Annotated in this window: 34 protein-coding genes, 1 pseudogene and 1 riboswitch; of the genes and pseudogenes, 12 read left to right on the forward strand and 23 right to left on the reverse strand. The window is 53.9% G+C overall.

From position 1 onward, the window contains the following. Nucleotides 1–7,855, reverse strand: a 7,855-nt coding sequence (locus ACQ4N8_RS17090; protein WP_430705560.1) for an amino acid adenylation domain-containing protein, incomplete at its 3' end; no start/stop codon positions are given. A gap of 111 nt (nucleotides 7,856–7,966) precedes the next feature. Then, a riboswitch (cyclic di-GMP riboswitch) is annotated at nucleotides 7,967–8,078 on the reverse strand. Nucleotides 8,079–8,336: 258 nt separating this feature from the next. Between ACQ4N8_RS17090 and ACQ4N8_RS17095 the strand changes: the two genes are divergently transcribed. Then, complete coding sequence (locus ACQ4N8_RS17095) at nucleotides 8,337–9,317, forward strand: glycoside hydrolase family 43 protein (RefSeq protein WP_430705561.1); 981 nt, start codon at nucleotides 8,337–8,339, stop codon at nucleotides 9,315–9,317. Nucleotides 9,318–9,384: 67 nt separating this feature from the next. Here the strand turns inward: ACQ4N8_RS17095 and ACQ4N8_RS17100 are convergent, their stop codons facing one another. The 8 genes from ACQ4N8_RS17100 to sigJ form a co-directional block, all read right to left on the reverse strand. After that, nucleotides 9,385–10,248 (reverse strand): nitroreductase family protein, encoded by an 864-nt coding sequence (locus tag ACQ4N8_RS17100; protein WP_430705562.1) that lies wholly within the window; start codon nucleotides 10,246–10,248, stop codon nucleotides 9,385–9,387. After that, on the reverse strand, nucleotides 10,229–12,376 hold the full coding sequence (locus tag ACQ4N8_RS17105) for an FAD-dependent oxidoreductase (RefSeq protein ID WP_430705563.1): 2,148 nt from the start codon (nucleotides 12,374–12,376) through the stop codon (nucleotides 10,229–10,231). The genes ACQ4N8_RS17100 and ACQ4N8_RS17105 overlap by 20 nt, the downstream gene beginning before the upstream one ends. Next, nucleotides 12,363–13,193, reverse strand: a complete 831-nt coding sequence (locus tag ACQ4N8_RS17110) for a 4'-phosphopantetheinyl transferase family protein (RefSeq protein ID WP_430705564.1) — start codon at nucleotides 13,191–13,193, stop codon at nucleotides 12,363–12,365. The genes ACQ4N8_RS17105 and ACQ4N8_RS17110 overlap by 14 nt, the downstream gene beginning before the upstream one ends. After that, nucleotides 13,171–17,994 carry an SDR family NAD(P)-dependent oxidoreductase gene (locus tag ACQ4N8_RS17115; RefSeq protein ID WP_430705565.1) on the reverse strand — a complete coding sequence of 1,608 codons (4,824 nt, stop codon included), beginning with the start codon at nucleotides 17,992–17,994 and terminating at the stop codon, nucleotides 13,171–13,173. The genes ACQ4N8_RS17110 and ACQ4N8_RS17115 overlap by 23 nt, the downstream gene beginning before the upstream one ends. Before the next feature lie 12 nt (nucleotides 17,995–18,006). After that, nucleotides 18,007–19,218, reverse strand: a complete 1,212-nt coding sequence (locus tag ACQ4N8_RS17120; RefSeq protein WP_430705566.1) for an aminotransferase class I/II-fold pyridoxal phosphate-dependent enzyme — start codon at nucleotides 19,216–19,218, stop codon at nucleotides 18,007–18,009. Nucleotides 19,219–19,268: 50 nt separating this feature from the next. Next, entirely contained in the window at nucleotides 19,269–22,214 is a 2,946-nt protein-coding gene (locus ACQ4N8_RS17125) for a beta-ketoacyl synthase N-terminal-like domain-containing protein (RefSeq protein ID WP_430705567.1), read from the reverse strand. 462 nt (nucleotides 22,215–22,676) lie between these two features. Then, nucleotides 22,677–27,470: a X2-like carbohydrate binding domain-containing protein gene (locus ACQ4N8_RS17130; protein ID WP_430705568.1), complete on the reverse strand. Its 4,794-nt coding sequence runs from the start codon at nucleotides 27,468–27,470 to the stop codon at nucleotides 22,677–22,679. Nucleotides 27,471–28,200: 730 nt separating this feature from the next. Continuing rightward, nucleotides 28,201–29,076, reverse strand: a complete 876-nt coding sequence (gene sigJ / locus ACQ4N8_RS17135; RefSeq protein ID WP_430705569.1) for an RNA polymerase sigma factor SigJ — start codon at nucleotides 29,074–29,076, stop codon at nucleotides 28,201–28,203. A 172-nt stretch (nucleotides 29,077–29,248) separates the two neighbouring features. Between sigJ and ACQ4N8_RS17140 the strand changes: the two genes are divergently transcribed. The 4 genes from ACQ4N8_RS17140 to ACQ4N8_RS17155 all read left to right on the forward strand — a co-directional run bounded on the left by ACQ4N8_RS17140 (nucleotide 29,249) and on the right by ACQ4N8_RS17155 (nucleotide 32,193). After that, nucleotides 29,249–30,007 carry an SDR family oxidoreductase gene (locus ACQ4N8_RS17140; RefSeq protein ID WP_430705570.1) on the forward strand — a complete coding sequence of 253 codons (759 nt, stop codon included), beginning with the start codon at nucleotides 29,249–29,251 and terminating at the stop codon, nucleotides 30,005–30,007. A gap of 177 nt (nucleotides 30,008–30,184) precedes the next feature. Beyond that, entirely contained in the window at nucleotides 30,185–30,562 is a 378-nt protein-coding gene (locus ACQ4N8_RS17145; protein WP_430705571.1) for a MerR family transcriptional regulator, read from the forward strand. Between the two features lie 15 nt (nucleotides 30,563–30,577). After that, nucleotides 30,578–31,588 (forward strand): oxidoreductase, encoded by a 1,011-nt coding sequence (locus tag ACQ4N8_RS17150; RefSeq protein ID WP_430705572.1) that lies wholly within the window; start codon nucleotides 30,578–30,580, stop codon nucleotides 31,586–31,588. A 374-nt stretch (nucleotides 31,589–31,962) separates the two neighbouring features. Further along, the gene (locus ACQ4N8_RS17155) at nucleotides 31,963–32,193 is read left to right on the forward strand and encodes an ATP-binding protein (protein WP_430705601.1); all 231 of its coding nucleotides are present in this window, start codon (nucleotides 31,963–31,965) and stop codon (nucleotides 32,191–32,193) included. Here ACQ4N8_RS17155 and ACQ4N8_RS17160 read toward each other — a convergent pair. Further along, on the reverse strand, nucleotides 32,190–32,525 hold the full coding sequence (locus tag ACQ4N8_RS17160; RefSeq protein WP_430705573.1) for a cupin domain-containing protein: 336 nt from the start codon (nucleotides 32,523–32,525) through the stop codon (nucleotides 32,190–32,192). The genes ACQ4N8_RS17155 and ACQ4N8_RS17160 overlap by 4 nt on opposite strands. A gap of 195 nt (nucleotides 32,526–32,720) precedes the next feature. On the opposite strand from ACQ4N8_RS17160, the gene ACQ4N8_RS17165 reads away from it, so the two are divergent. The 5 genes from ACQ4N8_RS17165 to ACQ4N8_RS17185 all read left to right on the forward strand — a co-directional run bounded on the left by ACQ4N8_RS17165 (nucleotide 32,721) and on the right by ACQ4N8_RS17185 (nucleotide 38,371). Further along, nucleotides 32,721–33,227 carry a TRAP transporter small permease gene (locus tag ACQ4N8_RS17165; protein WP_430705574.1) on the forward strand — a complete coding sequence of 169 codons (507 nt, stop codon included), beginning with the start codon at nucleotides 32,721–32,723 and terminating at the stop codon, nucleotides 33,225–33,227. Further along, the gene (locus ACQ4N8_RS17170; protein WP_430705575.1) at nucleotides 33,224–34,522 is read left to right on the forward strand and encodes a TRAP transporter large permease; all 1,299 of its coding nucleotides are present in this window, start codon (nucleotides 33,224–33,226) and stop codon (nucleotides 34,520–34,522) included. Before ACQ4N8_RS17165 ends, ACQ4N8_RS17170 begins: the two co-directional genes overlap by 4 nt. A gap of 32 nt (nucleotides 34,523–34,554) precedes the next feature. Beyond that, a complete protein-coding gene (locus tag ACQ4N8_RS17175; protein ID WP_430705576.1) occupies nucleotides 34,555–35,601 on the forward strand; it encodes a TRAP transporter substrate-binding protein in 1,047 nt (348 codons plus the stop codon). Between the two features lie 133 nt (nucleotides 35,602–35,734). After that, nucleotides 35,735–37,582: a sensor histidine kinase gene (locus ACQ4N8_RS17180; protein ID WP_430705577.1), complete on the forward strand. Its 1,848-nt coding sequence runs from the start codon at nucleotides 35,735–35,737 to the stop codon at nucleotides 37,580–37,582. A gap of 30 nt (nucleotides 37,583–37,612) precedes the next feature. Beyond that, a complete protein-coding gene (locus tag ACQ4N8_RS17185) occupies nucleotides 37,613–38,371 on the forward strand; it encodes a response regulator transcription factor (protein ID WP_430705578.1) in 759 nt (252 codons plus the stop codon). Between the two features lie 60 nt (nucleotides 38,372–38,431). Here ACQ4N8_RS17185 and ACQ4N8_RS17190 read toward each other — a convergent pair whose 3' ends face one another. From ACQ4N8_RS17190 to ACQ4N8_RS17225, 8 genes and pseudogenes are all read right to left on the reverse strand, one after another. After that, nucleotides 38,432–39,244, reverse strand: a complete 813-nt coding sequence (locus ACQ4N8_RS17190) for an alpha/beta hydrolase (RefSeq protein ID WP_430705579.1) — start codon at nucleotides 39,242–39,244, stop codon at nucleotides 38,432–38,434. Between the two features lie 98 nt (nucleotides 39,245–39,342). Continuing rightward, nucleotides 39,343–39,848: pseudogene (locus ACQ4N8_RS17195) on the reverse strand (beta-galactosidase); the annotation flags it as partial. 6 nt (nucleotides 39,849–39,854) lie between these two features. Continuing rightward, a complete protein-coding gene (locus tag ACQ4N8_RS17200; RefSeq protein WP_430705580.1) occupies nucleotides 39,855–42,254 on the reverse strand; it encodes a TIM-barrel domain-containing protein in 2,400 nt (799 codons plus the stop codon). Continuing rightward, on the reverse strand, nucleotides 42,251–45,346 hold the full coding sequence (locus ACQ4N8_RS17205; RefSeq protein WP_430705581.1) for an alpha-mannosidase: 3,096 nt from the start codon (nucleotides 45,344–45,346) through the stop codon (nucleotides 42,251–42,253). The genes ACQ4N8_RS17200 and ACQ4N8_RS17205 overlap by 4 nt, the downstream gene beginning before the upstream one ends. Continuing rightward, nucleotides 45,343–46,173 carry a carbohydrate ABC transporter permease gene (locus ACQ4N8_RS17210; protein WP_430705582.1) on the reverse strand — a complete coding sequence of 277 codons (831 nt, stop codon included), beginning with the start codon at nucleotides 46,171–46,173 and terminating at the stop codon, nucleotides 45,343–45,345. Before ACQ4N8_RS17210 ends, ACQ4N8_RS17205 begins: the two co-directional genes overlap by 4 nt. A 9-nt stretch (nucleotides 46,174–46,182) precedes the next feature. After that, nucleotides 46,183–47,088 carry a carbohydrate ABC transporter permease gene (locus tag ACQ4N8_RS17215; protein WP_430705583.1) on the reverse strand — a complete coding sequence of 302 codons (906 nt, stop codon included), beginning with the start codon at nucleotides 47,086–47,088 and terminating at the stop codon, nucleotides 46,183–46,185. Nucleotides 47,089–47,203: 115 nt separating this feature from the next. Beyond that, nucleotides 47,204–48,577 (reverse strand): extracellular solute-binding protein, encoded by a 1,374-nt coding sequence (locus tag ACQ4N8_RS17220; RefSeq protein ID WP_430705584.1) that lies wholly within the window; start codon nucleotides 48,575–48,577, stop codon nucleotides 47,204–47,206. 237 nt (nucleotides 48,578–48,814) lie between these two features. Then, nucleotides 48,815–51,016, reverse strand: coding sequence for a helix-turn-helix transcriptional regulator (locus ACQ4N8_RS17225; RefSeq protein ID WP_430705585.1), 2,202 nt, complete (start codon nucleotides 51,014–51,016; stop codon nucleotides 48,815–48,817). Between the two features lie 407 nt (nucleotides 51,017–51,423). Here ACQ4N8_RS17225 and ACQ4N8_RS17230 point away from each other — a divergent pair, with 407 nt between their 5' ends. Both ACQ4N8_RS17230 and ACQ4N8_RS17235 read left to right on the forward strand, forming a co-directional pair. Beyond that, nucleotides 51,424–52,305 (forward strand): helix-turn-helix domain-containing protein, encoded by an 882-nt coding sequence (locus ACQ4N8_RS17230; protein ID WP_430705586.1) that lies wholly within the window; start codon nucleotides 51,424–51,426, stop codon nucleotides 52,303–52,305. A 108-nt stretch (nucleotides 52,306–52,413) separates the two neighbouring features. Further along, nucleotides 52,414–53,694, forward strand: a complete 1,281-nt coding sequence (locus ACQ4N8_RS17235) for a glycoside hydrolase family 27 protein (RefSeq protein ID WP_430705587.1) — start codon at nucleotides 52,414–52,416, stop codon at nucleotides 53,692–53,694. Between the two features lie 116 nt (nucleotides 53,695–53,810). On the opposite strand, the gene ACQ4N8_RS17240 is transcribed toward ACQ4N8_RS17235, so the two are convergent. From ACQ4N8_RS17240 to sigK, 5 genes are all read right to left on the reverse strand, one after another. Continuing rightward, nucleotides 53,811–54,176, reverse strand: a complete 366-nt coding sequence (locus tag ACQ4N8_RS17240) for a GntR family transcriptional regulator (protein ID WP_430705588.1) — start codon at nucleotides 54,174–54,176, stop codon at nucleotides 53,811–53,813. Next, complete coding sequence (locus tag ACQ4N8_RS17245) at nucleotides 54,173–54,829, reverse strand: ABC-2 transporter permease (RefSeq protein ID WP_430705589.1); 657 nt, start codon at nucleotides 54,827–54,829, stop codon at nucleotides 54,173–54,175. Before ACQ4N8_RS17245 ends, ACQ4N8_RS17240 begins: the two co-directional genes overlap by 4 nt. Continuing rightward, a complete protein-coding gene (locus ACQ4N8_RS17250; RefSeq protein ID WP_430705590.1) occupies nucleotides 54,822–55,679 on the reverse strand; it encodes an ABC transporter ATP-binding protein in 858 nt (285 codons plus the stop codon). Before ACQ4N8_RS17250 ends, ACQ4N8_RS17245 begins: the two co-directional genes overlap by 8 nt. 147 nt (nucleotides 55,680–55,826) lie before the next feature. After that, nucleotides 55,827–56,468, reverse strand: a complete 642-nt coding sequence (locus tag ACQ4N8_RS17255; protein WP_430705591.1) for a YczE/YyaS/YitT family protein — start codon at nucleotides 56,466–56,468, stop codon at nucleotides 55,827–55,829. A gap of 167 nt (nucleotides 56,469–56,635) precedes the next feature. Next, nucleotides 56,636–57,334 carry an RNA polymerase sporulation sigma factor SigK gene (sigK, locus tag ACQ4N8_RS17260; protein ID WP_059044522.1) on the reverse strand — a complete coding sequence of 233 codons (699 nt, stop codon included), beginning with the start codon at nucleotides 57,332–57,334 and terminating at the stop codon, nucleotides 56,636–56,638. Nucleotides 57,335–57,671: the final 337 nt, after the last annotated feature.

Raw genomic sequence — 57,671 nt, forward strand, 5'->3', positions numbered from 1 at the left:
GCGACGGCTTGACCATGATGCCGACGCGCTGCCCGGCATCGATGCCTTTGGCCGTCAGCAGCCGGGCCAGCCGGTTCGCTCTCGCGTTCAGCTCGCGGTACGTCCACGACTGCCCGAGGTACGTCACCGCCGGACGTTCCGGCGTCCGCTGCACCTGCCGCTCGAACAGCTGATGGATCGTAACGTCCTCCGGCACGTTCAGGGGATTAGCGTTATATTCCGCCAGCATGCGCCGGGCTTCCGCCTCCGTCAGCAGACCGACGTCGGCAAGCCGCGCGTCCGGATGTTCGGCGATGCGGCGCAGCAGCGTTTGGAACAGCCCGCTCCAGCGCCGGATCGTACCGGCTTTGAACAAGGAAGTATTGTATTCCATTTCGAAACGGATCGCCTTGCCGTCCTCGGCCGCTGTTAACGTGAGGTCGAACTTGGCCGTTTTATGGTCGTACGGATACGCCTCCAGTTCGACGCCTTCCATCGCCAGCTGCCTCAAGTCGGCATTTTGCATGGCGAACACGGCGTCAAACAACGGATTACGGCTCATGTCCCGCTCTTTCTGCACCTTGGCGACCAGCTCTTCGAGCGGATAATCCTGGCTATCGTAAGCGCCCAGCAGCGTTTGCTTCACTTCGCCCAGGTAGTCCACGAACGACTTCTCCCCTTGCGGGAAAGAATGGATCGCGAGCGTATTGACGAACATCCCCATGATCCGGGCCAAATCGGCGTGGGGCCGGCCGGCAATCGGCGAGCCGACCACGATGTCGTCCTGCCCGCTCAGCTTGGCGAGCCAACCGCCGAACGACGCCAGCAGCACCATGTACAGCGTGGCTCCGGCATCCTGCGCCAGCTTGCGCAGCCCCTCCGCCAGTTCGCCGTCGACGGTAAAAGCCAGACGGTCTCCCGCAAAGCCCTGCACCGCCGGACGCGCATAATCCGTCGGCAGCTCCAGCACCGGAAGCTCTCCGGCGAACTGCTCCAGCCAATAGACTTCCTGGCGCCGATAGGGTTCCGATTTACGGAAGGATTGCTGCCAGACGGCATAGTCCTTGTACTGAATCCGCAGCGGCGGGAGGGAATGCCCGGCGTACAGCGCGGTCATTTCCTCGATCAGGACGCCGACGGACATCCCGTCGGAAATGATATGGTGCATGTCGGCCAGCCAGATGTAATCGTCATCCGCCAACTTGATCAGAGCCGTGCGGAACAACGGCGCCCGCTCCAAATCAAACGGGGCGATGAATGCCGCTATGATCCGCGCGGCTTCCCGCTCGTCCGCCTCGAAATAGTCCGGCTCGATCGAAGCCTCTTCATGAATGCACTGCACCAGTTCGCCATCCTCCATGACAAACGACGTACGCAGTGCTTCATGCCGCCGAACCAGCTCGCGGAGCGCCGCTTCGAACCGCTCCAACTGCACGCGGCCCTTCAGCCGCAGAACGGACGGCATATTGTAGCTCATCTCCGCCCCCTCCAGCTGATGCAGCACATACAGGCGTTTTTGCGCCGAGGAGACCGGGTACGCCTCGCGCGGCTCCGCTGCGGGAATGGCCGGGTATTCCCTCCGGCCTGCTCCTTCGAACGCTTGGGCCACCCCCGCTATGGTCGGTGCCTGGAACAAGGCCTTCAGGGGCAGCTCCACCCGCATTTCGCGGTGAATCCGTGCCAGCAGTTCCATCGCTTTCAGCGAATGGCCGCCCAGCTCAAAAAAGTTATCGTTAACACTAATCCGATGGACGGCCAGCGTCTCCTGCCAAATCTTCGCCAGCTTCGCTTCCGTCTCATTGCGCGGTGCCGTGTACGCCGCGCTTCCCATGCCTCCCTGCAAATCGGGTTTCGGCAGCGCCCGGCGGTCCAGCTTGCCGTTGCCGGTCAGCGGCAGCTCCGGCATTTGTACGTACGCGGCCGGCACCATGTAAGCCGGCAGCTCCTTTGCGGCGTGCCCGCGCAACTCGCCGTCGGACAAGAGCCGCTCGGCCACCACGTAGGCGCATAACGTTTTTTCCCCAGATGCGGTTTCCAGCGCCAGGACAACGGCTTCGCGAACCGCCTCATGCGCGACGAGCCGATGCTCGATTTCGCCAAGCTCGATCCGTTGCCCGCGGATTTTGACCTGATGGTCGATCCGTCCGATAAATTCGATATTGCCGTTCGGCAACCAGCGAGCCAGATCGCCCGTCCGATACATTTTGCCCCCGGCAGTCAGCGGATGGCTGACGAATTTCTCGGCCGTCAATTCCGGACGGTTCAGATAGCCCAGGACCAACCCTTCCCCGCCCACGCACAGCTCCCCGGCGGCACCGATCGGCTGCGGCTGCAAATCCGCGTCCACAATGTACACCGAGGTGTTGCCGACCGGCTTGCCGATCGGAATCGCGGCGGCATCCTCCGGCACTTCGTTTACCGGATAATAGGTGGCGAACACCGTGCTTTCCGACGGTCCGTACATATGCAAAAGCGTATCCGGGCCGGTAGCGAGCAGCGCGCGGCGCACATGATCCACCGAAGCCCGCTCCCCTCCGAACAACACCTTGCGTATACCGGCAAGCGCCTCCGGCCGGAAATCGACGAGCAGATTGAACAACGCCGTCGTAATCATCAGCACCGAAACGCGCTCTTGCTCAATGACCTGCGGCAGCCTGGAAATATCCAGGACGACGTCCTTCGGAATCACGACCAGCTTCGCGCCGTTCAGCAGCGCCCCAAAGAAGTCGAACATAAACGCGTCGAACACGTAATTGGACAGGCCGAGCACGACGTCTTCGCCCGTAACCTGCATATAGTTGGAGTTTTTCACCGTACGCAGGACGTTGGCATGAGTGACCATATTGCCTTTTGGATTGCCCGTCGTGCCTGAAGTGTAGGTAAGGTTCGCCAAATCGCCCGGCTCGGCCGGGGAGTCGAGCACCGGATTGGAGGCTTCTCCTTGATCGAGTTCCGCGTCGTCGGCCAATAATACCGCTCCCTTATATCCCGCCTGCTCGGCCAAAGGCGCGATTTGCCGCTGCGTCAGCAGCAAAGAAGCGCCGCTGTCCGCCAAAAAGTAACCGATCCGCTGGGCGGGATGCTCCGGATCGATCGGCACGTAGGCTGCGCCGGTCTTCAATATCGCCATGATTCCCGCGATCATCTCGACCGACCGTTCCGCCAGGACCGCCACGACCGCGCCGCGACCGACGCCCCGGGCCAGCATTGCCCGGGCCATTCGATTGGCCCGCGCGTTCAACTCGGCGTACGTGAGCTCCGTCCCTTCAAAAGCCAACGCCGGGCGATCCGGCGAGAACGCGACCTGCTCCTCGAATAACTGAACGATCGTTTTATCGCGCGGATATTCCGTCGCCCCCGGATTGAATCCGTGCAGAAGCTGCTGTCGTTCCGCCCGGGCCAACAAATCGTAGCGCCCGCATTCCCATTCCGGAGCGTCGGCGATGCCTCGAAGCAGGTTCAAGTAATGCCCCAGCATTCGCTCGGCCGTCTCCTTCCGGAACAATCGGGTGCTGTAATCCAGATCCAGCGCCAGGCCGCCGGCTTCTTCCTTGGCCTGCAACGTCAAATCGAATTTGGCCACCCGGAAATTCGTTTCCCGGACCGCCAGCTTCAAACCGCCGATTTCAGGCATGTCGTCCGCCGCGTTTTGCAAAACGAACATCGTATCGAACAGCGGATTGCGGCCCAGATCGCGCGGCAGATTCAGTTTCTCCACCAGCCGCTCGAACGGATAGCTTTGATGCTCGAACGCCTGAAGCACCTGCGAGCGCACGTTAAGCAGCGCATCGGCGAACGTCCGGTTGCGATCCAGCTTCAGCCGGATCGCCAGCGTATTGACGAACATGCCGACGATCCCTTCCAAATCGGCGTGGTTGCGGCCGGCCGCAGGCGTGCCGACGATGATGTCCTCTTGCCCGGTATATCGGGACAGCAACGCATAATAAGCGGTCAGCAGCACCATATAAAGCGTTGCCCCATGCTGTTCGGCCAAGCGATTCAGCTTGGCCTTGAGCTCGGCATCCAGGAACAGCGACGTCCGGTCGCCTTCAAAGCTTTGCACCGCCGGGCGAGGCCGATCGGAAAGCAGTTGCAGCACCGGCAGCTCGCCGCCAAGCGTTTGCAGCCAGTAGCTCTCTCCCTCTTCCGAAGTCCCGGCGGCGAACCGTTCTTCCTGCCATACCGCATAATCCTTGTACTGCAGGCGCAGCTCGGGCAGATCATGCCCGCCGTACAACGCGGCAAGCTCCTGCAAAATCAAACCGATCGAAACGCCGTCGGAAATCAAATGGTGCATATCGAACAGCAGGACGTGCTTGCGCTCATCCACGCGCACAAGGCCGATTCGCATCAGCGGTGCCTGACCAAGCTCAAACGGCCGGACGAATGCAGCCATCATGGCCTCCGCCGACTTTTCCGAGGCCTCGGCCCGCGCCATGGCAAACGGCGCGTCGTCGTGCACCCGCTGCATCGGAACCCCGTCCACGTTGTGAAACGAGGTGCGCAGCGCCTCATGTCTCCGGATCAACCCGCGGAAAGCCTCTTCCAGCCGCTTCTCGTCGAGCTTTCCTTCCAGGATCGCGGTGGCCGGCATATTGTAGCCGATGCCCGCGCCCTCCAGCTGGCTGACGATGAATATGCGCCGCTGGGCAAACGACAACGGATACAGCTCCCTCGACGCCGCCGGTTCGATCCCTTGGTAGACCTTGCGTCCCGCCTCGGCAGCATACCGGGCAAGCGCGTGAACGGTCGGGGTCTCGAACAGCAATTGCAGCGGCACCTCGACGCCAAGCTGCTTATGCATGCGGGACAGCAGCGTCATCGCTTTGAGGGAATGGCCGCCCAACTCGAAGAAGTTGTCGTAGATCCCGACGCGGGCAAGGCCGAGCACCTCCTGCCACAGATCGGCAAGCAGCTTCTCCCAAGCCGTTCCCGGGGCGACGTATTCCGTCCCTCCGGCCGCCGCAACCTCATGCGCCAACAAAGCCCGGCGGTCGATTTTGCCGCTGGCCGTCAAGGGGATTTCGTCCAGCTCCACATAATATGCAGGCAGCATATAGTCCGGCAGTTCGAGCGCCAAATGCTTCCGCAGCTCGGAGAAAGCGGCCGTTCGCTCCCGCTCCTTCCAGACCAGATAGGCGCATAACTCCGCTCCGCCTTGCGCTTCCGGGCGGGCCAGCACCACCGCCTTGCCGACTTCCGGATGCTTGTGGAGCACGGCCTCGATTTCGCCAAGCTCAATGCGGTAGCCGCGGATTTTCACTTGATCGTCGATGCGCGAAACGTATTCTGCATTCCCGTCCGGCAGCCACTTGGCGATGTCCCCGGTCCGGTACATCCGGTCGCCCGGCACGAACGGGTCCGCCGTGAATTTGGCCGACGTCATATCCGGCAAATTCCAATACCCGCGTCCCGCTCCATCCCCGGCGATATATAATTCGCCTTCGACCCCCTGCGGCAGCAGCCGGCCGAAAGCATCCAGGATATAAAATCGGTTGTTGCCCAGCGGCTTGCCGATCGGCAAATAGGCGCTTCCCCCCTGGCCATGCAAGGAAGCTTGCGTAATTTCATAGGCGGAAGCGTCAACGCAGCATTCGGTCGGTCCGTACACGTTGGTGATCATGGGGGATAGGCCCTCTTTGGCCAGACGCTCCAGCAGTCGGCCCACGGTTTCGCGCGGCAGCGCTTCCCCGCCGATCAGCATATGACGGAGCTGCACTCCCTGAAGCTCGTCCGCTGCCGATAGCATGTTCAAATGCGCCGGCGTGCCGTCCGTCAGTCGGATCGCGTGGTCGCGGTAATAGCCGGCCAACGTCCGTCCTTCCAAGACCTTGGCCTTCGGAACGATATACAGCGTATGCCCCAGCAGCAGCGCGGCGTAGATTTGCTGCACTGAAGCGTCAAAATGGAACGGGGCGAGCAGCGCCACATGTTGCCCCGGCTCATAAGCCCGGTATACCTGTCCCCGCAGGCTTTCGATCAAATGACGGACCTGGCGATGCTCGATCATGACGCCTTTCGGCTTGCCGGTCGTGCCCGAGGTATATATAATGTAGGCCAAATTCCGTGAACCGGCGGAAGGCGGCAAATTCCACCCGTCCCCCTCCCCGAAGGCCCCGAGCTCCTCATAAACGATCCGTTCCGATACCGATCCGGGCAGTTCGTATTTGCCGGCCAGCTCCGCTTCCGTAACAACGAACTTTGCGCCCGAATCGCCGACCATATACCGGATTCTCTCCTCCGGCAAGCTTGGATCCACCGGAACGTAGGCCCCGCCGGCCTTCAGAACGCCCAGCATGGCGATGATCGCCCGCTCGGAACGCTCCAGGAGGATCGCCACCGGCATATCCGGCACGACTCCTTTGTCGCGCAAAAGACGCCCCAAACGATTGGCACGTTCATTCAAATCCCGATAGGAAAGCGTGTGGCCTTCAAAATAAACGGCGGTTCGCTCCGGCGAAAGCGCCGCTTGCAATTCAAACCAGCTGTGCAGCGTCATCTCCCGGTCATAGCTCAAGCGCAGACCACCGCCCCATGCCCGCAATTGCTCCTGCTCGGCTTGCGGAAGCCATTCCAGCTCGCGGATCGCCCGTTCTGGAAACAGCAGCGCATGCTCCAGCAAGGTCAGCAGCCGCCGGTAAAAAGCCTTGATTTCTTCCGGCTCAAAACATTCCGAGCGGTAATCCATATCGATCATCAGCAACCCGGTATCCAGCCGTTCCTTCACATGGATCGACATGTCATTGACTTCGTGCCCGCTGAACAGCGGCTCGATCATGTAGGAGATCCCTTCTTTTTCGGTCCACAGCATAACCTGGTATTCGAGCGAGACTCCGAACAGCCGGTTTACTTGTCCATGCTTGGCCCGCAAGTCGGTAATCAGCCGGTTGTACGGGTACTTCTGATGCCGGATGACCGCGAGTTGGTCCTTCATGATTTGTTTGGCGAAGCCAAGGAAATCGGCATTTTCATCGACCCGGGCTCTTACCGGAATCGTGGACACGAACATGCCCAGCATCTGTTTTTCCTTGGCATTGGTACGATTGCCCATAAACGTGCCGAGGATCGTTTCGGTTTGCCCGGTCGTTCGCGACATATAGATATGTAAAAGGCTCAGAAAAAGCGAGAGGACGCTAATCCCGTGCTCCTGGCAAAACGCCTGGATTTTTTTATGGAGAAAAGACGGTACCTCCTCGGTCAAACGGATCGCTTCCGTATCGACGAGATAGGAATCGCCCCGCTTCAGCGATACGGTCTCCGGAATCGTTTCGAATTGGCCGTTCCAGAAGACCAGATCCTTTTGGAAACGGGCCGATTGCTCGTACTCCGTTTCGGTTTGAATATACTCCACGTAGGAGGGCTGCGCGGCATCCTCGGCCCCTTCGCCTTTGGTCAGCTCCAAATAACGTTCGATAAGCTGGTTCCCAAGCAAGACCATCGATATCCCGTCGGAAATCGCGTGGTGCACGACGGCAAGAAACCACACCTCCGTGGGGCTGATCCTAAAGCTGATGAAGCGGTACAGTTCGTTGTCATATAGCGGCAGCGGACGGCAAGCCTCGGTTTGCGCGCGCTCCATTACGGCATCGGTGTCTCCGGTTTCGCAAATGTCGACCCATTCCATTTCAAAACGACGGTACTCGGCCACATATTGCTTGGGCTCGCCGGTCTCGTCCAACGCGATTCGCATGCGCAGCGCTTCGTTGGCCCGAACTACATGTCGAATGGCCTCGTCCAACAACGCCTTGTCGATCCCCGCCTCGGATTTCAGCTTGGCGATTCCGCTCAGGTTGGAGACGCTGGTCCCGGGATAAAACTGCTCGGTATACCAGATCCGTTTTTGCGCATGCGTTAATGGATAACTAATCCTTTGCATTATGACTCCCCCTACAGATTATGAAATTCTCATTTCTGGAAACTATGAAAAATATTTACATAGAAAAAACGAAAAAAAGCCCACCCCGAATAAAAGGGGAGCGCCCTGTTACCCGGCAACCTGTCGTCCATAGCATCTCCCATCCGAAATACGATATGTGCCGTCGATGCCTTAGGCCATGGCTTTGCGTCCCTATGTTTCCATAGGTTTGCCTTTATCGAATTTTTGAAAATTATGTAATTCTATCGATATATTTACTTTACATATAATAAAACACTAGGAAGGATATACTAGTTACGGTATTTTTATAAAAATAGTTGCATAGGTTACTGGTAAATCTTTCCCATCTTTGCGGGACAAGGAATGGAATCGGTTGCCCACGGTTAAAATAACGTTTAGGTCCTTGATTGTTCGGGGACGATCTGTATAATTGAAGTTAGTAAGTTTATTAAACAAACTAACTATGCAAAGGGGAATCCTTGTGGAAAAACCTGTACGTCCGAATGAGCCCTTAGTTACGCACATTTTTACGGCCGATCCATCCGCGCATGTATATGAGGGCAAAATTTATATTTATCCTTCGCACGACCTGGATCACGATGGCCCGGACAATGATAACGGCGACCAATATGCGATGGAAGACTATCATGTCCTGTCCCTGGACAATTTCGATTCTCCATGCGTCGACCACGGCGAAGCCCTGCATCTGAGAGATATTCCCTGGGCGAGCCAACAGCTGTGGGCCCCGGACGCGGCTTTCAAAAACAATACTTATTACCTGTATTTCCCCGCCCGCGACAAAGAGGGCATTTTCCGTATCGGCGTAGCCACCGGTTCTTCTCCTGCCGGCCCGTTCAAGCCGGAAGAGAACTACATTCCGGGCAGCTTCAGCATCGACCCGGCGGTTCTCGTCGACGACGACAATCGGGCGTATATGTACTTCGGCGGGCTTTGGGGCGGCCAACTGGAAAAATGGCAAACCGGCACCTTCGAATCCGACGCGGAAGGCCCCGCATTGACTGCGCCGGCGTTGGGACCGCAGTTCGCCGAACTGAGCGAGGATATGCTTACTTTCAAAACGGCGCCGCAGGAAATTTCCATCGTCGACGAGGACGGCAACCCGCTTCTTGCCGGGGACGAAGACCGTCGCTATTTCGAGGGACCTTGGGTCCATAAATATAATGGGTATTATTACCTGTCTTACTCGACCGGCACCACCCACACCTTGGTATACGCCATGAGCAAAAATCCGCAAGGCCCTTACGTTTTCAAAGGGAAAATCCTGACGCCGGTCATCGGTTGGACCACGCACCACTCGATCGTGCAGTTCGAGGATAAATGGTATCTGTTCTACCATGACAGCTCTTTGTCCGGCGGCGTGAACCACAAGCGCAGCGTGAAATACACCGAGCTGCATTATAACGAGGACGGCACGATTCAAACGATCGATCCCTACAAATAAACACCGCAGCATGAACAAGGCTGCCCGTACGCGGGCAGCCTTGTATTTTGATTATGCCTATCCAAGTCTATATCCACCTGACCTCCGGGTCCTTGCGGTCAACGCCGCGGGGCGAACCGTATTTCGGGTAACCCAGGGTAACGGCCGAATATACCTTCATGCCCTTGGGAAGGCCGAAATAGTTGGACAACGTGTCCGGGGCGCCGGTGGCATAACCAATGATGCAGCTGCCCAGGCCCAGGGTCTCCGCCTGCAGCATCAAATAATCCTGGGCGGTCAGGCAGTTATCCTTGCCCATCAAATTTCCCTTGCTCGCATAGATAAAAATAACGCAAGGCGCGTTGCGGAACACGGGCTTCTCGCCTTGCTCGTATTTCCGCACCATGTGGATGAAATCCGGCAGCACCTTTCCCAGCTCATGCATCAAATGCGGCGTAAACAGGCTAAGACCTTTGCGGACCGGTGCCTTCATCCAAAAAATCAGCGACTTGTAGTAGCGAATCACCCGCTCCTCCAATTCGTCGATCGCCTTGCGGTCCGTCATGACGATATAACGCCGATCCTGGGCATTGGTGTCGCTGGGGGCTTGCTGGGCGATTTCCAGCAGTTTGCCGATGCGCTCCCGATCCACCGCCGCGTCTCTGAAATGCCGGATCGATCGTTTGGATCGCAGCAGCAGTTCCATATCTTCCGGCGTAACCCGAGGGCGCTTCTTCTCGAACGCCACCGCATTCTCTTTCCTCAGCAGGCTGTGGCTGATCGCCTCGGCCGGACAAATCGCTACGCAATGCCCGCAGCTGATGCAGTTTTGTTCGTTCACCGGAGCAGGGTAAGCCCCCGGCAGAGCAGGCGCAAACACATCGTCGACGCAAATGGCCGAGCAAAGGCCGCAGGTCCGGCATCGTTCATGATCAATGTGCAGCAAATTCATCCCATACCCCTTCTTTCATCCGCTGGTACTGAGATTTCGATCCAACCGCTTTCCACTCTCCAATGTCCGCTGCGCAGATTCGCCCCGATACGACGGCCGGCTCCACCCCTGCGCCAGGGAATACGGAAGCTCCGGCCAAGTACAGCCCTTTAACGGGAGTTTTAAAGTAAGGCCGCTTGGTAGAGATCGATTGGTCGAAGGAATAAACCGCGCCTTCCGGCATCAGGTTGTAACGTTCGAACGTTTTGGGCGTGGCCGCCTCCTGAAAAACGATATGTTCTTTTAAGCCGGGAATATGCCGGTCCACGTTCGCGATCAGGGCCTGGGCGATCTCCGCTTTGCGAAGCGAATACTCCGGTGTCCGCCTGTCGGGAAAATCCGCATACCGGATCCCCTTATCCAGTAAAATCGTCAGGCTGGCCTGGCCTTTTGGAGCCAAACGGGCGTCGGCATTCGAATTGATGGTGACCTCCCAGCCTTCCTCCGGATGTTTGATCAAGATGGGATACCCCGACAAATCCAGATCTACGCCAAGGTAGAGCAGATAAAACGAAGTGGACATGCCAAGCTCATGGATGCCGGCCAGAAAACCGGGGTTCAGCTGATCCGGGGCCAGCAGGCGGGTAAAGGTCGATTTCGCGTCCACATTGGACACGACCACGGGACTGAAATACCGCCCCTTCTTCGTTTGGACGCCTTTGACCCGGCCATGCTCCACCACGATGTTATCCACCTTGGTGCGCAGAAATATTCTCCCGCCATAATGTTCGACGCTTCTCCCTAGCGCTTCCGCGAAAGCCTGCGCCCCGCCTTTGACGGAATAGCCGCCGTGCAGCGGAAACGTGAGGCAGGCGGCCAAAGCGTTGATGGCCAGCGTGTTATGCGGCTCCGTTCCCATATACACCATCAAGGCGGACAGGATGGCTTTCAAGTCCTCATCGGCAAAATAGGCGTCAAGCTTATCGGCATACGTCGCCTGCATCCATCCGTATGCATGCTTGCGCTTCAGGGGATACGACAGCAGTTCCAATACCCCAAACCGTTTGGCGATCAACTCGGACGAGAAAACCATACCGTGTGTCCCCGCCTCCCGATAACACTCCTTGTATGCAACTTCCGCCTCCGCGAAAAACCGGGCCAAGCCCCGGCCCTCCTCCGGAAACATCCGGGACAACAAGTCAACCAGTTCATCGGCATCCGACGGAAAATCGATGCTCTTGCCCTTGAACAAATATCGGGTGCTGTTGCGTACGAATAAATCCTCCCGATTCAGCCCCAATTCCTTTAGCAAGAAGCGAATCGGTCCGTGATCGCCCAAGCCGCTTACATCCTCCACGCCGGTATTGAAGGTAAATCCCTTGCGGGAGAAAGAGGAGCAAAATCCCCCGACGTGATGCTGATGCTCGAACACCGCCACCCGGTAACCTTGCCGGGCCAGCAAAGCTGCGCAGGTTAACCCGCCGATGCCGGCTCCGGCGACGATCACGTCAAACTCCCCAGGCGCAAGCGGCCGTTCGCGATCGACATGAACCCGCCAGTCGTTTTTGCGGAATTCCCATAGATTCAGCAGTACGGGAGCCGTAAAGGTAAACGCGATGGACAAAAAAACGGCCAGAATAAGGATAATCAGCGCGAAAACCGGCGCCGCCGAAGGGCCGATAAACGCAAACAGCAAAGCCTCCCCGCCGAATACCGCGGTCCAACCGGCCGTCAGCATCCGGTTCATTTGACTGAACGCCGGGACGGTGAAGCCGATAACGGAAAAGTCCTTCGCCGTAAAAGCGGAGGTGAGCGGCTTACCGACCGGCAGCGTCAAGCCGGTGAAAGCAACCAGAAACAAGCAGCCCCAAACGGCATGACCGCCCAGTCCCGCCTCCGTCCCGCCGATAACGCTAACGATTGCGAAGGCGGTGAAGTAGACGACGGATGCGGCATCCAACCCATAAGCCGGTTTGTCTTTTCCGCGTATTTTGTACAGCAGCATTCCGCCCGATAACAGGAGCGGAACGACGTAACCTGCGGGATACGGCCCCGCTCCACCCCACCAATACAAGATCCAGGGCACCAGCGAAACCAAAAAGTCGAGCATGCCGGGATATCCCCCGGCCGATGGTTTAGATTGACTCACGGCTACCTCCTTGTCGGACCGGGTATAATAGGCAAACGGCGCCGCATATTCCGTCCCGAACGTCATAATACAAAGTTCCTTGGGCAGGGGGCTTCGGGGCGTATCGCTCCAGCTCCGGATGCAGCTTCAGGCCAACCCGGCCGGAATTTCCCGCCGGTCGGAACCGCAGGGAAGAGAAGCCGCGGGCCCACCCGGTGCCCAGCGCCTTCCCCGCGGCTTCCTTCAAGCACCACATCAGCAGGCATTGCTCCTCGAAAGCAAGCGGCCCGAAAGCGCTCCTCATCAGCTCTTGCTCTTCCGGGATGAGGAACAGCGCCGGGAACCCCTTCCCGACCGGCCGGATCGGCTCCACATCGATCCCGACCTGGCAATGCTCACCGACGGCCGCTCCCAGCAGGCGGCTGCAGTGGGCCAGCGATACCGACAGTCCGGAATTATCAGGGCAGCCGGCGATGGAAAGGTACGGGTTCCCCCGCCGATCGCCCCGCTCCTCTTGAAGCAGGGCGATATCCCGGTCATGCCGGACGCTCATCCCCCGGTTCTCTTCCAAGTAACCGCGAATGAAACGTTTGGCCAGCAACCGGGTATGAAGCAGTTCCCTCTGGCGCTCCGCATTCCGGTAAAAGGAGCGGTATCTTTCGGCTTCGGCGGGAACCAGAAATTCCTTCGCCAGCATCCGCTCCTCGCGGCTGGGACCGCAAAGGCCGGGGCCGGCCTGCGGCGGCGTCAGCCACCGCAGAGCCGCTTTCCAGCTACCGCCGCCGAGATGGACGGGTTCTCCGGTGAACAGCGGCTTACAGCAGATCGTGAGCTCCATGTTCCCTCGCGATCCGTATCAAATGCAAATCCATCATGTCGAAGATCAGCCGGTTCTGCTCATCGACCACCTGGGCATGGAAATCAACCGTTTCGCCTTCATCCCTCAGGAGGCGGCAGTGCACGTAAACCCGCTCCCCTTTCTTGAAGGGCCGGTACAATACGGCATTGCCGATTCCGCGGGGAACGATAATGTTTCCGTACTTGTGGAAATCGTTAAACAGCATGCATCTTCCGATGTTATCGATCGTAATCGGCGAGATCACCGTATCCGCATTGGCCGCATAGGAGAAAATGTGCCGGTCGTCGGGCACCGTAACCTGCCCCACCACGACGTCCTCGGTCACGTAACCTACATAATCCAGGCAGCGGAAGGCAGGCCCGAAGGAAATCAAGCGATCGGTCCGCTCATAAAAACGCGCGATATCCATCGGCCTTGATTCGCGTACCGCCTGGATGACGTCGACGTCCGCCAGCCGGGGAGCGGGGCGCTCCCGTTCGAAGACGGCGTACCCGAAGGAATGCAGCCGGTCTTGCTCGAGCAGTTGCCCCTGGCGGTTGCGGAAGTCCGAACGGATTTCCGCCTTAATCTCTTTCCGGTCGCCGGTCCGCGAAACGACCTCGGCTTTCATGTCCAGCGTCAGCGGGCTGCCCGGAAAGTACTTCACGAATCGGTTGAACTCGACTCCGTGGATCCGCGTTCCGACGAGCCCCTCATCGGCGGGATCGAGCCGATTCATCAGCAAGCCCAGTTCCCCGAAGGCTTCGACATGCATAACGCCGGCGTAGACGTATTTGCCTTCGACAAGGTGATCCTTCAGGTAGATGTCCTCCTCAATCGTTAAATCCTTCCGCACCTCGAGCCGTTCTTCGGTGGACCGTTTGACCCGCTGGAGGAGCGGGAAATGGTTCCGGTCGGTCACTTCGCCATGCGCTCCGCAATGCGCGAGCACCCGCTTGCCGGCCTCGTCCAGCACGTCCATTTGCCCGAGCGGCCGGTTCGTGCCAAGGCTCCCGTAATACAGCACCTCCGGATCGCCGCCGCCGTACACGATTTCCTCCAGGAAGCGCCGGGTCCCCTCCTTGCTGCCGATAAACTCGAGGCCGCGCTGCTCCTTTTGGATCTTCTGCACCTGCGGATCGGTAGCCATGCCCACCTCGTCCCAGGCGGTCCAGCCCATGACGAAGGCCTTCAGCTCCGGCCGCTTGCGGAACAGCTGGAACGACATGCGGACGATGATTTCCGCGCCCCCGGCATAATCCACCTGGCCGTCCATGCCGAACCGGCCGGATACCGATCCGATGCTGGCGAAGAACCGCAGCGGCTCGTCGGCAAACCCATGGTACAGGTTATAGAACCCGTTGGCTTTCACCCTTACCACGTTAAGCGAATGGCCCTCCGGTTTTTTCGGGACCTTGCCGAAGGACGGCAGCCCCGCGCCGTTGATAATCCCCGTCACCTTGCCGAATCGGGTTCGAATCTCCCTAGCCAGCCGGCGTACGGATTCCGGGGCGGATACGTCGCAGCGCAAATAATGGAAGCGGTAGCCGGCGTCTTTGGCGGATTGCAGGTTCCGGTAAAGGGCCGCGGCCCCCTTCAGCTTCTCCAGCTCTTGCTTGATCTGGATCGGCGTCAGCTCGGGGTTCTCGAGTTTTTTGCGCTTGAAGAACTCGGCGCCGTATTGTTCAAATTCCGCCTCGGAGAAGCGAATCCACTCTTCGTCCCCCTCAGGCAGCTCCGTGCGCCCGGTCACGATAATCGTGGGGCGGAACAGCTCCGCCAGCCCCTTCACGCATTCGAAGATGATCCCTCTTCCGCCTCCGGAGACCAGGATCACGTCGTCCGTACCCAGCTTAAGCGGCCGATTCACCCGCTCCGGTTCCAGCGGAGCCGGCAGCACCTTGATCGTTTTACGGCGGTCCCGCACGTAGCCGATTTCGATCAGCTCCTCGATCAGGCTAAACTCCTTGAACAGCGTTTCGGCCGCGCCGGAATAATCCGAGGGATCGGTGAGATCGACGACTTTTCCGCTGAATGCGGCCAATTCCTTCTCTAGGCTTTTGAAGAAACCCGTGGTCAAAGCGCCCAACGGATTGCAGGAGGTTTCCCGCTCCATGCCGAAGACGCCGCCGATATTCGTCGCCGCAAAACAGCCCGCTTCCAGCCCATGCCGCTCGACCGATTCATATACGGCCTTCGCCGTGTGAAACAGCAAGTTAAAGCTGTTATCCACCTCCCGGCTCCACGCTTCCTCGCCGAGATCGAAGTAGGATACCTCCGCGGTCAGCGGATACAAATAGATGAATCCGTGGATATCGTTCAGCCGCCGCTTCGCTTCCTCCAACGAGTGCCGAAACTGCTCCAGCCGGCCAAAGTCCGTACCGACGCCCGCCTTGCCGTACTTCTCCGGAGCCGGGGAAAGCACGCAAATGTCGGCCCCTTGATCCCTAAGCAACTCGGCAAGCTTAGCGGTTACCCCGCCGCCCAGCCGGTCCTCGACGACGATGAAGCTTTTCCCTCGGAACGCGAATTTCCGGCCGGCGGCCTCGTCGTATTCCTTCTCCACGGTAACGGGCACATAACGCATCGCTACCTGTTCGCCGCCGAAATTTTGCAGCCATTCGCGCAGCCGTTCGTCCGGCCATTCGCCGCTCTCCGTCACCGGGTCGGCGCTGTCTGCAGCAACAACGTCAGCGGACATGGCCTCCAGGCGGCCGAGCGTATATTCCGCGATTTTAGCGATCGTGTTAAATTGCTTGACGTTCAGGTCGGGATTGGCCTCATATCCGAACGTTTCGCGGATTTGCACGAAAATTTCCGCCTGTTTCACCGAGTCGATGCCCAGGTCCGCTTCCAGATCCAGATCGTCCTCCAGCATCTCGACCGGATAGCCGGTTTTCGCCTGGATGATCTCTTTGATCCGGGCCGCCGCTTCTTGGCGGCTGACGACGGGGCGAGTTGCCGTCGGGGTTCCGTCCGCTTCGCCAGAGACGGCGGGAGCCGTTAGGGCACCCACCGGCTTCATTTCCTCCAAGCGGCCCAGCGTATACTCCGTGATTTTGCGGATCGTATTCAGCTGCTTGATGTTCAAATCGGGGTTTGCTTCGTAGCCGTACGCTTCGCGGATCTGCACGAAGATTTCCGCCTGCTTCACCGAGTCGATGCCAAGGTCCGCCTCCAGATCCAGATCGCCTTCCAGCATGTCGACCGGATAGCCGGTTTTTCCTTGAATGATCTCTTTGACCCGGGCCCCCACTTCCTCAGCCGAGACCGCGCCGGCCGTTTGAATCGCTGGCACGCTCGGGTCGCCCTGAGGCTGAGCCGCGACCGATGCCGCCGCCGCTTCCGGGTCCGTCAATCCTAATTTGGCGCGGATGCGGCCGAGGATCGTTCGCAAGGAGAGATTGGCGTCCAGCGGAACAGCGTCCTCCGTCAGATCGAATTCCGCCCGCAGCCGGGCGACGATCGCGGCAAACACCTTGTCGTTCAAAGCCAGATCCAGCTTCATCGGCCGATCCGAAACGGCTATGGCCTCCTTCGGGTAGCCGGTGGCGAATTGAATCAGGCGGATAACTGCTTCGTCGATTTCGTCGCGTTGTTCCGCCGGGCTTGGGCCGCGTTCCCAAGCGGGCTGCTCTCCCGGCAGGCGTGCTTGCTCCGGCTCAAACGGCTTCGCCATTTCCAGCGGCGCCGCGCCGTCGTTCTCCCGCACCGCGCTCCCGAGCCGGTGCACCTGCCAATAAGCCATGACCCGCTCCAGGGAGACGAGGTCGCCGGCCGCCGCCGAATTGCAGGCATGGGCATAGACGTCTTGGTCTCCCAGGATGCTCTTGACCAGCTTGGTCAGGATATCCTTCGGTCCCACCTCGATAAAGACGTTCGCCCCATGCTCTTGATGCAGCCGGGCGACGATATCGCAAAAGCTGAAGGGCTGCAGCAGCTGCTTGGATAGCAGCGAGGCCATTTCATCCGTCGTAAACTGGTGCTCCGCGTAAAAGTCGCCCAAGATCGTCGAATACACCTTTACCTTCGGCGGATGATACGTAAATTCCAGCAGTTTTTTGCGGAAAGCCTTCACGGCCGGCTCCAGCAGCTTGGAGTGAAACGCATGGGAGACGGCCAGCTTGCTGCACGGCACCATTTCGCTTTCGCAGTTGGCGGCGATTTTGTCGATCGCTTGAAGCGTACCGGATACGACGACCTGATCCGGGGCGTTATGCAAACTGACCGTATAATAATCGTTGACGCCTTTCAGCGCATTGTTCAGTTCGACGCTGCCGCGGGCCGCCTTCAAGCTGATCATCGTTCCGCGTACGGAAGGCTCGATAATATTCAAAGCTCTGGCGCGGTAATAGGCGATCGCGATCGCGTCCGCAAAAGAAACCACGCCCGCGGCCGCCAACGCGGCGATTTCCCCCAGGCTGTGCCCCAGATGAATGTCCGCCCCTCCGATGCTTGTCCGCATCAGCCGATATAACGCCATGTTGGCGGCGATAATGGCCGGCTGCATCACCTCGGCGGCGGCCAGGTTTTTCTCTGCGGCCTTGTTCTCCTCGCCCTCGTAAAACATCAATTCGGTCAGTCTCCGGCCCGTAAGTCCGGCGTACACCTCGTCCGCCTCCCGCAGCGTGTCCCGCACGACGGGGTAGGCCCGGGCCAATTCTTTGAGCATATTCGGATATTGGGAACCGTGCCCGGTAAACAGGAACACGGTGTTGTCCGCCGCCGGCCGGCCGCCGCGGCCGAAATAGATGCCTTGAGCTTCAAGCGCCTGGTAATTGATCGCCGTCATATTCATCATTGATCATCTCCTTTAAATAATGCCGAAGGCTTTGCCGCATTTTTCAAGCTTGTCCAAGGCGATATCGATATCCTCTTCGCTTAAGGAAGCCGTGATCGTGGACCGGAATCGGGCTTTGTTCATCGGAACGGCGGGGAAAATGGCGGTGGCGATGTAGACCCCCTCCGCGAGCAATCTCTTGGTCATTTGCATCGTGGTCAGGTCATCGCCGATAAAGATCGGAATGACCGGCGACAGGCTGTCCAGGATGTCGTACCCGAGCTCCATCAATCCTCGGCGGAAACGCAGCGTGTTGTGCCAGAGCTTCTCCCTTCTCCACGTCTCCTTTTCCATCAAATCCATGGCCTTCAGCACCCCGGCGACGATGGACGGAGGCAGGCTGGCGTTGAAAATATACTGGTGCGAAACATGCTTGATGTAATCGCAGGTGTCCCGGTCGGAAGCGATGCATCCGCCGACGCCGGCAACCGATTTGCTGAACGTGGCCATCTTGATGTGCACCTTGTGCTCCACCCCGAAATGCTCGGACACGCCTCGCCCGGTCTCGCCGAAAAAGCCGAGGGAGTGCGCTTCGTCGACCATCACGCTTGCGCCGTGGCGTTCGGCCAACTCCACGATTTCGTCCAGCTTCGCCAGGTCCCCGTCCATCGAATAGACGCCGTCAACCACGATCAGCTTCTTCTTGAAGCCGTCGCTTCTCCGCAATATGTAATCGAGCTTCTCCATGTTGTTGTGTTCGAAAATCCTCACCTGCCCCTTGGCCATTTCCATGCCGTCCACGATGCTCATATGGTTCAGCTGATCGGTAATGATCACCGACTTCTCGTCCGAGGCGAGGGACGTCATGGCCGCCAAATTGGCCATGTACCCGGCGCTGACCACGACGGCATCCTCGGTATGAAAATATTCGGCCACCCGCTCCTCCAACCGCTTATGCAGCAGCGTCGTTCCGTTATGCAGCCGGGCCCCGCAGGTTCCCGAGCCATAGATATCCAGAGCGTCCTTCATCGCCCGGATGATCTCCGGATGCGTGGATAAACCCAGGTAATTGTTGGAGGTCAGCATGATGACTTTGTTGCCTTGGTACAGCGTATTCCCGGCCTGCGGCCCTTCAAACGGCGGCTCGAAGACGTAAAGATCCTGCCGTTTTCCCTCCTTGATCGGCGCTAAAAACGAGGAAAAATCTTCGGCATATCCCGTAGGTACGGGTGCGGATTTCAGCATATATAAATACCCCTTTCCTTTGTCCGTCTATTTGGATGGTCGCCGGCGCTTCACCGCAGCGCCTTCAGCTTTCGCGTCAGCTCTTCGTCCGATTTGTACACCACGGCTACCCTGTACCGGCGGGCGGCGGCTTCCTCGGGCGCATCGGAGCGAAGGTCCTCCGCGTCCAGCATCCGGCCGATTTTGCCCAACAAACGCTCCACCTCGTCTTCGCCTGCATAGAAAGTCCGCACGCCGGAGACAAGCTCGGTCAAAACAGGATCCCGGACCGCCATCGGCCCATCGGTTCCCGCAAGCCGTTCCTCCGGGCTGACGCCCAACACCAGGCGGACATCGTTATCGGCTTCGTCCAGCATCAGCGTATAATCTCCTCCCATGATCGAATGCGAGTAAACGCCGGTGAGACGTTTGCGCTCGCTTGGGCCGCCGAAGCCCGGGGCTGGGTCCAGCCGCGAAATATCGCGATGATGCAAGGCGAGAACCGCCTTCAGCATCAGGAATCCGCCATGGGCGCCGAAATAAAACTGGTGCCGGCCGGCGTCGTTGCTGAAGCTGTTGCAGCACAGCGAATAGCTGGGGAGCGCTTCGACAGGGGCGGCTTCCGCCGTGCCGTAAACGGCCAATTGCCCCCTATCGGCTTCGCCCAGAATGCCCTTGATACGCGCATAGACCTTCTCGCCGGGCTGAACGTCGCTCGCTTTTTTCAGGACGAAGAAGACCGAGCCTTCCGCCGGCACGAACTCGTCCAAGCCGGTGTGGCATTTCGGGCAGTTATCCTGGAATACGCCCTGGATCATGCGGAAAAACTCCAGAAATTCCGGTGTCATGTTGGCATGCACGCCCCCGACGATCGCCGTGTCGTTCTCGCCGGAGGACAAGCTCAGCACGCCTTGCTCCAAAGCGCTCATAAACGAGGTCGTGTCGGAGTCGACGACGACGTTCGGACCGTTGACGTTAAAGAAATTGGCGATCCGGCCCGCGATGATATTGTCCATGTAACCGGGCAGCGTATCCTCGCCGACCTTCGGGATGTAGCTCCTGAACCGCGCGGTGATGTCACGGATTAACGTTGCCTTGACTTCTTCCGGCAGCTCGGCAAACTCGGGGATCTGTTTGAGCATTTCGATATATTCGACGAACCGGATGCGCAAATCGGCCATCACCGAAGACTCCAGGCCCAACATCGCGCCGACGTAGATGCCCGTCTTCGCCGGCGTCAGCTTGTCCTGCCCGTAATCGGCAATCGCTTCTCCGGCGGCCATCAAGGCCATTTGCTGCCCTTTATCGATTTCGGGCAGGATGATCGGCGGAATTTTGAATTTGATGCTGGGAAAACCGAGCTGTTCCACGAAGCTGGCCTCAACGCCGTCACCGCCGAAAATATCGTTGACTTCGGGATTCCAGCGGTTTTCCGGATAACCGGTGCGGCTTACGAACGGCTCGCCGGCGCGTTCCCACCATACGTCCTTGCCGGATCCCCGGCCGTCCACGACGCCTACGCCAACGACGGCAACCTCCGGAACGGCGTGCACGGTCTCGCCTTGGCCCAGTTCGTCCGCCAGCTTCCGGTGATACGGCTCCAGATATTCCTCCACCACCACACTGGCGTTGATGCCCCCGAACCCAAAGGCGTTGACGGACGCCCGCTTCGGTTCGCCCGCTGCCCGCACCGGCCATGGCTTGGCTTCCGTGTTCACGTAGAAAGGCGTCTCCTCCAGGCGGATTTCCTCCGGCATCCGTTCAAAATGATGGGTGGGCGGCAGCACTTGATGCCTCATCCCTTCGATGACCTTGATCAGATTGGCCATGCCCGCGGCGGAGAAGCTGTGTCCGATCTGGGATTTGACCGATCCGAGCGCGACCGTGTTTTCAGGGAGACCCTCTTCTTCGAACAGCATTTTGAGCGTGTTCAGCTCGACTTTGTCCCCGACCAGCGTGGCGGTGGCATGGGTTTCGATATAGTCGATATCCTTCGGCCGGAGCCCGGCTCTTTCGAACGACTTCTTCATGGCGGCCAACTGGCCGAGCGAGCTTGGCGCATAGATCGATTTGCCTTTGCCGTCGCTGGCCGCGCCTACGCCGCGAATAACCGCGTAAATCGGATCGCCCTCCGCAAGCGCGTCATCCAATCTTTTCAAAATAATCGTGCCTGCGCCCTCCCCGGGGATCAGCCCGTTCGCCTTATGGTCCAACGGGCTGGAGTGGGTCGGCGACAATCCGCCGATTTTGGCAAAAGCGACGTTGCCCGTGATGTTCATGTTGCCGAGAACCGCGGAGGTCACGCAGGTCTTCAATTTCTTCTCCTGGAGATGCTTGATCGCTTCGTCAATGACCAATACCCCTGCGGAGCAGGCGGAGTCGACGATGATCGAGGGGCCTTGGATGCCGAGCAAATTGCGTACCGATTTGCCCAAGGCGCTGTACATGATGCTTTCGGTGTTGTTTTCATTCAGCGAGGTGAACGATTCGTCGACCTTGCGGCGGAAATGCCCGCGAATCAGTTCTTTGGCGTTGCCGGAAAGCTGTGCATAGGCGGGATGATGTTCAAGATAATGAGCAAATTCCTTGGCTCTGAGGTTGATGGAATAATCGGAAAAGGCCTCGTCTCCGAGCATGTTGCCGACAAATAGGCCGGTGGCGTTATTTGGGTACCTCTCGCCTTGGACCCTTGTCATCGCCATGGCTTGCAGGATGCTGTCCAGCAGCATCAGCTGCGTTCGGCTCAGCTTGTCCAATTCCTGCGGGGAAAAGCGGTGTTGATTGCGGGGAAACGCGTATTGCTCAATCGTTCCCCCCAGCCTGCAGTAGGTTTTGTCTTCGGCGGTTCGATCCTCGTCGTAATAGGTTTCCCACTTCCAACGCTCTGCGGGGGTTGTCCGAATGCCCGGTTTCCCGGTCATCACGTTCGTCCAAAACCGCTCCACATCATATCCGTCCGGTGGAAAAATGCACCCGTATCCGACAATCGCAACGGGGTGAAACCGTAACTTGTGCATGTTTTCACTATCCTTTCCATAAATGGGCTGGGATGATTATGTCCAAGTCACTGCTGTTATGGGTTGCTTGCGATGCGCCATCACCTCCGATCCGCAATCGTATCTTAACTCCAGCTAAAGATTGTTAAATAAAATTAAATACGAATCGATGTTAATTCTTGAAATTTCAATTAAACACTTATTCTTCCAGTCAACTAGATTATAACGGTTAATTGTTATTGCACAATAAATTATCCATTTTGTCATGACTTTGCCATTTTTGGAGCTCGACAAAACTTGTAAGTTTTTGTCGATTCCTTTGTTATTTTCAAGAAGTTTTCTAGGATTCGTAATAATAACGCTTGTCCTTCCAGCTTCCAGCACAATCCATCACCTCTTTGCTCGATAATCCGGCGATTCGCAAAAAAAAGAGCCGTCTCCCGCAAGCTTATCGCTTGCAAGAAACGGCCCCGGTTTACTGCGTTATTTGCCCAACGGCTCGCCATCGTCCGCTAACGGCTCGGAGGCATGGTCGACCGACGCTTCGGCAATGTCGCGGAATGCCCAATGCGCGGAAGGGACGTCGCTCCACATCTGCATTTCGCTATCGCTGCCGTACAGCGGTCCGCGACCAAGCGCCCGGTTGATGACGGTTACCGCTTCAGCTCGCGTCAACAGGCCCGCCGGGCGGAAGGTGCCGTCGGCATAACCGCCCATGACCCCCGCAGCTTGCGCGGACCGGATCGCGTCCTCCGCCCAATTGCCGGCGATGTCGGCGTAGCCTGCGCCCTCTCCGGCCGCGGGCTTCATGAACTTGGCGGCGATGGCCGCCATTTCGGCCCGCGTGACCGGCTGACCCGGTTTGAAGCCGCCGTCGGCGTAGCCCTGCATCAAGCCCATCCGGGTCACTTTGGCGATCGCGCCTTCTGCCCAATAACCCGCCGGAACATCGCCGTAGGCCTTGGCCTCGACCGTTTCCGCCACGGTTGCGGCTTTGGACAAAATCGCCGCCATCTCCGCGCGGGTAATGCGGTTCTCCGGCTTAAACAAGCCGCCCGGATAACCGCTGATATAGGCTTGGTGAGTTGCGGCAAGAGCTCCGGCGGATTTTACCAAGGCAAAGGTGCTGAAATGGTCGACGTTGAACTTCAGCCCTTTTCCGGCCCCGAACGTCGTGATCTCGCCCTTCAAGTATTCGGTCGTCCCGTCGGAGTGTTCGACATAAACGCCCAGGCGGGACAAATCCGCGTCGTTAAGCGTCGCACCGTCGATCGGCAGGACAAGCGTCACCTCCCGGTTCTGCAGCTCGGTATCGATCATCACCGGACGGCCGATCAACGTGACGTCTTGGCCGCCGGTCGCCGCAAGGACCGCCTGGGCCTGCTTGGCACGGTCTTCGATCTCCTTGCTTTGGGCCGCCGCTTTGACCGGAGTTAGCGTCAGCGTCAGATCGCCGGAGGCGCCTGCTAAAGAGGCAGCAGGAATCGTTATTTCCCCGAATGCGGTTTGAATGTTCAAATCGAGCCCACGCCCGGCGAGCAACTGAATGAAATCCCGAGCCAAGGAGAGCTTCGTGACCGTGACTTCCTTCTTGCTATCTGGGATCGTGACGGTCAGTTGCATTTTGCCTTCGGCCGCCAGCTTGTCGACGGCCGCCTGAGCCTCGGCGGCCGACAGCTTCACTTCATCCCGCTTCGTTCCGTCGGCTTGGGTCGTCCGGACGATATTCACGGGAAACGGATTCGCCGGATCGCGGATCACTTCCGAGCTTGGCGTATTGCCTGAAGGCGCGGAAGGTCCCGGCGGAGACGACGGCGTTGACGGATTCTCCGGGTTCGTTGGCGTCGTTGGCGTCGTCGGGCCGGTTGCTACATGGTAAATCAGTTGATCCGCCAGCATCAGGTCGCCTGAAGTTTTCACCACTTTGATCGTATGCGTCCCGGCTGGCAGATTCGAGATGCTGAACAGGTTTTGCTGAGCGCTGCGGGACGAGGCGTATGCATCCGCGGCGCCCTTCAGCTGCCCGTCGATATAGACGTCCATTTCTCCCTGGGCCGGGCTGGTCGGCATCCGCAAATCGATGCCGGTTCCCTTGAATGTGTACTCGAAGAAGTCTCCGTCGGTTTCCGTAAAGTGCACGTCATCGGAATAGTCGCCCCTGATGTTGAAGGTCAGTTTCAAGCTGCCCGTCGGTCGGGCGGCCAGGTATTCCTTCTTGATTGTCACTTCATTGCCGGATACGGTATAATCGGTGCCCTCCATCAGCGGGATCCCGCCGTTCATGATGCCGCCCAGGTTGCCGATGCCGCTCAGCACTTGCACCGTAATATCGGCTTGGGCGGACGGATTCTTGTCAAACTCCGCTTCGGATACGTCGATCAAGTCGGGGATTTGCACCTTCAGCGCATCGAGCAGCATGAAGCGGCCCGATTTTTTCACCAGCTTCAGCGTATGCAAGCTATCGGACAAACCCAAAACGCTGTATACCGCTTGCATCGGCTGGCGCGCATCGGCATGAGTATCGACGGTTTCCATGAAGTCGCCGTCCAGATACACGTCAACCTCCCCTTGCGATGGGTCGATCTCCGTGATGTATTGGATCCCGGTGCCCTTGAAGGTATATTCCAGGAAATCGCCGTTCGTTTCGGCAAAATGCACGTCATCCTGATAATCGCCGAAGTTGCGGCCGGTACTCCGGTTCCATGACCCGGTGTAACGAATGCCGGAATCGTTGTTGTTGATCATCAGGAAGCGGCCGGAGCTATTGCCGATGTCGATCTTCAACGTTTGCGGCAAGCCCGCGCTGAAGTTGAACGTCAGCTCGGTCGTGCCCGGCGGCTGCTGGGCCAAATACGACTTAGGAAAACGTACGACGTCCCCTTCCACCGTATAGTCCGTTCCTTCGACCAACTCCGTCGTTCCGTTCATGATACGGGTCAGCGTATTGCCGTTTAGCGTCATTGTGGTCGATACGTCGGCTTGAGCCGTTTCTTTCTGATCAAACTCGGCTTCTTTGGGACTGATCGTGCTGTTTGAAATGACCGGGCCGGTGATGTCCACCGTCAGCGTTTGCGTATCTCCGCCCGCAAAACCGAACGTCAGCGCAAGCGGACCGGGCTGCTGCCGGGCCAGATATTCTTTCTTGATCGTGACGTCATTTCCGGAAACCGTGTAATCGGTGTTTTTCGCCAGTGCCTCCGTACCGTTGGCGATGCCGGTTAACGTATCGCCGCCCAATGGCAGCGAAACCGTCACGTCTTGCGGGTTCGTGGTCTCAAAGCCGGCGGTCGTCTCGCTAAGCAGACGGTCGGCGTAAACTTTAAAGCCGTCGACGATGAGGTAACTTCCCCCCTTCATCACGCCGGAGATCGTATGCTCGCCGAACGGCAACCCTCGAACGCCGTAAACCGGAACCTGCCCCTGCTGTACCGGATCATTGCCGCTTACGGTCTGCTGGAATTCGTCATCGAGGTAAATGTCGATATCGCCGCCGGAGTCGGCCGTTTCGGTCAGAAAATCAACGCCGGTGCCCGTAAACGTATAATCGAACCGCACCTCGCCTTTTTCGCCGTAATGGACATCGCCCATATAGTCGTTCCACGCCGGATTTCTTTCCGAGCTGTACCCCCAGCTGCCGCCGCTTCCGTAAGTATCGTAAGTGACCGACGGATGGTTGTCGTTGATCAGCACAAAGTGTTCGGAAGCATCCGCCGTCGTCATCGGCTGCGTCGTTACCGACGCTTCTGCCCCGCCGGATTCGTTCACGACGACGCTCGGGTCGGCATCCGCCTCCATCCCTTGCGCCGTGCCGGAATCAATGATCGAAACGTTCAGGTCCTGGACGTCTTTCACCAATTCCTTCCCGCCGTTGCGGGTCCAGGTTCCAGTGTATTTGACGCCGGTATCGTCGTCGTTGACCTTGGAGGTACCGTTGTTCGCCGTTACTTTAAACAGGCGGGAAGCATGCGGCTCCAAATGAATGTCGTCCATGCCGGTCGCAAAATTCCCCAGCTCGGTATGGCTCCACAAATCGCGAACGGAGGCCGCCCCGTCCAGGCCGATATCGCTCCATTTGACGTCCATCGCGGAACCTTTGCTGCCCAGGTTGAACAACGCGACGGTATACGTGCCGTCCCCGTTGTTGGCATACCAGACCTGTTGATTGGTGGCCATCGACACCGGATGCGCCGGACGGCCTGCCTGGTTGACCGCGATAACCTCGTCGTTGGTCAGCAGTTCCAGCCCGTAGCTGTCGAGGTTCGTCAAGTCGTCGCCGGTGTAGAACTGCGCGGAAGCGATCGCCCACAGCGTCGTCGCCGTTTGACGTTCGTCCCGGGTCAAGCCGGACGTTTGTCCGTTGCCGACATTCAGGGAATCGAAGTCGTTCCAGCCGCCGGGTCCGGCGTCGCGCCACCACAAAGCGGCATCCGGGAACAATCGGGCGATGTTCGCCCATTGCGTCATCCCGATATTGCGGTCGTAGGCTTCTACGTCCCAGTTGACGCGCCAGCCGTTGGCGTATTTTTTCCAATAGTCCACGTAATTGTGATCAAGCGCCCAGGACAGCTCCAGCCAAATGCCGTGCTTGGATAACGCGGTGTACCACGCCTTGACGTCGTCCCGCGCGTCGATCGACAGATCGTTATGGCCGGAGCCCGGCGTTACGCTGTCGAACTTGACGAAATCGACGCCCCAGGAGGCGATGAGATCCGCGATCGAGTTGATATACTCCTGCGCCCCCGGCTTGGAGAAATCGATTTTGTAGTCGATGTCCCAATAATCCGCTTGCCTCAGCGGTTGGGCGGCGATATCCCGCATATGGTACTCCGTGCCGTAGATCGGCAGATTTTGCTCGTAAGCCTGTTTGGACAACCCGGGAATCAGGTAGATCCCGACCTTTTGCCCGTTGTTATGGATATAGTCCACCAAATTTTCAAACCCGTTCGGATACAGCGTCGTGCTGGGAATAGGCCGGCCATATTCATCCATGCTCCCGTTCCAGCCCGCATCGATGTTGATGTATTCATAACCGTGCGCCTGCAGCTTCTCATGCATCGCGTCCGAAATCATCTTCAGCTTCTCTTCCGAGGTCCAGTTTCCTTCCGGACCGTCATATACCTGCAAGCTGTAGCTGCTCCAGCCCATATACGGCTTCATGGCGAGCCCGTTGTCGGCTGCCTTGGCCACAGGGCCATTCGGGCCGACAAAAGCGTTTGGCACGAGCGCGATCGCCGCGGCCAACATGCAAACGATCGTTTTCTTCAACAAGCGGATCATCAATTCATCTCCTTTAGTAGGTATAGGTGCTCCTTCATTTGCGCAACCGTCTTATGCATCCAATTTCTTGCATCGTTCCGTGCTCCAAAGAAGAGAATATTCCGTTTCCTCGGCCTCCCCCTTTCCGTGCCGCCTCCGCACCTCGCCGATTGCGGGTGCATCATGCATCAAGCCTGCTGCGAAATCCGGGTTGAAAGCTCTTGATTCGGTTGACTGATCCTTATGTTGTTAACGCTTTCAAATCGGTTGATCGACTCGGTCATGCGACCGATTCTATGGGCCTCCGCCTTGGCCTGCCGGCACTATTGATAGCGTTTCCTTCGCGATGAGTATAAGAAATCCGCCGCGCCTTCGGATAGGTACACTTCGTCATTTTGCGTACATCTGCCCATGTTTCGGAAGGGAATTCCGGGATGCGCAGGCGACCATTTTTTCGGGCAAGGGACAGTTCTCCGTTTTTGGGCTTATCTTTATGATGAAGATAAGAAAAACGCCTGACGGCGTCCTTTCCGGGGCTGACTTCAACGTTGGGAGCAGGAGGACAGGAAATCGCCAGGGCCTCGCTCCGATTGTTGTATTTCGTGCAGCATTTCAAGTGCAAAACGGCTCTATAACCGCGGCCGTCATATTGCAAATAAAAAGCAGAAACGGCCGCAGGGTATACCTGCTCCGTTTCTGCTTTTTGGCGGGCGCGACGCCTGAAGGTGCCCCCCGGGGAATCCCGGAGGCGTTATGCGCCAACATGCTTCAGCTTGTCGGGGTTTCTTATGATATAGATGCTGCGGATGACGTTTCCCTCCGCATGAACCAAACCTACGGTGTGCACGCCTTCCTCCGTGCGCATAACGATGGCCGGCTGCCCGTTGATCTGCCGCCATGCCAGGACCACTTCCCCGTCGACCTTGGCCGCTTGGCGCACCGGCCCAAGCAGGAATCGGGCCACGAGCTCGCGCGTTCCGATCGGACGCGGAATGGCGCGTACTTTGCCGCCCCCATCCGCGACGAGCACGACTTCTTTGTCCAGCAGGGATAAAATTTGCTCCATGTTGCCTTCCTTCAGGGCCGCCATGAATCCGTGCGCCCATTGCGAGCCGTCTCCTGCGGGAGCTGCCTCTTCTTCGGAAGCGGGCTTTAATTTGGCGCTCGCGCGGCTGAACAGCTTGCGGCAGTTCGTTTCGGTTTTGCCCACGATCCCGGCGATTTCGCCATAGTCGAAGCCAAGGGCTTCCCGCAAGACGAAAACGGTCCTCTCCGTAATCGTCAACCGCTCCAGCAGGACGAGCATGGCGTACGATAACAGCTCATTCCGGACGACCGACGTTTCCGTTTCCATTGCTTCGTCATAGGCATCGGCCAAAGGCTCCGGCAACCATTCACCGTAATATTCCTCCCGTTGCTTGCGAGCCGACTTGTGCAGATCCTTGCAACGGTTCGTAACCATTTTGCAAAGATAGGCTTTGGGTTCGGCGATGTTCGAAAGCGGCGTCTCGAACGTCTTCAGGAAGACGTCCTGCACGACGTCCTCGGCGTCGCTTACCGATCCCGTCAATTGATAAGCGAGATGAAATAACAGCCGGCGATATTGCTTGTACAACTCTTCATGCATCGGGTCGTTTCCTCCTTGGAATGCGCGGAAGGAGAGGCGCAAAAAGTTTTTCGCGCTGCGAATGTCACAGAAATCTCCCCTGCCTCGTTGTATGGATGTCGGACGACATGCCTTCGGGCAAATCAAATCAATCACAGCCCTGCCTACGGGCTGATTATGAGGAGGAAACATGATGAAAATCGTAGTTGTCGGCGGTAGCGGGCTTATCGGAAAAGGACTCGTGAATCGCTTGCGCGAGTCGGGACATGAGGTAGTGGCGGCATCGCCCTCCCTGGGAATCAACGCTTTGACCCGGGAGGGACTGGACGCAGCCCTTACCGGCGCCCAGGCCGTCGTTGACGTGACCAACTCCCCTTCCTTTGAAGCACAAGCCGTGCTGAACTTTTTTGAAACGACCACCCGGAATCTTCTCGAAGCCGAAGCCGCTGCGGGCGTGCAGCATCACTTGGCGCTGTCGATCGTCGGTACGGACCGGCTCCCGGATAATTATTATTTTCGGGCGAAGCTGGCCCAGGAAAATTTGATCCGCGCTTCGGGCGTTCCCTATACCATCGTACGCGCTACGCAATTTTTCGAATTTGCCGAGGGCATAGCTTATACGTCGACGGACGGCGAAACCGTTCGCTTGTCCCCTGCCGCCGTGCAACCTATCGCGGCGGCCGACGTCTCCTCTGCTTTGGCCGATTACGCGCTTGCGGCGCCTCATCATGCTACGGTCGACTTGGCCGGTCCGGAGCGCTTCGGGCTGGACGAGTTCGTTCGGCAATATTTGGAGGCCCAAGGGGATGCCCGCCAAGTCGTCGCCGACGGCTCCGCACGTTATTTCGGAGCTCTATTGAACGACGCTTCCCTCGTCCCGGATGGCGGCGGGGCACAGATCGCGCCGACGCGTTACCGCGATTGGCTTGATCGCTTGACCTCTAAAGTGTAATTCAGCATTTGTCGCTTTTCAAGTGCATCCCCGGACGGATCGTCCGCGCAAAGAACCCTTCTTCAAGGGTTCTTTGTCTTTTCGAGCATCCTCGAGGCATAGAGGCTTGACTTGGAGTATACTCTAACCATTATTGTTGATGCTGCGGCCTTCGATGCCGCAAGAAAGGAGGCTTTCATGGACGAAGGTCAACAACGAACCTACACTATTTCCGAAGTCGCGGAACAAACCGGGCTTACCGCGGATACGCTGCGCTTCTACGAGAAGATCGGACTCGTCGTCTCCCCCGATCGGGGCGGCGGCGGGCAGCGGATGTATACGAGCGTGGATATCGGCAAGATCCGTTTCCTGTCGCACCTCAAGCGAACCCATATGCCGCTGAAAAAAATCCGCGAATACGTCCAACGTTACGACGAACAGGACGAGGCGCGCTGTTATGATTTGCTGGACGAACACCGGCAAACCGTCGAACGGCAGATTGCCGAATTAGCGGAGACGCTTCGGATCATCGAATACAAGCTGAAGCATTTTCAAGAAATCAAGGACGGAAAATAAAAGGAGGAGATCAAGTTGAATTCGTCTTTCAGCACGGAGCTTACCCCGCAGCGGCCGCTTCCCTCCGGGTACGGCCCGCGAACGACCGCGGAGGAAATCGTTCGCGGCGCCGATTTGCGCGGAAAGGTCGCTATCGTCACCGGAGGCTACTCCGGCCTGGGCCTGGAAACGGCCCGGGTGCTGGCGAACGCCGGCGCGCAGGTCGTTATCCCGGCACGCACGCCGGAAAAGGCCCGGCAGGCAGTCGCATCCATTCCCGGGGCGGAATTGGAGCGGCTCGACTTGTCCGACCCGGACTCCATCGACGGGTTGGCCCGCAGATTTTTGGAATCGGAACGCCCTCTGCACCTCCTGATCAACAGCGCGGGGATTATGGCCAGCCCGGAGCGGCGCGACGGCAGAGGGTACGAGCTGCAGTTTTCCACCAATCATTTGGGCCATTTTCAGCTCGCCGCCCGGTTGTGGCCGGCCTTGAAACGGGCGAACGGCGCACGGGTCGTTTCCGTTTCCTCCGGCGGGCATCGTTTGGGCAACGTAAACTTCGAGGATCCGAATTATCGGCATCGCCCCTACGACAAGTGGGAGGCCTACGGGCAATCCAAAACCGCAAACGCCCTGTTCGCCCTGGAGCTGGATAAACGAGGGCGTGCTTACAGCGTACGCGCATTTTCGGTTCATCCCGGGTCGATCGTCACCGATTTGTCCCGGCACCTCTCCGACGAGGAAATGCAAGCGATGGGCGCGCTGGATGCCGAGGGGCGCCGCGCGTTCTCCGAAATGACCGAGGAACAGAAATCCGTGCCGGAAGGAGCGGCCACCCAGGTCTGGTGCGCGGTTAGCCCGCAGCTTGACGGCAAGGGAGGCGTGTATTGCCAAAATGCGGACATCGCTCCCCTCATCCCGCGGGATCGGATCGAGGAGCCAGGCGTGAGCGGCGGCGTATTCCCTTGGGCCGTCGATGAGTCATCAGCCCGCCGCCTGTGGTCCTTAAGCGAAGAGCTTACGGGCGTGTCTTTTGCCATCTAAACACAGAGCACTCGTCCGACCGCATTAAGTTGAAGGATCAAAAAATAGGAAATGGCGGATGGATTGACTCTGACGCTGATGAGAAGCGCTATTATGGCGAATCCGACGCTTTAGAAATTCTAACGACGCTGAGCCACTTTATTTCAACGAAATCTCTTGAATTCGTTCAAAGAAATGATGATAAGCACTGTGATAAGCGTTAAAATCGCAAAACGATGATTTTGGCTTACTTAAGCTCTGTGGCAAGCGTTAGATTATGAAACGAGGGACCTCATCTCCCACATTGCTGGGAAATTGAGGTCCTTGCGTGCGTAAATTGGGCCACCCTATCATGCGAGATAAATGAAGAAGAGTTACTTCGAAGAATCATCGATATCCTGGTCCAAGACAACGGCGGCGGCATTCCGTCGGAGGAGCAGCCGCAGGTTTTCGAGCAATACTGTCGCGGGGAAGCCAAGAAAAGAAAAGTGCGCGGGCCGGGGCTCGGCTTGACCTTCAGCCGCTTGCTCGCCCGCGCCCAAGGCGGCGACCTCGTGCTGGACGGCAGCTCGGACGCAGGCAGCACGTTCGTGCTGAAGCTACGGCGGGAGCGGGCCTTCTCCTAGCCGCCGGTCGATTCGCGGCCCAGTAAATCGAGGCGCAGCGGCGTAAACCCATCGAGCAGCCTGCTGGGCCTCAGCGCCCGGCAGCCATGCACCGCGCGGCTTGGGATCGCGAGGGTTTCGCCCGCCGACAGGACGGTTTTCTTCCCGTCTACGGTAAACTCCAGCTCCCCCTCCAGGCAGTAAGTGAACTGCTCGTGGTCATGGCTGTGCATAGCGCCTTCGGCACCCGCTTCGAAATGGACCTCCATCATCATAAGCGATTCGCCGGGGGCAAAGATTTTCCGCTTAACGCCCGGTTCCGCCGCTTCCCATGCATCGTTTGGCGCGCTCATTTCGCATCCCCTTCCCTGAACTTATCATCCCCCTCATGATAGCGGCTTGCCGCCGTCGACACCACCTTTTCCCCCGTTGTTCTAAAAAAATCACAAAAAGACCTAAAAACAGAGGGATTACCAATTCCTTCATTTTCCTATACACTAAAAACCTGAAAGCCCTTACATTCATCCAAAGAAAGGAGGCAGACCGTAATGAAGACGCTGAAGCGAATCGCCTTGGCCATCGATTCGTTATTCGAACACTTCGCTTTGCTCGCAATCGCTTCCATGGTTATCATCGTGGCGATCCAGGTCGTCACCCGCAAGTTGTTCAATTTCGTGTTCTTCTGGTCGGAAGAAGTGACGCTCCTCTTGATGGTTTGGTTTTCTTTTATGGGCATTGCCATCGGTTTTCGCGAAAAGCTTCATTTGGCGATGGACAGCTTCACCAATCTGTTCCCCAAACGATTCAACCGGGCGCTGGATAAAATCATTTGGGTTTGCGTCTTCGCCTTTGGCCTTTATCTCGTCGTGAACGGCTGGCAGTTTACCGTTTTGATGAACGAGTCCACCCTGCCGGCGACCAAGCTGCCGAACGGCGTTCTCTATTTGGTCATGCCGATTACGGGAGTCATGATCTGCGTGTACACGTTGTTGCAATTGATCGGCATTGAGACGATCCGGTACGAAAACATCGACGAGGAGGTGCCGAACCCATGACGGATTCGACCGCCGTCCTGATCCTCGCCATCTCTTTCGTCGTATTGCTGCTGTTGCGGTTTCCGATTTCCATTACGCTCGCCGGCTCGACGCTGATTACGCTCATTTATTTGGACCTGCCGTGGGTCGTCGTGGGGCAGCGCATGATCCAAGGCATCCATTCTTTTCCGCTGCTGGCGATCCCCTTCTTCATCCTGGCCGGGCAAATCATGAGCGCGGGCGGTATGGCGGTTCGGCTGGTGAACCTGGCGCAACTGCTGGTCGGCGCCGTCCGGGGCGGATTGGCGCTCGTCAACTGCGTGGCGTGCATGTTCTTCGGAAACATCTCCGGTTCCGCCGCCGCCGATGTCTCCTCGATCGGTTCCGTGCTGATCCCGGCCATGAAGAAGAAAAATTACGACGCCGACTACGCTGTAGCGGTTACGACGTCCGCTTCCATTCAAGGCGTGATTTTTCCGCCCAGCCATAATTTGGTGCTCTTTTCGGTGGCCGCCGGGGGCGTATCCGTATCCAGCTTGTTCCTCGGCGGGATCGTACCCGGACTGCTGCTGATGTTCACGCTCATGGTCATCTCCTATGTCATCGCCGTCAAGCGCAATTACCCAAAGGGCGAGCCCGTAACCTGGTCGCAGGTGCCGAAAATCGTCCGCGACGGGTTCCTGTCCTTAATGACGGGCGTCATCATTTTGGGCGGCATCTCCAGCGGTTGGTTCACGGCCACGGAAGCCGGCGCGATCGCCTGCGTATACGCCTTTATCCTTACCTTCTTTGTTTATAAAGACGTCCCGCTCCGCCGGGTCGGCCTGGTGCTCAAAAGAACGTTCCGCACGGTGGCGATGGTGCTGTTCCTGATCGCCGCCAGCGACGCGTTCGGGTGGATTCTCGCCTATTTGCAGGTGCCCGCCCTGCTGACCGATCTGTTCCTCGGCGTTTCGGATAACCCTTACGTCATTTTGTTCATGATCAACCTGCTCCTGCTGCTGATCGGCTTCCCGATGGACATGGCGCCCATGATCCTGATCATGACGCCGATCCTGCTGCCCGTCGCGACGGCGCTGGGCATCGACCCGATCCATTTCGGGATCATCCTGATCCTCAATTGCGGAATCGGACTGATCACCCCGCCGGTCGGAACCGTGTTGTTCATCGGCTGCGCCTTGGGCAAGGTTCCGGTAAGCCAAGCCACCAAAGCTTCCTGGCCCTTTTTCTTTGCGATGTGCGTCGCCCTGCTGCTGGTCACTTACATCCCGCAGTTATCGCTTTGGCTGCCCCATATGGTCGGCGGAGCGCCATAAGTTTCAACCCATTTGGAAAGGAATGAATGTCCATGACAAAAATCAGGCCCCTCGCAGGAATCCTTGCAGCGCTGTTCGCTGCCATGACGCTTCTCTCCGGCTGCGGTGCAGGCAGCGGCAATGCCGGCGCCAATAACCCGGACTCGTCGGCCGACGGAGCGAAGAAACAACCAACCTATATGTTCCGGTTGGCGGAGTCCCATCCCGCCGATTACCCGACCACGCTGGGGGACAAGAAATTCGCCGAGCTCGTCAATCAAAAAACGGACGGGCGCATCAAAATCGAAGTGTTCCCCTCCGCCCAACTCGGCGAAGAGAAAGCCGTCATCGAGCAGGTCCAACTGGGCGCGATCGAATTCACCCGCGTCAGCACCGGTCCGCTCGCCGAATTCAATAAAGCGTTTGGCGTATTCAGCTTGCCTTATATTTTCGAAAGCGAAGAGCATGAGTGGAATTTCCTGAACGGCCCGGAGGCGCAGCAAATGCTCGATGGCCTGAGTTCGTCCAAATTCGTCGGGTTGGCCTATTACGACTCCGGGGCGCGCAGCTTCTACACCCGCAAACCGGTCAAAAGCATCGGGGACCTGAAAGGCATGAAGATTCGCGTCATTCAAAACAAAGTGAACATCGACCTGATGGAAGCTTTGGGCGCCAGCGCCACGCCGATGCCTTACGGCGACGTGTTCAATTCGCTGCAAACCGGCGTGATCGACGGAGCGGAGAATAATTGGCCCAGCTACTATACCTCCAAACATTACGAGCAGGCCAAAAACTTCATCGTCGACGGCCACCAGCGCGTACCGGAGGTGCTGATGGTCAGCAAGGTGACCTGGGATAAGCTGTCCGACCAGGATAAGCAGGCGATCCGGGAAGCCGCGACGGAATCGATCGCCTATCAGCGCGAGGAATGGAAGAAGTTCGAGAAGGAAGCCGAAGACAAGGTCAGGGCGGCGGGCGTGACCGTCACGGAGGTTACCGACCTGAAGCCATGGCAGGATGCCGTAAAGCCGATGATCGAACAATACCGCTCCGAATACCGGGAAGTCCTGGAAGCGATCGATAAAGCCAAAGCGGAATAAGCGATCCTCATGATTGCTGCCGCCTCGGTGATCGAGGACACTTTAGGAGCTGGGACCGATGCGGACGCTCCGGGTCCAGGTGCTATAATGGCTCTAAAAATGCAGCGTACTGCACGCAAAGGGAGCTGCCGCCATGTTCTGGAGCCACGCACGACACCGATTCATGCAAACCGTTTTTTTGAGGGATCGTCCGCTCAGCCTGAGGCTGCTGGTCTTTTCGGCCATTCTGGTTATCATTCCGATGCTGATCGTCGGCTGGATCTCGTATCAACGCTCGTCCGGCGTGCTGCAGCATGAAGCCAGGCAATACAGCCTGCAAATCATCGAGCAGGTCAAATCCCACGTCGAATATTACGTCCGGGACATCGAGATCACGGCCCTGAAAATCATCAACGATCCCGGTATGGGAAAGCTGGTGAAAATGAACAGCCTGGAGGAGGTCGAACAATCCGGCATCCGCGAGCCGGTGATGCAGTTGCTGCGGTATTCCGCCTTTTCCCGTTCGGATATTTCGAATATCAGCGTGTTTTTGGGCGACATCCTGATCCTCGATCTGCGGGGGGACGACAGCGTGGAGCCGCTGGCCCCCCTGATGGACGAATACTGGTTTAGATCGGCCCCGGCCAATGGGGAACCGATGCTCGTCAGCCGGGTCATTCGTTGGTCCGACCACGACGAGCCAGTCATTTCCATTGTCAAAAGATTGGTCAGTCCAAGCACGCTGGAACCGATCGGAATGCTGGTGATCGACGTGAATTACAAGCGCTTTCAGGAAATCGCCGACCTTGTGACCATCGGCCAAACCGGCTACATGTTTATCCTGGATGCCCAGGATCACTACGTCTACCATCCCGATCTGTCGCTGCTCGGCAGCGAGGCCGACCTGGACGGTGCGGACCGGATGCGGCAGCTCGAAAGCGGCTCGATTCTCTCCTCCGGCAGAGGGCGGAATTTTCTCACCTTCAGCCATTCTCCGTTTCTGGGCTGGACGTTGGTCACGTCGGTGTCCTACCGCGAATTGATGGCAGGCACCGGTTATATCGGCAGAACGATTACCATCTCGATCCTCGTCACTTTAGGCCTGGCCTACGGCCTCGGCATCGGGCTGGCCTCCAGCATCATCAAGCCGGTCCGTCAATTGCAGCGGTTGATGAAACGCGTGGAAATGGGCGATTTTTCGAAAACGGCGGCAGTAGCCTCCAAAGACGAACTTGGCATGCTTACCCACGGATTTAATAAAATGGTAAAAAATCTGGGCGAGCTGCTGGAGCAAATTTACGTCTCCCGGTTGAGGGAAACGGAGATGACGCTCCAGCAAAAAGAAATGGAGCTCAAGGTGCTCCATGCGCAGATTAATCCCCATTTCCTGTACAACGCCCTGGAAACGATGCGCGGCATGGCGTTAGCCCAAGGCATGGACGACATTTCGGATATGGCCTCCGCCCTGGCCCGCCTGCTGCGTTACAGTTTGCGGAATCCCTCCCCCTGCGTTACCTTGGGGGAAGAACTGGAAATCTGCGAAACCTATCTCCGCATTCAAAAGTTCCGGTTCGAAGAGCGGCTGGAGTATGAATTCGTCGTCCCGGAACGCTTCCTTGATCGGACGATGGCCAAGTTTTCGCTCCAGCCCCTCATCGAAAATTGCATCGTGCACGGGTTTGAGCAAGGCAGCGGCAAAAGCCGGATTCGCATTACCGCAGAGGAGGAGGGCGGCGGGAAGGCCTGGTCCGTCATCGTGGATGACACCGGGGCCGGCATGTCCGAGGAACGGCTCCGGCAGATCCGCAGCCGTCTCGGGAATGCGGATTCGGAGCATGACGGCGCGCACATCGGCCTTCAAAACGTGCATCGGAGAATCGTCCACCTGTTTGGCGACGCCTACGGCATCACGATTACCAGCGAATCGGGTCATGGCACCCGCGTCACCCTGGGGCTCCCGCTGCGGCAGGATCCGGGTGCGGTTTTCAATGGAAGGGGTTAAGCGTTACTCGTGATGAGGGGGGAATCCGGCATGTCTAGCATTTTGCTAGTGGATGACGAGCGTTGGGTACGAACCGCTTTGCGCAAGGTGATCGAACGCAGCGGCCGCCCCTGCCAAGTGGTCAAAGAATGCGCCAACGGGCGGGAGGCGCTGGAATGGCTGGCGGGCCATCGCGCGGACATCGTGATGACCGACGTCAAAATGCCCGTAATGGACGGGATCGCCTTGGTCAAGTCGCTCCGGGAACGGGAGAACCCGCCGGAAGTGGTCATGATCAGCGGGTACGACGATTTTCCTTACCTGCAGTTTGCTTTACGCGCGCAGGTCGCGGATTACTTGTTAAAGCCGGTGGAAGTCGACGATATCAGCCGATGCCTGCAGACGATCTTGGACCGCCTGGCGGGTGCGCCGGCCCCCGAGGCCAAGGCTTCCACCGCTATGGAAGAGGAAGAGCAGGCTTCTCCGATCCGGCAGGCCGTTCGCTATATCGACTCCGTCCTTCCCGGAGACGTTTCCCTTCAGGAGGTGGCGGCCAAGGTCCATTTGAATCCTTCTTATTTAAGCCAACTGTTCAAACAGCAGATGAAGGTGAACTTCATCGACTACGTGCTGGAGCGGCGCATGGAGCGGGCCAAGCAATTGCTGGCCCACACGACGCTGCGCATCTCCGAAATCGCCGACAAGGCCGGTTACTCCGACCTGGCCAATTTCAGCAACGCCTATAAACGCGTTACGGGAATGCCCCCGTCGGAGTACCGGAAGAACTGCAACTCGTCCCGGTCCAGATAGAAATAGCGGCCGTCCCTTCCGGGAAGGAGGGACGGCCGCTATTTGCCGTACGGCTTACGTTCAGTATTCAAATGCAAACTGCCGGCTCAGCCACTCCAGGCAAAGCGGAAACCAGGTGGCCAAATGGTCGTCCCGGCTGTTTACCTCCATGGTACACATCGACATGCCGTGTACGCCCTGCTGGTAAAGATGGCATTCGAACGGCACGCCGGCACGCCGCAATGACGCCGCGAACCGCATGGAATTCTCCACCGGCACGCTGGCGTCCTCCACCGTGTGCCATAAAAAGGCCGGCGGCGTCGAAGCGGTGACATGGTTTTCCAGCGAAAACGCCGCTTCTCTTTCCGCTTCATTCCAGCCGGGTCCCAAGCGTTCAATGGACCCCCGGTGCGCAAATTCGCCGGCCGTAATGACCGGGTAACACAGCACCATGGCGTCCGGTCGGCCTGGTCCGTCTTGGCTGCCGGCCGCCTCCCGCAGTTTGGCGTGGTCCCACAAAGTCCCCGATGAGGCCGCAACGTATCCGCCCGCCGAAAATCCGCAAACGGCGATTTGGTGGGGAATGATCCCCCACGCCGCGGCATTTTCCCTGATTTTTGCGATGGCGAGCGAAATATCCATGACCGGCCTTAGATCGCTTGCTTCCTCCTGGATGGAATAATACAACGTAAAGACATGGTAGCCTTTGGCGAAAAAAGCCGTGGCCGGCGGATCCGCTTCGCGCGGAGACAGGATTTCAAAGCCGCCGCCCGGGCAAATCACCACGCAAGGCCGCTCGACGCGGTTGCCCATGCTCTCCTTCTCGATATCGTGCAAATAGCCGACCAGTCTGGCCTTGCTGCCGGGATTCGGGTTCAAATTCACGATTCTCATCTTGCCGCCCCCATCTCAATAATATAGACTCATAAATCTATTATACTAAGCTCAGCGGGATTTGTTAGGAAGAATATAACAGGGGTTTCGAAAATCACTTATCTGGCCATAGCGCTAGAAAATGTAAATGTAAATTCCGGTTCGCCATTTGATGAAATTTGATATTCTTGATGAACCGGCGCCCCCAGCTATCATTTCCACCAATCCCCATTTGTTTGCCGGCAATTGTCACCACGGTATAATGCACATTGGGAAGAAGCTCCCATACGTGGGCTGCATTCTCAAGCTCAAGTGCGGTATAGGGAGATATCATACATTCGTCAGGCGCAAGCGGATCGGCCGAAATAGTCAATCCAATTCCGGATGCATCTGTAGCGGTTACCCTTCGAACACCCGTCCGGTTTCCTGACTCTTGCGGAACAAGATAATGACTTGAAAGCTCACTGACTTTTCGATGGAATACTCCAAGCCGTGCGCCATGTGACCGATCAATATAATTTTCTTCCGGCCCAAGTGCATACCACTTCGATTCATTGTATTTCGAAGGCAACTTCAGCGCTATACCGAACATCGGCAGATTAGGTAATCGCTTAACCAATCTATACTGGGTTTATCCGTCATTCCCATTCCCCTCTTCTGCCGAACCCAAGAGTTCCAGCAACGCCCCAAAAACATCGGTTGGCAGTTGGCGGCTCTCCAAATCTCTCATTATTTTTGAGAAGCTGTTCTCCTGCTTGATCATTTCATATAGTTCGAGCTTTAATGCATATTCCATTTGCGCCTTGTTCAAGAAATCGTATACTCGAGCCAATTTATTCTTTTGTTCAACGGCAGCCGTCTCCAGCACAATATGAACCGATTGCGTATTCATGACACTGCTAATAGAAACCTCAATACATTGATCGTCCCATTTCACATCTGATAAAACCTCATTGCCATCTATCAAGACCCTCACCTTTTGTCTGGGCACATTGATCATTTTGACCTTGTAATCTCTTTGCCTAGGTGATACGTTCAAGTCTCCTTCTGCGGCATGAATAATAAATGTGGGCTTTGCTTCCCACAGCAAAGTAAACTTAGTAGCCAACCAGCTGCCTTGATGATATTTCTCTTCATTGCAATCCTCCCACATCGAGAAAGAATTCGTAGCTCCGGCAAAAACCATTAACTCCAGTTTCTCCGGATTCTCAACAGAATTCGTATAATCCGCCAGATCAGCCAGAGGAATAATTCCGCCTTTTTTCACCAGCACCGGAATCTCGTGAATTCCCCGATAGAATGCAGCGCGCGTATTCCCCGAATAGATCTGCCCGGTAAAGAAATCAATCCATTCTCCTTCGGGAATCCAGGCAGCAACCGACGCTAGTTGAGTCGTTTTATGAATGGGAGTTGTGATTGGGGCAACCAGCATTTCCGTGCCAAATAAATATTCATTTTTAAATTTATAGGCATCCTCATCCCACGGGTGATCGTAGTAGAGCGGCGCCATTAAAGGTTTTCCATCCTCATACAATCTCTTATTCATGGAATATAGATAGGGGATGAGCCGATGTCTCAACCGCAAAAAAGATTCGATCGCTGCTTCATAAGGCTGCGCATAATTCCAGGGCTCTTTTCCGGAAAAGAGATTGTCCGAGCTATGAAGTCTGTTCACTGGTGAGAACACGCCAAATTGAATCCAACGAGTCACCATTTCGTCATCTTTGATCCCCAGCATATGACCGCCGATGTCATGGCTCCACCAGCCATAACCTGCGTTACTAGCGGTTACCGTAAAGTAAGGTTGAAAATCCAATGACTCCCAGGTTGCATGGGTGTCTCCCGAAAATCCGATCGGATACCGATGACTGCCCAATCCTGCGTATCTGGAAAGAATCAGCGGTCTTTTCCCGTTTCTGGCGTTATCATAATAATGGTAGTGATTCAACATCCACAGCGGGTCCAGCCCTTTCATTTTCGTATCCGTTCCTTGCTGCCAGTCGATCCACCAAAAGTCAACGCCATCCTCTTCATTAGGGTGGTGGACTATGGCGAAATAGGCCTTTACGAATTCAGGATTCGTAAGATCAAAGGCAATCATGGGATTACGGTCATGATTGACGTCCATCTCCTTCGCCATCTTCGTGTACATTTCTTCACTCGGACGAATACCGTCCGCAGGATGAACATTTAAAGTCACCTTCATATTTTGACGATGCAGCCAACTCATGAATTCCGCCGGTTCCGGAAACAATTCCCGGTTCCATGTATAGCCTGTCCATCCACTGCCATACCTAGGATCGATGTCGGTAATATGCCAATCCATATCGATCACGGCTACGGAAAAAGGAATTTGTTTATTTTTAAATTTGTTCATTAACTCCTTATAATCACTTTCACTGTATGGATGATAGCGGCTCCACCAGTTTCCCAGTGCATAACGCGGCAATAAAGGAGTGGGCCCCGTCAAATGATAAAAGTCTTTAAGGGCTTGCCAATAATCACGGCCATAACCGAAAAAATAAAAATCTACCGTTCCTTCGTCTTTCGTTTCAATCCAGTTATCGGGAGTGATAGACAATGACTCGCTATCATCCATAACGGCGTATCCTTCTTTAGACATAATTCCATCTTCAATCGCTATCGGTCCATTTACATCATCTAAAGTTCGTGCAGTTCCGCCTAAATTTTTGGACTTTTGTCCATAGCGCCAATGAGACATATGCTTCCCTTGGGTATCCATCACATGAATCGATAAACCGCTGGAAGAAAACTCCTTCTTATCATAGATCAGGTGAAGCTCTGCGGTCGTAATTTCCAGCGATTGCTCCGACTCATATACGGTAAACTCCGGCGTTTGAAAATTCCGATTGATGACGACTTGTGTCGGCAAGTCTTGAAATTTCCCGTCTTTGTTATATTCCAATCGAAAAAGACGGCTGGTCAGAATCGTAAATCTATAGTTTCTACCTGCTACAATCGAGCTTGAAGGAGATATGGGGTCTGCCGTTAATTTTTCTTTAGTAATCATAAAATCCTCCCGATCCGAAAGCTTCTTATTTCATAAGGATTTAAGCCGATATCGATATTGCCGGCGGCTATCTCGGAAAGGTCCCGTTCGACTAAATTTACTTCATTCCAACGGTAGTCCTCATTCAAATGAATCAAGACCTTTTGCTTGCCTCCCGTAAAATCATGGATTCTAACAATCCAGCCCCTCCCGTCTTCCGCTTTCTTGATGGCGTCAAGCGCTATAGACTGCCGGGAATCGATGCGGATCGGCAATGTTATTTTCTCATCGGTCCGTATGGGGTTCATTGCGCTGTTTATTTCCCAAGCCTCTTCCACAACTCTTCCTTCAATATAATCCCCTTTATGTGGATACAGGCTATAAGTGAATTGATGCTTTCCCGCATCCGCATTGGGATCAGGGTGAATTCCGCTTTTGATCAAAGACAACCTCATGGTTCTATTCTTGATGTCATACCCGTATTTGCAGTCATTCATCAGCGCCACACCATAACCATACTCGGATAAATCGGCCCATTGATGCCCGACCGTTTCAAATTTGGCCATGTCCCACGACGTATTCCAATGGGTTGGACGAGTCACATTTCCATATTGAACGTCATATCGCGCTTCGGTGCTTCTCACATCAACGTCAAATTTAACTTTCAGCAGTTGCTGATGCTCTCCCCAATCCACGTCCGTAATAAAATCGATTCTTCTTGTATGATTGTACAGTCTCATGACTTGTTGAATTTCCGAGTGCTTGAACCTGCAAATGAACCTCACATCAACAAATAAAGCATTATTATCCGCAACCTCAGCCCGTTCAAAGACAAGCTCTTCCATCTTCTCCTGATAGAAAATATCGATATCCCACGCATCATAATCAAGCGGTTTATCCTCAAACAGTTGAAGAACATTTCCCGTACCGCTCAGTACCTCGCACTGATGCTCTTTGTCGAAAATACGTACGAGATGACCGTCGTCATTCCAATGAATGGTATAAAACTTACTCTCAATGCCATTATGCAGTGTCGTTCCCACCGCATCCTTTATACCGCTTCTTTCTTCTGTGAACCGAATCGTTTGACTGGAGAGCGGCAAGCAATTTTTCATGAGTACTAGCGTTTTCCCATCCTTTTGTACTGCAGGCAGCACTGTCCCGGCTTCATTGCAGAAATTCCCTTCTGCAGCGATCGGAACTTCAATGATGCTGTTTCTTAACCATCCCGCCGTGTTGACAACCTGATACTTGGTTGCCCCATCACTGCTAAGCTCTTGCCGTAATCTAGCAATGACCTGCCAGATTTGCTCCATTTCTTCTTTGTAATCCTGATATACTTCTTCAATAGAGGTCCCGGGGATGATGTCATGGAACTGGTTTCTCAGAAGAGCTTCCCATATTTCATATAGTTGCTCCGCAGGATAATCGGCAGCATGGTTCTGCTCATATAAGGAATAGAGAAATTCCAGTTCCCGCAATGCCAATTCCGTTTTTCTATTCATTTTTTTGACATAAGCCTGGGAAGTATAGGTTCCTCTATGATACTCCAGATACAATTCGCCATCCCAGGTGTGCACATATTGATCCGTCGCTTCAACCGTATGGTGAAGCTGATCGAAATATTGCTTAGCCAACGTTGGCTTCACATGAGGAAGTCCCGGGATTTTATCGAGTTGTCTTCTGTTCTCCAGCATCTCCCTAGTAACTCCACCGCCGCCATCTCCTAATCCATAAGCAACCAATAAATCACGATTCATATGTTTATCGCGATACCGTTGATAGGTCCCAAGTACGGTTTCCGGAGTAAGGCCGCCATTATACGTGGAATACCATTCCTCCGCCCAGTCCGTGTTCTCGCCAACAACAGGAGTCGTTATAAAATGCGTCAATATTTCGCTCCCGTCCATGCCTCTCCACATAAATGTATCGTGCGGAATTCGATTGTATTGATTCCAGCTGATCTTTGTGGTCATAAATGTATGGATATCGCACTTTTTGAGAATTTGGGGTAATGCCCACGAATATCCAAATACATCGGGAAGCCATAAATAATTCATCTTCTTACCGAATTCCTGATGAATAAATTTGGCACCATATAAAATTTGTCTGGTTAAGGATTCGCCTGACGGGATGTTGCAATCCGCTTCCAGCCACATGGCGCCATCCACTTCCCATCTTCCTTCAGCAATTCGTTCTTTGATTTGCCGATAGATTTCCGGATAGTCTTCTTTGATATATTTATAGAGCTGCGGCTGCGTTTGTAAAAAAGTATACTCCGGATACATCTCCATATATCTTAAAACGGTCGAAAAACTGCGCGCCGCTTTTTCACGGGTATGCTTAAGCCTCCAAAGCCAGGCCACATCAATATGGGTATGACCAATGACGCCAATCTCGTAAAGATCATTTTGGGCCAGTTTGCCAAGCTCTTGATTCAGCCATGCCTTCGTCACAGCCACACTGTCGTAAAAAACTTGATGGATTGGCAAATCCCAATTTATCTTCATAAATGCTTTATTAAGCAAATTTCTCAGCGTGTACTTGATTGGATTATTTTCGTCCAACTGCTCGATCGTGTTCAATACCGTATTGGATAGGTAGTATAGCTCCTCCGTATTTTTATCTATGTCCACGATATCCGCACGTTTGAATTCATGTGTCCTTTCTCGCTTCGGACCGCCGCCTTCAAGTCCTGACCACAGCTTCACACTAATCTTTATTTTTTGGCCGAAATAACACGGGTCTACAAACACTTCTTGATGATAAGTATCCACCCCTTGATAAGGCACGCCATTTATGAACAAGAGGGATTCAAAACCTACTGTGGACCCTTCGGTGCTCTCGCCAAAATCAAACACAAATACGTTCTGGAAATTATCCGGCACTTCTACTTCCGTTTGAATCCATAGATAATAATCTCTGCCTGTCCAGGTATCTCCAATTTGAAACGGCTGCGCTTGGGATAAATCAATAGGCGGATATTTCTGGCTTTTACTTTCGTCCTCCAGCACTACCCAGTTTTCAATTGGCTTTGAGTTTTTATAAATATATCTTTTTAGCTCTTTAATTCGCGACTTCAGCTTCTTCTCGATGAGAAATAGATCATTCATCCTTTTGTCGCTCCCCCCATGCTGAATCCCTTGGACATAAACTTTTGCGAAAGCGCATATAGGACGACTACAGGCAAGGAATAGATGATCGAAAAGGCCGCCAATCTACCGTAATTCACCATTCCGTAGCTGCCGAAAAATTGAAAAATGGTTACGGAGGCCGGCATTTTCTCTGGCGTTTGGATTAAAATGTAAGGCACGAAGAAATTGCCCCAGCTTCCCGTAAAGGTGAATATGCCTACGGTGAATATGCCGGGGAGCATCAAAGGCGCCACAATTCGTTTTACGCCTTGCAGCACCGTTGCCCCATCAACCCAGGCAGACTCCTCCAAATCTAGAGGAACGGAATCCATAAAATTTTTGATCATCCAGATTCCATAGGGCAAAGAAGAGGCCGTGAGAAATAAGGTTACGGCGATCAACGAATCCTGGAATTTAAAATACAAAAACAATTGATAAACCGGGACAATTACGGCTGTCATAGGTAATGAAGTCATAAACAAAATCGTTGTCATAAAGGATTTTCGAAATTTCAAATTATACCGGGATAAAGGGTACGCAGCCAGTACGCAAACAATAACGACCAATACAGCTTGGCATCCCGAAAGCAACAACCCGATCCAGAATGATCTTATCAGTTTGGGATCCGTTACAATGGACTTGAAGTTATTTAACGTCAAATTTTCCGGAACCTTTATGGCCTGAATGGCATGCGGATCTATGGAAGCGACAAACATCCAAAGCAGAGGAAGCAAAAACAGTATGGCTAATAAGGATAGAACAACGTAGTGAATCATAGCTTCAAACTTGAAACCCTTTTGTGTCATTGCTTTCACCTATACTTTCGTTCTCAGAATTTTCATATAGATCAAGCTAGCTATCGCGCCAATCGCCAATAATATAAGTGAGATGGCTGTACCGTATCCTAATTGATAGCTAACAAATGCCTGCTTAAACATAAAGATCGGCAATGTCGTCGTTTGCACGCCGGGGCCGCCGCCGGTCATCGTATAGATCAAAGTAAACACACCAAGCGTAGCAAGCGTAACCAGCATTAAATTCGTGGCAATCGTTCCTTTGACCATCGGAATCGTAATGCGAGTCACGGTATTCCATCTTGTTGCGCCATCCATAACGGCCGCCTCTTCCACTTCTTTGGGAATCTCGTCCAAGGCGGATTGGAACACCATCATCGAAAATGCCGTCCCTCTCCACACATTCGCAATGATGACACTGACCATCGGAAATGAAAACAGCCAGGCAACAGGTTTAATGCCCAGAAGTCCAACCAGCAGGTTAGCCGTTCCATTGTCGCTAAGAAAAGCTACCCAGCAAAAAGATACGACGACTTCTGGAGTAACCCATGCGGCAATAATAATCAACCCGACAATTCGGCGAAACGTTATATTCTTCTCCTTCATCATAAAAGCAACTAAAAATCCTAGAAGACATTGGCCGGCGATAGCTGAAAAAAACACAAAGACGATAGTGTTCCAAACACCTATTCTAAAATCCGGGTCCTCAAACATTCTTGAAAAATTCTCGAACCCGACAAACTGCAATTGTCTGGCCGCAGCCCCTGTTAAGGATAAATTCGTAAAAGAAAAAAAGAACGTTAGCAACATGGGACCAATAAAGAAAATCAAGAGTAATATCCAGGAAGGTAACAAGAAGAAAATCGATTTGCTGGTATCGGATAAACGCTTCCGCTTCACATTGCTCCTTGAATCCGTATATTCCATATAAATCCGCCTTTCAGAAAAGAGTGAATATCACCGCTTACCTCCAAAGTTGGGAAAATAAGCGGCGATATCCAGACTGCTCCCGGTTATTTTGCGATCACCTTATGCCAAAAGGTTACTTAGCTACATTTTCCTCTCCAACAATTCTCGTTACATTTTTAGCATAGTCTTTAACTGCATCTGCCGGTGTTTTGCTGCCCGTCGCTACGGCCTCTACCATATTTTGAATTTCAACGGATACATTCGGATATTTATCATTAGCTGGTCTGAAATAAGCATTTACCAAAAATAAAGTTGCCTCTTTAATGAACGGTTGCGATTTATAATCCACATTCTCCGCAGAATCTTGCCGAACCGTCAAATTCCCATCTGCAATCGCTCGTTTTGCTTGCTGCTCTTCACCGCCCAGCGCTTTAATAACCGTCCAGGCTGCCTCTTTATTTTTCGATTTTGCAGGAATGGCCCAGGTCCATCCCCCTGACATCGTAACCGTGCCTGGCTCTTGTCCATTTTGCGTTGGCATCGCAGCAAAACCAAAGCGTCTTGTCATATTTTCTACAGGTACAGGACCATTGGCCTTCCAGTTTGAACTATTCCAGAAGCCATCCAGAATAATGCCGGCTTCATCCTTAACAAATTTGTCTTGAAACATCACAGAGCCAAAATTACTGTTAATGGCGATGGACAAGGGCGGTCCCAATTTTTTCTTATTGTAAACCTGATCAATAAAGCCTAATGAATCCAAAATCCCCTGAGAGTTAACATTCCATTTTTCTGTCGCGCTATCATATAAAGTATCATTAGTACCATAAAGCAGCATTTCAAAGGTCTGCATGGAGACAGCTTCCCCATTTGCTTTAGCTACCGTTAAAGCAAGCGGTATAGCATTAGGTGAAGTTTCCTTAATTTTTTCTGCTGCATCCAGAATTTCCTGCCATGTTCTAGGCGCCCACTCTGTTGGTAAGCCTGCTTTTTGGAATAAATTCTTGTTATACCATAATCCGCGCGAATCAGAACTGCCCGGAATGGCATACAGCTTCCCATCCTGCGCTGTAGAGCCTACCTTCAAATTTTCCGTATAATTACTCCACTCTGCCCAATCCTCCACGTAATCGCTCAGCTCCGTTAAATACCCCGCATTGGCATCGGCATTCAACATGAACGTATCCTCTGCGATAATATCAGGTGTCGTATCCGCCGATTGCATCGATAACGCTATTTTTGAATAATAATCGCCCTCGCTTGCTGTTATAGGTGAGAGTGTAATTTTAATATTGGGATTTGCCTTCTCAAATTCCGGAATAAAGTCCTGCTCCAAATACTTACTAGTAATGTCGTTCTCTCCCGAGAACCTCCAGGCAATCTTCACTTCACTCTTGCCTTCGGTCGCAGCAGCGTTCTCTTTTGAACTGCCGCATCCCGTGCTTACCGCTAAAATCATTGACACCGATAATAAGCCTGCAAGTAAGCCTACTCTTTTCTTAAGCATAAAATCCCCTCCGTTAATATGATTTGTCGAATTTTGTAAACGTTTTAATCGTAACAGTGTCATTACATTTGAACAATCGCCATATTGTGCAGTATTATTTAGCCCTAAAGTGACGAGGAAAATTATCGAGATAATCGCAAAAAATGAATATGCGGCATGAAGACAAAAAGAAAAAAACTCCTTACGTCCGTTACTCACGGAGCACGTAAGAAGTTCGATCCAGAAATGCATCGGCCATTACTCGTTAAGGTTTTGCAAATACTTGCCAGGCGTAATGCCTTCGATTTGCTTGAAGATTCTGATAAATGTATTTACATTTGTATATCCTACTTTTTCAGCCACCTCAATAATTTTGTAATGATTTGTTTTCAGCAGTCTCATAGCTTCATTAATTTTCAGCTGATTTAAGTAGTTTTTATAAGAAACGCCTAAATACTCTTTAATGATTTTACTTAGATAAGATTCCGATAAATTAAAGTGTGCCGCTACTTCCCTGAGTGAAAGGTCACGCAAATGGTTATTGTCGATATATTTGATAATCCGCTCATTCAGGCTCTTCTCCGTCAGCTTCTCTGCGGATATATAGGCAAACATCGATTCATATAAAGAAATAAGTTGCTTGCCAACTTTTTCAGGGTTTGTCTCCTTTTGAAAATTTGCAATTTCACTGCGATAATCATTCATAAAATGCTGGTAGCTCAAGCCTGAATTTTGAATCGCTCGTCGAAGTGTATTAATCAATTGAAGCTTGATATCTTTGGTTAAAGCAAGATTGATCTGTTTTTTGTGCAAATTGCTATCCAATATATCATTCAATATTTTCTTTGCCTCATTAAAATTGGATTTACTAATATGCTGGAGGAGCATTTGCTCGATTTCCACTTTATATTGAAAATCATCATATGGCTCAGCCAAAGCGACCCACTCGTCATCCTGGTCAAAATGACTGGAATGATAGTATGCATCAGAGAATACCCGGGAAATATCTTGAATGGAATAGAAGGGTATAGACATGACGTATGAGGACTTTACCCTTAAATCAGTATTAGCCTTTTCAATACAAAATTCCAAAACGTTGATTAAATGATCATCAACGACAACCGGCAACATCAACGCATATCGATTCACATTTAAATCAAGGATCAGACAACGATGCACCACCTTATAATCTTTGAAGCATTTTTGCAAAAAATTTTTACGAAAAACAATTTTTTCACTAATATTCATATTCTCTTCAATATCTGCTAATCCATTAAAAGTAAAAATAACAATAATCCCCGATTCAATCACATCTTTTAAATCAAGAATTTCCAGAAATTTCGATATTTCTTTTTTGGAGTAGTTGTCAAACAAAATATTTTTCAAGAAAAGCTCTTTCACTTCCTGCGTGACATCTTCCTGAAATTGAATGAGCGCTTGATTCTCATTAATCAGATGATGAATCTTGTTCAAAACCGTCTCTACATTTTCCGCATTGGTTTCTCCGCCAATCCGTTGAACTTCATTCAAGATTTGCTCATACGGCCGATAGTTTCTTTTGCTGAGAACAATGAGCAAGAATGAACCAATACAAATTAGAAGGATAAAATAACCTGCTAAAGATAATATCAGTTGGGTTGGAAACGTGAATACTTTATTCAAATTGATTGAATATTCATAGTAAACATTTGGAACTACTGAAGATTTAGCAATGAAATGGGTGACAGCATTTTTCGTTAACACAGCAATATTTTGTTTTGAATCTCCTTCAGCAGAAGCCAATAAATTGTACGACGAATCTTTAACCGCCAATTGCTTTTGCAAAAACTTTGCATCTACTATAGTGAATGTTCCCGCATCTCCATAGATGCTGTCGCTTACCAAGCTATTTTTATCCCAGGTAACTAAAAATACAATCGGGTATGCTCCATTTTTCGCATTCATAAATCGGGTTAAAGCAACTCTTTTGTCTGACTGGATTACTGCAACTTCTTCCTGGTCAGCATTGGCAAAAAAATTCTTGATATCATTTATGCTGCTCCCTAGGTGCATAAAATCAATATAATCATAAAAGTCAAAATAGCCATTGGTGCTTATAACTTTGTTGCCAAATCCTTTAGTCAAAGCAATCGTGTATTGCGAATTATAATTCAGGAAATATGGATTGAGTATAAGATCATTATAAATACTGGTGTAGATCGCAAATTCCTCTGTGTTGCTTGTAGCAAATGAATGTACGCTATTTTGATCTGCTGCCAACCTGATCGCATTATTTGCGGCCAACAATTGATTATCTATTTCATGAGTCTTCTTTTCAATAGAAAACTTGACATTGGTCTCAAGGTTCAATTTTTGTTGCTCATAAGCATTTTGCAAAAAAGAAACAGCTATGATCACGGTGTAAAGTAATATCACCAATAAAAATGATACGAATATTTTCCTGTAAAATGAATTTTTCATTTTTCTCCCTTAATTTGCGGCTAGTATAATTAAATAGACAAGGTGTAAAAATTAATCACATATCTAATGAGGAGTTAAGATTATTAAAAAAATTGATAGGTACATTTCAATAAGGATGGTGTAGGCATGCAATTGTTATCGCTTACAAGCATTATATTTTAGTGTCCTGTTTAAATCAATAATATTGATTTAGCTAACCTTATTTTCATTTGAACATTTGTATGAGGCAACAGTCTGCCGTTTAAACTAGCCGGAGTTTCCAAAGTTCCCCTCAATCCGGTCGTACTTTTCGTAATTCAGAAACGCAGTTTACTCAGTTTCAGGCTTACCATTTACGATTAAGCTTAATCGAATATCAATAATTGTGATACTTCACTTTTTTTATCTTCACCACGAGGAGGATATTTATGGACATCCCCAGAGGCACCTACGGCTTTCGGTTCGCCGAAGATAAGGAGCTTCAGCTGTGCGTGTTATTTGCGGTCGGCTATGATTCGATCACCAGCTCTTCTTATCGTTGGGACGGATTGGAGCGGACAGACGGGCCTTTGCTGCTGTTCCAGTACACCATTTCCGGCGAAGGCGTATTTGAGTCGGGGGACCGCACTTACCGCGTCGCCGCCGGACAGGCTTTTCTCGCCGAAATTCCCGGGCCCCATCGCTATTATTACCCCGCGGAATCCAAAGAGCCTTGGGAATTCCTGTTCCTGCTGTTCCGGCCCAATCTGGTTCTGCCCCTTTGGCGCAAATTCCTGCGTGAAGCCGGGGAAGTTCCTCATCTTCCCGCAGACTCCGCGCCAGTCCGGCTGTCGCGAATGATGGTGGTCGATGCGGGCGCAGGCCGCATCTCCGATCCCCTGATCGCGTCGTCTTGCATCTATCAGTTCGTGACGGAACTGGCCAGAATGAAAGTAACAACGCGGCGTGACAGAGAGAACTGGCCGGAGAACATCAGGCGCGCAGCCGAATTTATAGAGCTCAACTATTCGCGGATGATCAGTATCGATCAGCTTTCCGAGCATGTCTCCCTGTCCAAATACCACTTGATCCGCCGGTTTTCCGCCAGCACGGGTCTGACGCCCGGCGCTTACTTGACCCGCGTCCGTACCGAAAAAGCCATGGAACTGCTTCGGGGAACCGGCCTTAGCATTGAGGCCATCGCCGAACGGATCGGCTACTCCAGCGGAAGTTATTTTATCAAAGCGTTTCGCGGCTTGACGGGGCTTACGCCGGGAGAATTCCGGAGCGGGGACGAAAGCCTTGCTTATCGCAAGCTATTCTTTGATTAACCGCAATATTTTACTATCAGACTCCCAAGATTACTATAGATATTGCTAATCTCCTTTATTATGATGAACACAGTAAGAGCAATAATTAAGCAGTAAAGGAGCTTTAAAATGGATCATAAGCTTGCAGCGCCTGCTCCGCCGCTCGGCTGGAACAGTTGGGACTGCTACGGCGCGGCTGTAACGGAAGACGAGATTCGGGGCAATGCGGAATACATGGCGAAGCATCTCAAAGCATTCGGCTGGAGCTACATTACCGTCGATATCCAATGGTACGAGCCCTACGCGAATTCCTCTCAGTACCGGCCGTTTGTGCCGCTCGTGATGGATGACTATTCCCGGCTTATGCCTGCCGAGAACCGGTTTCCTTCTGCAGCCGGCGGCCTTGGTTTCAAGCCGTTAGCCGATTATGTACACAGCCTTGGACTAAGATTCGGGATTCATATCATGCGCGGCATTCCGCGGCAGGCCGTTCACGCCGCCGCTCCGATTCTGGGGACGGCCGCGACGGCACGCGACATTGCGCATACGAACTCCATCTGTCCATGGAATACGGATATGTACGGCGTGGATGCTTCAAAGGAGGGGGCGCAAGCCTATTACGATTCGCTCTTTAAACTGTACGCAGCGTGGGGCGTCGATCTGGTGAAGGTGGACGACATCGCGGCTTCCAGGCTGTACGACACCCATCAGCCGGAGATCGCCCTGATCTCCAAAGCGATCGAACGCTGCGGCCGGCCCATGGTGCTAAGCCTGTCCCCCGGGCCCGCTCCGGTGGCATACTCGGCGTTCTTCGCCGAGCATGCCAACATGTGGCGCGTCACGGACGACTTCTGGGACCAGTGGCCGCTCCTGCTGGATATGTTCGACCGTTGCCGGGCATGGCAGGGCGTCCCGCAAGCAGGTTCATGGCCGGACTGCGACATGCTGCCGCTCGGCCACATCGGCATTCGCTCGGTGGATGGCGGGGGGGCGGACCGCTGGACCCGATTCACGCGCGACGAGCAGCTAACGATGATGTCGCTCTGGAGCATCTTCCGCTCGCCGCTCATCTTCGGCGGAGAATTGCGGGACTGCGACGACTGGACGCTGTCGCTGCTCACCAACCGCGAAGTTCTGCGCATGCACCGGGAGAGCCGTGGAGCCAAGGAAGCCTTGCGTAAGGGGGATCTTTTCGTCTGGACGGCCGAAGACGCCGAAGGCTCCCGCTATGCGGCCGTATTCAACATCGGCGAGATCCCGCTTCCGTTGGAACTGGCCCTTGAGCAGATCGGCCTGACAGGTGCCACCGAAGGCACCGAGCTATGGAGCGGAGCATCGGCCGAGCTTGCGGCAAGCACGCTGCTGACCACCGTGCCGCCGCATGGGGTTCGCCTCTATCGGTTCTTTTAAGAATACGGCAATGACGAGGAGACCTGTCCGCGATGAGGCAGGTCTCTTCTCAAAACCACGATCGAATCCGCGTAACGTCCCGCATCACTACATGGTCATCGGCTTTGGACCGAGCGTTAATATACCTTTTTCAACACTTCTATCACTTCATCTAAGGTGAGACCAAAGGACTTGTAAAAGGACACCTCGCCTGCCATTTGTTCTGTAACCATTTCATTTCGGATACGCAGCATCTCGTCAAGCGAGAATTCGGCCACAAAGCAGCCTTTGCCGGTGACGGTATGGATCAAACCACGCCGTTCGAGTTCTTCCCATGCCTTCTTGACGGTGATGACGCTGACCCGCAGCTCATGGGCGGCTTGCCGGATCGGCGGTAAACTGTAGCCGCTCTCCAGCTCGCCCTTCAAAATTTGAGCGCTGATTTGCTCAAACAGCTGCTGATAAATCGGTTTCTCCGAAGTGTTCGAAATCGCTACGTTCATTGGATCTCCACTTGAAGGAAGCGTTTGACCGCCATCCGGTATGCAACAGCGGTAAGTGCTAGGAAGATTAAGATTCCCGCGATCAAAATATAGGCTTGAAGCGCCACGCTATTCGCTTCCGTACCATAGAAAATGCGGTTCATCGCCCCGTTCTGAATCCCGACCCACTGGGTGATCCCGGCGAACAGCGTTGCCGCCACGGTGGACCCGAGCAGCGCCATGCCGAACTTGTAAGCCGTCTTGTAATACATCGGAATAAAGACGAGGTTAAAAATCGCCAGCATGGCAAAACACAAACCGAAGAAACCCAAATTGGGCGGAAAGAAAATGTAGGTCAAGTCCGGATAGATGCGCGAGGAAATCATCCCAAAGATCAAGGCCACCACAATATGCATCAGTTCCAATCCAGCGACCACGAATACCCGCGCTTTCACGATGTCCCGTTTCGTGACAGGCATCATCGAGGTAAACATCAAATCATTTTGCGATCGAAATTGGTTAAACATATTCGGTACGGTGATCCAGCAGAAATACAGGATAACAATGAAATAGATCCAGCCGGGAATGAACATTAAAGCGCCAGTCAACAGAGGCATGATCAAGAACAGGGGATGTACGCCCAGCTTGATGTCTTTCTTAATCAAGTTAACCATGGATTTGCTCCCCCTTCTTCGTATAATAAATCAAAATATCCTCGAGGCTTGGCGTAGCGGATTTTATGCCGCAGGACGGATCGAAGTCGCTTGCGTGAATCAATCCCGTAAACCCAAACGAATTCGTCTTATAAGCGATCATCTGGTCCTTCACCCGGTCCAATTCGCTCGCGGAACCGTTCAACAAGAAATAAGATTCCTTGAATTCTTCCTTCTCGCAACTAAGAATAATTTGCCCACCTGAAATAAAAGTAATGTAATCCGCACACTTCTCCAAGTCGGAGGTAATATGCGTGGAGAAAAGAATGCTGACTTCGCCGTCAACGATCAACTCCTGAAAAATGTCCAGCAGATCGTCTCGCGAGGCTGGATCAAGCCCGCTTGTCGGCTCGTCGAGGATCAGGAGCTTTGCCCCGTGGGACAAGGCAAGAGCAAGGCTGTATTTGACCTTCATCCCCGTCGACAGATCGGCGATCTTCTTATTTTCATCCAATTTGAATCTCCGCAAATAGTAGGAATACGTTTCATCGTCCCAATTCCGATAGAACTTCTTGATGGTTTCGGTCAACATCTTGATTTTACTGCGCGTGTAAAAATCGATGCCGCCGAAGGTGAATCCGATGTCCTGTTTCAATTCAAGCTCGTGGTCGTTCATGTTTCGCCCCAGAATATGAACCTCGCCGCTATCGATATGAGTCATATTCAAAATCGATTTGATCGTGGTGGTTTTCCCCGCCCCGTTGACCCCGATAAAGCCCATGATGTACCCCTTCTCCAACTGAAACGAAACATCCTTGAGCTCAAAGCTCGGGTATTTCTTATTTAGGTTTCGAATATCTAACGCCAGCATGCGGTACCTCCTCAAAAAAATTGTGCATATCGTGTATGCACAATATAACATCGAAAACGGGTAACGTCAATAACTCCGAAGAATAAATAACACAAAACACCCGCCAGACTATACAGTCGGCGGGTGCTTTAGCGGAAAATATCCCGTCTAAGCCAAAAGCTTCTTCGTAAATTTCACGTCAAAAAAATGGATGATGGGGCCAAGACCTAAGGCGGAAACGAGAGTTCCCAAACCGATCACGCCTCCTGCCAGGAAGCAGATCAATGCACAAAGTGCATCCGTAAACATACGATGCCAAAAATAAGAGATTTTCGGGAAGCGGTTTTTCATAATCAAGGACAGACTGTCATAGGGAGCTATTCCCACATTCGATGTCTGATACAGGGATACCCCCAAACTGCATACGACCACACCAATCGCCACTACGACCACCCGCTGCCACAAAAGCTGAGGTTCGCCGAACAGTTGTAGCCAGGTACTGTGAAAGAAAGTGACGATGTAGCCCAGAAGAATTGCATTTACGAAGGTCCCCGCTCCGATAAATTTTCGACCCATGATCCATTCGATTATAAACAATATCAGGTTAAGTAGGATTAGAAAATGGGCATATGCGATACCGATAGACTCCGCGAGTGCCATCACCATGCCACTGAAGGGATCGTTGCCCATGCCGGACAGCTTAAAAATGCTAATCCCCATCCCCAAAAATATATTGCCGAAAACCATGATCATCAGTCTCTTTGAATCTAATTGATGAAAATATCTCTTCATAGGGTCCGTCCTAATCATTTAATAGATGCTCCTGCTGCCCGCAATCAACGACGCCATTGTATCATAATTTCATAAGTTTGACTGTGTTAGGATGATCGTTATCAGGAAAAATCTGATCCGTGTATAGCTAAAATAAGCAGGACCGAGCCATGCTCGATCCTGCTTAGGAATTTAATTCAATCTTGTTATTTCTTCTTATAAAACTCATGATACAACTTCATGAGCGCTCTTTTCTCGATTCGCGACACATAACTCCGGCTGATGCCGAGCTCCTTGGCGATTTCGCGCTGGGTCCGTTCTTCTCCCCCATGCTCCAGGCCAAACCGCCCCTTGATCACTTCCTGCTCCCGCGCGTCCAGAATGTCCAGGTTCCGATAGATTTTGCTCTTCTCCATCTTGAGCTGAACCCGGTCCACCACATCGTCCGCTTCCGTCCCCAAAATATCGATCAAGGTAATTTCATTGCCTTCCTTATCCGTTCCGATCGGATCATGCAGCGATACGTCCTTGCGCGTTTTCTTCAGCGATCTCAGATGCATGAGGATCTCGTTCTCGATGCAGCGGGCCGCAAAGGTCGCCAGCTTCGTCCCTTTATTCGGCCGAAAACTCTCGATCGCCTTAATCAAGCCAATCGTACCGATGGAGATCAGGTCCTCCAGATCTTCGCCGGTGTTATCGAATTTCTTCACGATATGCGCCACCAGCCGCAAGTTATGCTCGATCAGAATATTGCGGGACACCGCGTCCCCTTCCGCCATGCGTTGCAGATGCTTCGTTTCCTCCTCCTCGGTCAGGGGCTGCGGAAACGCATTATTTTTCACATACGATACGAGCAAAGTCAGCTGTTTAATGAACAAAGCAATTGCGGTAAACAATCCGGGCAAAGATGACACCTCCTGCTGATTCACATCACAATGAATACAACCTCGCTTCATTTTGGGTCATTTCATTGTATGTGGGCGGAGGCCTAGGCGTGCCTGTACGGAGAGAAAAGAAAATGAATCCAGGTTGGATCTAGCTTCGTCGATCTGTTTCATGGTGTTGCTCCTATGATTAAGGCAACTTCGTCAGCAACTCGAAGATCCGGGCCCGTATCGGTGCGGAGTCGTTCATGGTAAAAAGCGGAATCCTTTGGCCTATCGCCGATTGCAAGCCCCAATAAGGATCCACGGATTTCGGGTTCGTTTTGCTTGTCCAAATGCCATCCCGCTAATTGCAAAG

It is taken from the genome of Paenibacillus macerans (assembly GCF_050565405.1).
In the GTDB taxonomy this organism is placed as follows: Bacteria; Bacillota; Bacilli; order Paenibacillales; family Paenibacillaceae; genus Fontibacillus; species Fontibacillus macerans_B.

Excerpts from the sequence above, each read along its gene's own strand:
- ACQ4N8_RS17100 (WP_430705562.1), bottom strand. The coding sequence starts at position 10,248 with ATGAATTTGCTGCACATTGATCATGAACGATGCCGGACCTGCGGCCTT.
- ACQ4N8_RS17110 (WP_430705564.1), bottom strand. The coding sequence starts at position 13,193 with ATGGAGCTCACGATCTGCTGTAAGCCGCTGTTCACCGGAGAACCCGTC.
- ACQ4N8_RS17115 (WP_430705565.1), bottom strand. The coding sequence starts at position 17,994 with ATGATGAATATGACGGCGATCAATTACCAGGCGCTTGAAGCTCAAGGC.
- ACQ4N8_RS17120 (WP_430705566.1), bottom strand. The coding sequence starts at position 19,218 with ATGCTGAAATCCGCACCCGTACCTACGGGATATGCCGAAGATTTTTCC.
- ACQ4N8_RS17125 (WP_430705567.1), bottom strand. The coding sequence starts at position 22,214 with ATGCACAAGTTACGGTTTCACCCCGTTGCGATTGTCGGATACGGGTGC.
- ACQ4N8_RS17130 (WP_430705568.1), bottom strand. The coding sequence starts at position 27,470 with ATGATCCGCTTGTTGAAGAAAACGATCGTTTGCATGTTGGCCGCGGCG.
- sigJ (WP_430705569.1), bottom strand. The coding sequence starts at position 29,076 with ATGCATGAAGAGTTGTACAAGCAATATCGCCGGCTGTTATTTCATCTC.
- ACQ4N8_RS17140 (WP_430705570.1), top strand. The coding sequence starts at position 29,249 with ATGAAAATCGTAGTTGTCGGCGGTAGCGGGCTTATCGGAAAAGGACTC.
- ACQ4N8_RS17145 (WP_430705571.1), top strand. The coding sequence starts at position 30,185 with ATGGACGAAGGTCAACAACGAACCTACACTATTTCCGAAGTCGCGGAA.
- ACQ4N8_RS17160 (WP_430705573.1), bottom strand. The coding sequence starts at position 32,525 with ATGAGCGCGCCAAACGATGCATGGGAAGCGGCGGAACCGGGCGTTAAG.
- ACQ4N8_RS17165 (WP_430705574.1), top strand. The coding sequence starts at position 32,721 with ATGAAGACGCTGAAGCGAATCGCCTTGGCCATCGATTCGTTATTCGAA.
- ACQ4N8_RS17170 (WP_430705575.1), top strand. The coding sequence starts at position 33,224 with ATGACGGATTCGACCGCCGTCCTGATCCTCGCCATCTCTTTCGTCGTA.
- ACQ4N8_RS17175 (WP_430705576.1), top strand. The coding sequence starts at position 34,555 with ATGACAAAAATCAGGCCCCTCGCAGGAATCCTTGCAGCGCTGTTCGCT.
- ACQ4N8_RS17180 (WP_430705577.1), top strand. The coding sequence starts at position 35,735 with ATGTTCTGGAGCCACGCACGACACCGATTCATGCAAACCGTTTTTTTG.
- ACQ4N8_RS17185 (WP_430705578.1), top strand. The coding sequence starts at position 37,613 with ATGTCTAGCATTTTGCTAGTGGATGACGAGCGTTGGGTACGAACCGCT.
- ACQ4N8_RS17190 (WP_430705579.1), bottom strand. The coding sequence starts at position 39,244 with ATGAGAATCGTGAATTTGAACCCGAATCCCGGCAGCAAGGCCAGACTG.
- ACQ4N8_RS17200 (WP_430705580.1), bottom strand. The coding sequence starts at position 42,254 with ATGATTACTAAAGAAAAATTAACGGCAGACCCCATATCTCCTTCAAGC.
- ACQ4N8_RS17205 (WP_430705581.1), bottom strand. The coding sequence starts at position 45,346 with ATGAATGATCTATTTCTCATCGAGAAGAAGCTGAAGTCGCGAATTAAA.
- ACQ4N8_RS17210 (WP_430705582.1), bottom strand. The coding sequence starts at position 46,173 with ATGACACAAAAGGGTTTCAAGTTTGAAGCTATGATTCACTACGTTGTT.
- ACQ4N8_RS17215 (WP_430705583.1), bottom strand. The coding sequence starts at position 47,088 with ATGGAATATACGGATTCAAGGAGCAATGTGAAGCGGAAGCGTTTATCC.
- ACQ4N8_RS17220 (WP_430705584.1), bottom strand. The coding sequence starts at position 48,577 with ATGCTTAAGAAAAGAGTAGGCTTACTTGCAGGCTTATTATCGGTGTCA.
- ACQ4N8_RS17225 (WP_430705585.1), bottom strand. The coding sequence starts at position 51,016 with ATGAAAAATTCATTTTACAGGAAAATATTCGTATCATTTTTATTGGTG.
- ACQ4N8_RS17230 (WP_430705586.1), top strand. The coding sequence starts at position 51,424 with ATGGACATCCCCAGAGGCACCTACGGCTTTCGGTTCGCCGAAGATAAG.
- ACQ4N8_RS17235 (WP_430705587.1), top strand. The coding sequence starts at position 52,414 with ATGGATCATAAGCTTGCAGCGCCTGCTCCGCCGCTCGGCTGGAACAGT.
- ACQ4N8_RS17240 (WP_430705588.1), bottom strand. The coding sequence starts at position 54,176 with ATGAACGTAGCGATTTCGAACACTTCGGAGAAACCGATTTATCAGCAG.
- ACQ4N8_RS17245 (WP_430705589.1), bottom strand. The coding sequence starts at position 54,829 with ATGGTTAACTTGATTAAGAAAGACATCAAGCTGGGCGTACATCCCCTG.
- ACQ4N8_RS17250 (WP_430705590.1), bottom strand. The coding sequence starts at position 55,679 with ATGCTGGCGTTAGATATTCGAAACCTAAATAAGAAATACCCGAGCTTT.
- ACQ4N8_RS17255 (WP_430705591.1), bottom strand. The coding sequence starts at position 56,468 with ATGATTAGGACGGACCCTATGAAGAGATATTTTCATCAATTAGATTCA.